Source organism: Burkholderia sp. 4M9327F10 (assembly GCF_005503145.1).
Classification (GTDB): domain Bacteria; phylum Pseudomonadota; class Gammaproteobacteria; order Burkholderiales; family Burkholderiaceae; genus Paraburkholderia.
In genome coordinates, this window is sequence record NZ_SCNV01000056.1 from 1 (window position 1) to 55,078 (window position 55,078).

The window sequence follows — 55,078 nt, forward strand, 5'->3', positions numbered from 1 at the left end:
GCCTTTCTCCAGATAGACGTAGGCGCCGCCCATCACCCGAATGAACACTTCCCAGCCCCGCCCCTTGTCCAGCACGTACAGCATCGGATCGAAGCGGGACAGCATGCCTGTCACCGCTACGACGACCGTAGATTTCCCGCTGCCCGTCGTGCCTTTCCCTTCAAAATGCCCGGCCACCTTCTCCGAGACATTGATATCGCCCAGCCGGCTCGCGTGCGAACTGTAGTTGTACACACCCGAGTCCGAGCGAAACGGGATGACGGCCGACCCGTCACCGATCGGGTTGCCCTCCGCCTTGCCTGACGAGTAGTCATGGCAGGTGTACATCGCCGCAAAATTGCGCGAGGACTGCACTTTCGGTCGCGGTTTGACTCGCGCGCCCGGGACCTGCGAGAAGTACGTGAACGGAGCCGACCCCGTCGCGGGCGACCATTCGACGCCGCACTCGTTGCGCGAACGGGACGCGAACCTGTCGGCGTTCTCCAACGCCTCTTTCGCTGTTTCGCCGTAGATAACCGCCGCGCCGTGATACTCGCCGAACGACAGTTCACCCGTGTTCACGTAACCCTGTGCGTCGCGCAATTCCTTGACCTGATGCTTCGCCTTGTCACCGGCCGACTCCAGCTTGTTGATTGCCGAATCGATGGTCCGGTTTGACTCGAAGCCCGTCATGCAGTTGAACGTATGCGTAATCGTGAATTCCATGTTCAACGTGATCAACGGGTCGAGCTGGCCCCAGCCCGGCTTCTCCGGGCAACTGCGAAGGTCGAGGCAGGTTGCAACGCGCCGGTACGCCGGCACGTCGCTCGCCCCGATCTCGAGCGTGTTGTACCCAAAGTGCAGATGGCTCGACGGGATGACATCGGTGCCCGGCTCCGCCGCGACCGGCAGATCGCCGGTCTTCCCGTTGATGAGATAGCTGACGAGCCCATACAAGGGCGAGAACAGCATCTTCGTGCCGTTCATGTGCTTGCGCTCGTACACTTCAAACAACTCGGCTTCATACTCGGCGAACTGCAGCAGTGCCTGTTGCGCAAGGGAGCCGATTTCCTTGAGCCCGTCATCAAAGTCCTCGTATTTCAGGATCAGCGACATGTAATAGCGGTTCTCGAAGAACTTTTCGGCTCCGAAACGTCGCCCGATGTACTCGCGTACGAACCACTGCATGAAGCGCTGTTTGAACCGGTACACGCGATCAAAACTCACGCGCTGCCGCACGAACGTTGCGTGATAGCCAAGGCGGCCACCCAGGTCGCGACCCAGCTTGCTGTACGCTTCCGTATCGCGATCGAACATGCGCTCCATCGCGACGTTCTCGTGCACCTCGAACGGCACGCCGCGCATGGCCAGCGTCACCATGAACCGGTTGCCCTCCAGGTGCTGTACGTGTTTTGTGACCGGATGCCCGTACTTCGGAATCCAGTCTTCCACGGCGCCGATCGCGCCGAGGATGTCGCTGGTGACGGCGGGTCTGCTCTGCATCAGGCCTCCGGATCGAGCTCACGCAGTCGGCGCTCACCCCTGGACAACGGTTTGAAAAAATCGCGGTAGACGCGGCGTTGCCGTCCGTATCTCAGCGGCGCGAGCGTAGCGGTGTTGCCAAAGCGCGGGGCGGCTCGCCCGGCATTTAGCCGCGCGCGGACCCGCAGCTGCCAGAAGTAGAAGCGGCAACGCAATTCCAGCCACATGATCCGCAGGCCCTGGTCGTCGGTTTCGCAGATGTGCTTGAAATACAGCAGCACCGGAAAGCCCAGGAAGACAAACAGCAGACCGCCTGGTCCGACGAAGAAGGAAACCAGCACGCCGACAAACATCGACGCGACGACGACAACCAGCATCGCCATATAGGGAACGCCCCAGATGGCCGCCGTGCGGCCAAGGCCGTTGAAACCGGGGTAGCGGGTTTTTTCGTCCGACATGGCGTGCTCAGCTGAACATGTTCCACAGATACGGTGCGAGCACACCGACCACCGAGCCCACCGCCGCTACCTTGCCGCACATCGTCACAAACTCGCTCCAGTGCGCGCGATCGGCCCAGCACTCCGCCCCTTTCCACATCAGCACGCAGGCCGCGACGACGCCGAGGAACGAATAAAGCCAGATCTTGAAGGTGGTCGCGCCCTGCGTCGCCGAATCGAGTCCACCACCCGCGAATGCAAGTTCCGGACCGATTGCGATGCCGAGGGCCATCGTCTGGCGCATATGGGTTGCGATTCGCCGCATCAATATGCGATATGAATAAATTTTCAGTGGTACTGATTTCATGGTCGCGAGCTTCGTATTGCGATACATGTCTTCTCCTTTCACGTGGTTGAGATCAGGCCGCGTCGTCGCGGCTCAGGTCAGTTGCAATCGTTGTAGCAAGCGGAATCGCCGAATGCGTCCCATGACGGATGCGGTGCGTCCGGCCGTTGTTTTGGGCCGCTGCGGTGCCCGGAAAAGGTTTTGGCATCGCGCGCCGCAGCGTGTGCTGGTCTGTCGGACTGACTGTCCATCACAACGGGAATCGCAGGAACGACACTGGTTGAACCTTCCGCCGTCTGGGCGTTGGCAACAACGCGCTGTACGTAACTGGTACCGTTGGCGTCGGCGGTCTCGCCGCGCGTGAAATTGCCGCTGTAATAGCAGCTGATCGCCGCACGCAGCGCCGGTGTGCTCTGCCCCATTGCCGCAGTCGCCCGCTCATAACAGTCGTGCAGTATCGCGCTGCCCGCGCGCAGGTTCGCACACGGATCGAAGGCCGTTTCGTAGGTCAATCCGTAGCGGGCAAGATTGGCCTTATTGACCTGTCCAAGCCCCATGCTGAAATTGATGCCTTGTGCATTGAGCGCCTTTGCCGTCGCCACCGCTTCAGCGCGATCGCGCGGCTGGCGTGCAAGGTGGCCACCAACGACGCCGATCGCGTAGGGATTGAAGTCGGATTCAGTCCTCACGACCGCCTGAAGCGTCGTGGGGTGGACGTTCGGCGCGCATTGCTGGGCTAACGAGATGAAATCAAGCATGACTTCCCCTCTCGCCCACGTCATGTCGCCGGCTGTGCCCGAACGATATAATGGCTTTAGCCATTGTCGACCTCTCAGGTTCCAACACTGGTCAGGTCGGCGCCGATGCTCGCTACATCGACGCTGACCGCTCCTACTCCCTCACCTACCCTTCCCTGGCTGGCAGTACCTCGCAAAGATCTGGCTCGTGCTCCTCCTCACGATTTACAACGCCGTCTTTCAGTCCCAGCAAGACCGCCGCGTTGTGCGCGTGACCCCGCTTGCCCTTCAGTCTTCCCTGCAACACGCCGTTCACGATGTTGCGAGGGATTCCGTGTCTTACGGCCCAGCTCGAAACGGAGACACCGCACCGGTCGAACTCTGCGCGTACCTCTTCCAATGTTTTCAGTGCCATGCGGCGGCCCGTATACTGATCAAGTTGAGCAATTAACTATCAGCATTGGTCATTTTCGACCCCATGTCAATAAATAAAGCAATTTTCAGCCAATGAAAGCCGTTTTCTACCCTTGTTTTTTGGAGTGCCTATGACCGGCACTGTGGGCGATCGGATCGTCGCCGAACGAGACCGCCTCGGCATTCAGCAAGGAGATATCTGTGCGTGGACGGGTGTCAGTCGCAGAACACAGTTCGCATACGAACAAGGCGAACGATTTCCCGACGCAAGCTATCTCATCACGTTGATCGAACATGGCTTTGACGTGCCATACATCCTCACTGGGAAGCGTCCTCCTCGATATGGAGCAATCGACGAGGATCTATTACGCTCTGTGTTCAGTGCCGTTGAGGCTGCACTTTCCGACGCTGGCCAAACCATCGATACAGGAAAGAAAGCCAAGCTTGTAGCCCTTGTCTATCAAACCTCCGCTGAAAACGGTCAGGTCGATCCCTTGGTCGTGCAGAAGGCGGTCGGCCTTATCGGCAATTAACAAACGGCAGACGCGACCGCAACATCGGTTTCGGCCAGCGCCGCGCGGATCATCCGTGCAAACTCAACTGCGTGCGCTCCGTCGCCGTGCAGGCACAACGTTTGAGGTTTCACCTCAATCCAGTTGCCATCGCACGCACGGACGCGGCCGTCACACGCCATGTTGATCGCCTGCCGACAGGCCTCGTCGTCGCTATCGAGCACCGCGTTCGGTTCGGATCGAGGCACCAGCTTGCCCACCGGCGTATAGGCACGGTCAGCGAAACCTTCGTCGATCGCAACCAGCCCTTCTTCCCGTGCAATCCGGACCAGCTGGCCGCCTGCAAGGCCGAATACCGCAAGCCCGGGATCGAGGTCGCGGATCGCATGAACAATGGCGCGGGCGAGGTCGGAATCCTCCTCGGCCTGGTTGTAAAGCGCGCCATGAGGCTTGACGTGAGTTACCCGGCCGCTCAGTCCCGCGACGACCGCCGCATGGGCGCCCACCTGGTATTGCACGCCGGCATACACTTCTTCCGGCGGCAGGATCATTGCAGTCCGACCAAAATTCTCCCGGTCCGGGAAGCTCGGATGGGCGCCGATCGCCACACCCCGACGTATTGCCTCCGACGTGACGCGGCGCATGGTCAGAGGATCGCCCGCGTGCCATCCGCATGCGACGTTGACCGACGTGGCGTACGCGAGCAGCTCGGCATCGTGAGGAAAGCCCTCACCGAGATCGACGTTCAGATCAATTCTTTTCGCGGTCATCCTTTGCCCTCTCCTCTTCGGGTACACAATGGCTGGCTGTACGAACAGCGCCGTCGCCAATAAATACGTTTTCGAAACGGCATGCACGCCCGTCCATTTGCACATGCAACATGGCAATCGGTTCTTCGATCGCCTTCCACGGCGTCAGGATCTCTGCACGCTCGCTTGCAGACATATGCGACGTGCTCGCGAGCACTAGAAAAACGTAGGTGCTGATCACGCCGGCGGCCACCATCGCGCTACGCATCGCGACTATCCGCGAGCGCCCTGTTGAGCTTCCAACAAGCTGATTGGACATGTGCTCTGCGCCGACGGCGCCTCCTCCAGAAACGCTTTGACAGCTGTGCTGTATTCAGCCGGCACGCGTGCAAGCCATTCCTTCATGCGGGCATCACCCGCCTCGCGAAGATGCGTTCGAAAGCCGTCATCGATAGAGGTGTTTACATTGACGCCAGCCAGCCGCATGGCTGCATAGTTCTCACGGATGCGCGCCGGCAACGTTGCCCACTGACGGCGCTGTACGTCTTTGGCCGCCTTATCGAGCTGGGCTCGCAACTCGTCCGGTAACGCCTCATAACGTGTCTGGCTCATCACGACAAATGACACCGGGAAGGCGTAGTGGATTGCGGTGAAGTTTGGCAACTGTCCGTGGAAAGACCTTCCAACCGCCCCGTCGCCTGATGAAAGGACACCGTCCAGCGCGCCAATCCGCAGCAGCGGGCGTACGTCCTGAACGGATAGCGCGGTTGCGCGCATGCCCAGGCCAGTAAGAACCTGGGCAGAGCTGTCGTCGTAGGTTCGTACCCGCATGCCGGTCATGTCGGCCGGATCTGCCACCGGCACGCGCGACCAGAGCCCGGTCGGAGGCCATGGTGAAATAAACAGCATGTGAAGCCCGGCACGCAACAATGCACGGCGGTACAGCGGCTCAACCACACACGTAAGGCGCTGGGAGTCGCCAAGTGAATGCACCTGGAATGGCAGCGTAGGTAACTCGAATATCGGATCCAACTGTGCGAGCGATCCACCAAACACGTCCGCGACCTGCAGCCGTCCGTCCTGAACCGCCGATACAAGATCCGTCGCGCCAGCTTTCGCCTTGAACTCCGGTTTGCCTAAAACCTTGCCACCTGTCTGGTCGGTCAACGCGCTGGCGAAAAACGCGACGCCCCGCCCTGCGACCGTGTCGGCCGGATACGCGGTCGCAATCGACCAGGTTTGCTGTGCGCGGGCAGGTTGAAGCCCTACGCAGCAGACCAGTGTGCTGGCGACAGCCAGCCGTGTAAATAGTTGTCCTAATCTGTTCATTTTTGTTTCAAGGCGGACTGCCAGTGACGAGGGGAGGCCGCCAGTCTCCGTGCGCGAGGCACATCGACGGCTTGTTGGACAAGACTCTAGCCGGAAAAGCGAGGGAAATTCCGTTTCCGAATTACCATTCCCAAACGCCAACGCTTTTGATATGATGAAAAGTTAGCGTGCGTTTTTATGCGCCTATTTGATCAGTCCGCAGCTGACGGCCATTGCAGCCGCCTTGTTAATGTTCGGCTTGTCCATCTTGTTGTTGATTCTCGGATACACAACGCCGTAGACAGTCTTCACGGACACCTGAAGTGCTTCCGCAACGTTGGACGCCGTTCCTCCGGCGTGCACCAGTCGCAGGACGTTCAGTTCCTCCCCGCTCAGGCCAAACTGGCTGGTTGCCTGCTGTTGCAGGCCTGCCAGACGCCAGTCAAGCAGCTCGCACGCGAGCGCCCGCAGGTGGCGCCGGTTGCGCCACAGGATTCCCTCTCCGGCCGCCGTGCGGTCTGCGTTGCTGGCCTGAAGCATGACAACGACTGAATTGGTACCTGCATGCACAGGGCAGACCAGGTTGTTGCGAAAGCCGTGTGTCGCCGCCTCGCTGAGCCAGTGAACATCGTTGTATAAATCCAGCCGGGACGAGAGCACAGGTGTCGCGTTGCGTTTTGCATATTCGAGCAACGGATCATTCATGTACCAGACGTGGTCGATGTACTTGTTCAGCCACGCAGGATCGCAGCCGACAAGATATCGATGCTCAATGACATCACCGGACTTTGCGTCCATTACAAGCCAGCTGAAGATGTATTGTTCAGCACCGAGCGCCCGCGTCACGGTCTGCGCAATCGGCAGCAACTCAGCTTCGTGGCGACAATGCTCGATTTCGCCAATCTGGTCGAAGAAATCGCCGGGCAGGACAGGGCGTTGTACGATCGCCCCCCTCGGCTCTGACAGGTAGCGCTGCTTCAAAGCCAGATAAGAGCTTTGCAGGCTGTCGCCATATGGGTCCGCCGACGCGAAATCATGAAGTTCGGCCTCAGCGCCGACGGGAAATACCTGCGTCAACGTAACGCCGCCAGCGCGAACGAGCTGACGCTCGAGCGTGAAGAGATCGCCACCTCCCCGGCGCAAGCGCAACGTGACTTCATCGCGGCCGAGCCGATTCACGCCTTCATATACGGCCTCTCCCCGTCCGTCCGCAGCTCTATCTGTAGCCAGCGTAACCATGCGACTAGGCCGCCCTGGCGATCGGAAGCGCCGTCGCCAGCACCGGTTTGGAAAAATAGAAACCCTGGACTGTCACGTCACCAAAACGCGAGAGCCAAGCAACCTGCTGCTGCGTCTCGACTCCTTCAATCACCAATGACAGCCCAAGGTCGCGCGTCAGGCCGATCAGGTGCGTCAGCATCGCCGCCGAATCCTTCTTGGCGGGCACCCCGCGCGTGAAATGCCGGTCGATTTTCACGCCGTCGATCGACAGGTTGACGAGGTTTGACAGTGACGAATAGCCGGTACCGAAATCATCGAGAAGGATCTTCACCCCTGCCCTGCGCAACGCTTCGAGCCGGGTCCTGACCAAAGCCGACTCATCAAGAACGACCGTTTCTGTTACCTCCAGCTGCAACCGGTCAGGCTCAATCATGTAGTCATTCAGGCATCGCGTAACAGCGCGAACCACATTGCCCGTGGTGAGCTGCACAGGCGATACATTGATTGACAGGGTCAGTGGTCGCGGATCCGTGTCCTGCCATTCCCGAAAGTCCAGGCACGCCTGCTCAAGCACGAATTCACCGATCTGCACAATGAACCCGCTCGACTCGGCAAACTGGATGAATTCGGCTGGCTGTAACACGCCCTTTGTAGGATGTCGCCAGCGCACCAGGGCTTCGACGCCGCGCAGTTCGCCATCGAGGCTAACGATCGGTTGATATTCGAGGAAAAACTCACGATTGATGATGGCGTACTGCAACTCCTGATGCCGTTCAATATCATGCAGGGCGCGCTCGGATAGTGCTGGCGTGTAGGTGCAATGCTGGCTGACATTGGCAGGCTTGCCCGTCTCCTTGGCCGCATACATCGCGAGATCCGCCTGCGTGAGCAAACCAAACTCGTTATCAACCGCATTCCTGTGGACCGCGATGCCGATGCTCACACAGATCAGATAGCTGTTGCCGCGCATGACGAACGGGCGCTCGAACGCCTTGATCACAACATCGGCCAGATCTCCGGCTTTCCTTGCTGCGTCGTCATCCTCTACCAGAATGACAAACTCGTCTCCGCCGATACGTGCAAGCGGTCGCTCTTTTCCAACCACATCGGCAAGTCGATGCGCAACCTTGAGCAGGAGTTCGTCACCTGTCTTGTGGCCCAGCGTGTCGTTAATCTTCTTGAAATTGTCGAGGTCGATATACAGTATCGCGAGCCGCGCCGATGCACCCAAAGCATCCATTCGCCGGCGAAGCGTTTGCGTAAGCAGGTGACGATTCGGCAAGCCTGTCAGCGAATCGGTTTCAGCCAGACCCTGTAACTTGCCCATCATCACGGTGATAAAGCCTGCCGCCGTGAGCAACAAAACACTGATGACGGCTGCCATCACAAGGTACAGCACTTTCGCGTGCTGGTAGCCAGCCAGCTCGTCGTGCTCTGACAGGCCGACGAGAACAGCAACAGGATATTGGGAGATGTGTCGATACGTCACAAACCGGCGAACGTGATCGACGGGATCACTGAACACACGGCCTTTCGCTCCCACCATTTCGCGATACGCCGCTACGGGCGGCCCCACGGGCGACGCCCTGCCCTGCCCCGTCCGCCGGGACAGCAGATACCCATTATCCGATATGACGGCAAGCATGCCCCGAGGCCCGAGGGTATCGAGATTGTAAAAGCCGTCGGTCAGGAAATCGGGATTCTCCGAAACCACGACCACGCCCGCGAACGAGCCGTCAGGGTTGTTCAAACGACGTGTGAACTGCAACGTCCATTGGTTCGATACGCGACCGAGCACGGGCTGACTGATATACAAGCCGGCCTCGGGGTTTGCCTGATGGATCAGAAAGTGAGGCCGGTCACTGAGATTCACCTGTTTCCCGCCAGGCGTTGTTGTCTGCAACACATCTCCGTTCGGCCCTATGATCGTCACCTGCAGGGCAGTGTCGGCTGAGATCATTCCTCGCTGGTCATAGGCAGCCAGGTCGAACGTGGCCGGCGAACGCTCATACTCGAACTTCACCCACCGAACGACAATGTCGGCATCATGCACCGTCTTGGCAATGTGCGCCGAAAATGACGACGCCAGTTCGACAGTCGAGGCTGCGGCCGTGTCCCGCGCCTCCCTGCCCTCCGTCTGGATACGGACGATTGCAGCAATCCAAATCGCGATGACAAGTGCGACGGCCCCCACCGGGATCCAGACCACAGACCGCGATGGTCGTATCTGCATCCAATCCTTGAGTCCCCTTCTGATCTGCCCGCTTTTTGCATCCGCCATAGCGGCGCCTCCTCGTTGCTGGACCAAGTCACCACCATTGCGATCCATAAGACGAATGCAGGCATGGTACGAAGCCCTTAGCACGATGGCAAGCGCTTCCGTCCGCGCCCGTCTGTCACCGCGGGGTTCCCTCCCTGGTCGCGAAAGATGGTCTTGCGCCCCTAGGAAGGGCTCGCCGGCAACCCATCGCGGCGGGAGTAGTGTCCGAGCCGGTTGACTTCTGCCGCGATAACAGGCGCCGTCATCGCCTCACCGGCGATCGAGAGTACTTCGACTATCGCCTCATGCAAAGTCAACTCAGACCCTCCACTTCCGCTACCGTCCAGCGAAGTAAATCTGGTGCGTTTTGCGAAGTAAAAGTGGGACTTGAGCGAATTTCGACGTATTTGATGTAATGCGCGTGTCTAATTTTCTTTATAAAACAATAGGTTGAGGTGGGGCGCGAAGGAAAGTTAAGACAATCCGCGAGGTGTCTGGCGTCACAGGAAGCAGGCCGAATCGTGCGAAAGCCTTGCTGGCCGCGGCTCCCACGGATGTCTGGTCCAGAATTAGCACACGACATTGTGTTGCCGGGGCAGGGCGCAGTAAAACGTTCTGGATGCCAAGAAAAGCTGATTCATTTTGGATAGCGAAGCTTTTACCAGGGCGAGGTGGCATCATTCCAGATGACAGGTGATCTTGCATACACTCCCGAGAGTGCGGTGGAAAGAGCGTTGAAAAAAAGACCGCGCTATCAATATCATGCTGACGTCTCGAGGAAAATTCGATGGAAGTCGAGATTCGATCGAGGAGCGGAAACGTGGATCTGGTGTCGACACGAGATGATATTGACTTTGGAGAGACGAGAAAGAGAGAAGTGATGCGGCCCGGCATGACCAAACTTGCGTGACTGGCGCGCGCTGACCTGCCATCCGCACGTTTTTTGTAAAGTCACATATTTGCTTCGCTTCATCCACAAGATCTAAATTTAGTTCCCATCGACGGAAAGTAAAGTATGGTGCACTTGTTCGCCCTTGCGCTAAAATGTGGGTTTCTCCGCCAACCGGGACTGTCTCAGAATTACTTCGTTTGACGACGAGGGAACGGAGCTGCCAGGCGGTTCCGGCCGGGCCGGCAACATCTGCATCCGCAACCCCTGGCCAGGGTCCTTCCAGACCATCTGGAAGGACCCTGATCGCTACGTCAGCCAGTACTACTCGCGCTATTGTCATGATCCCGCGAGCAAGGACTGGCGCGACTGGCCTTATATGGCTGGTGATGGCGCGGTGCAGGCTGCGGACGGTTATTATCGGATCCTCGGCCGCATTGATGACGTGATCAACGTCGCCGGCCATCGACTCGGCACCAAGGAAATCGAGTCGGCCGCCCTCCTCGTGCCGGATGTCGCCGAGGCGGCAGTGGTACCGGTCGCCGACCCGATCAAGGGCAAGGTGCCTGACCTCTATGTTTCATTGAAGCCGGGACTCGTGCCCTCCGTGAAGCTTGCGAATAAAGTCACGGCATCGGTGGTTTCCCAGATCGGCGCAATCGCGCGGCCGCGTCGTGTCGTGATCGTGCCCGATATGCCCAAGACGCGCTCGGGAAAAATCATGCGCCGTGCGCTCGCGGCGATTTCCAATCATCAGGATCCTGGCGACGTGTCCACCCTCGCCAATCCGGAGATTGTTGAACAGATCAAGGAACTCGCCCGGTAGCGCAAAGGCGCGCATCGAACGATTACCCCAATATATCAATCTGTCGTCGGCGGTCCTGGCAAGGCGCCATTAATTCCGGCCCGAAGGTGCCGCCAGCGGGCCAGCTCTTCTAACACATCGGCACGCGATCGCCCAGGTGTCACCTCCAGCCCGACCGGTCGCAATTCTCGCGCAGTGTCCCAGAATTGTTCTGCGCAATGAGTCTCAACGATTGGAGTGAGAGGCACCCGGTAGGTATTGTGCAAAAGCACAAGGAACGCAAGACCATAACCTTTTCGTCGGACAGGCTCTGATACCTCAAGCCGATAGATGTACAGATGATCTCGGAGTGGCGACAGACCGAAAGTCGCTTCCCCCACCTTTTTACCTGCGACGTCGCAGATCATGGTTTCCCAAACCGGATTGGGCAACGTTGGTGATCCGGGGTCGTTCGTCGTGGTCTTGAAACCGATCGTGGGCAGACCGTGAATTTTTCGTCGCAAGGACAAAATGCGCAGCAAGTCGATTATTTTCACGTGATGTCTGCAGCACACCGAGGGTAACGATTCGCGTTGCGGAATTCCAGCCGAACACGATTGATTCAAGGCCGTCGAGCCACAGGACCAGTATCGCAGGCCACATGGCAGAGATTTTTTGGTTGGCGATCGCGGCTATCGGGGTCGCCTTTGGTGAACATCGCGATCTGCACCAATCCACCCATCAAGTTTCAAACAACCTGCCGCTGGACCGGTTCGTTGCCGGAGCCTTGGGCGAACTAGAGAAGCTTGAATACAGGAGAAGATCGCTGCGCCGCTGTCACGCATGCCCGTTTTTTAACTGCGGGCCTCCACACCCGGCCTAAATATTTATGTTGAGCGCCGGCGAATGGTCTCCTTGGCTATTAAGGAGCTGGAGGTGATACTGAACATAACAACTTACTGTCGGTAATAGGCGGCGGTGGGCTGCACCGACGCGTGGCCCAGCAGCGCCTGCGCGGCCGGCAACGGCACCGCGTGATCGACGAGCGCCCGGGCATAGCCGTGTCGCAGCCAGTGCGGCGAGGCCTGCCGCAGGCGCGCGGCGCCCGCAGTGTCCGTTTTCCCGAGCCGCCCGGCCGCCGCGACGAAGATCGCCTGAGCGACACCGCGGCTCTGTTGCTCGTCATGGGTGATCCGCATCGCATTCCGACGCAAACGTCAGGGAGACACCACAACTGAGATTGCAGCGTAGCCCGACTATATTCTCAAACGAAAGTCTACTCCGTCCTACGAAAACCCGGTCAGCGCGACGATCGCGCACGGCAGTTACTCGGATCCGCACGACTCACCATCTATGTCCCACGAAAAGCGATACAACTCAGACCAGTTCCGAGCGTGGATTCAGAATCTAGCGATGCGAACAGAACAACGTCACAAGAATCAGAGATCAATTAAGTATCGTCACATATGTGCTTCGCGGAAACGATTTCTTCGCCCAAAGATGCGAAATATGCTCGCCAAAATTGTACTGCTTCTTCCGCAGACGCCTGATCTGGAAGACACTCGATCTCAAAAACGTCGGAATCTGAAAGGTGTCCAAACACGCACCATCCCTTCAACGCCGCGTCTGTTCCGTGCAATATGAGACTTATGATGTTCGCGCGACGTTGCTGTATGCTCCCGGCGACATAATCGATAAACAGACTAGACTCCGATGGTCGAGAGACGCCAAAAACTTGGTACCGAATCGCATAAGGTAAGCTTTCCATCGTCCTCTTCTCCAGTCTCTATTGGCCGCTAAACGTTGGTGGTGCAACGAATAAAATTGCTTTTTGCGTGCAGCAAGCCCGTCGGAAGACATACGCTCGATTGCCGCAAGGACTTTTGTGCCGGAAGTAATCGCTCCATCGAGCATGCGTTCGAGCCCACAGCGTATAAGAAAAGGACAGGCAACTATGTACGCTGCCGCTTATGGAAATCACAAAAATCGCAGCTTGAACGCGTCAAGGCGAAAAACGCACACGGCGAACACAAACCGTTTGTCCTGCGAGTTTGTCCACTAGCCTTGCAGCGAGATACTTCAGGCGAGAACGCTAGTCGATGCCAAGAGCAGCGTCGCTTTCAAGGCTGTTCGGGATGCAGGCGCGCCACCACTTCCTTGCGATAATGGTTCAATTCCTGAATGGTTTTGAACGAGCGCTCGAACAGGATCGACAGGTTGTGCAGAATGCGCTCGACTTCCTTCTTCTCCCAGCCGTTGTCGAAACGGATCTGTTCGTCGAGCCTGCGCTCAAGCCATTCCGGGTCCGGCAAGCGCGACTGAACGGTGTCGCGCGGGAACAGCGCCAGGTTCACGTGCAGATTGGTCGGGTACAGCGGTTTTTCGGTGCGGCGCGCCGAGGCCATCAGCACGCCGATCTTCGCGAACGCCGCACGCGCGCCGTCGCCGAAATTGGCCAGCGCCTTCTTCCTGTAGCGCAGATACGCGCCGCCGTGACGCGCCTCGTCGCGCGAGATGGTTTCGTAGATCGCCTTGATGACGGGCTCGGTATGCCATTCAGCCGCGCGGCGATACCAGTAGCTCAGCTGCATTTCGCCGCAGAAATGCAGCATCAGCCTTTCCAGCGGCGGCGCTGGATCGAACTCGAAGCGCACCGCGTGCAGTTCTTTTTCCGTCGGCACGAGTTCCGGCTTGAAGCGAGGACGACAGCGTGTAGGAGATTTCCCACGGGTGAGCTATTCGGAACGCGCTCCCACTGCCGATCGGGATGTGCCAGGTCACGATGGATCCTGCTCGTGCGCTTCCGGGTCCGTTGCGTTATTTGTTATCTGGATGCGCCAGCGTCGGCCAGCACCTTACTGGCCGTCCCCATCCGTATGCCGGACCGTGCAAATCAGACCGGCCTCCGCCGCGACCACGCCATCCACTTCGGCGCGTGCCTTGAACTTCCAGATACCGCGCATGTGCCGCTCGAACGTCGCGTTCAGGATCAGCTGGTCGCCGGGTTCCACCACGCGCCTGAATCGCGCGTTGTCGATGCCGACGAACAGGTACAGCGTACTGGCCGGATCATGCGGCTCTTCCGAGAAGGTCAGCAGCGCAGCCGTCTGCGCGAGCGCTTCCAGAATCAGCACACCGGGCATCACCGGACGACTCGGGAAGTGGCCCATGAAGTACGGTTCATTGATTGACACGTTCTTCAGCGCCTTGATGCGCTTGTGCGGCTCGAGTTCGAGCACCCGATCGACCAGCAGGATCGGATAGCGATGCGGCAGCAGCGTGAGAATCCTGTGGATGTCGAGATTGATTTTTTCAGTGCTCATGGTATTTCTGTTCACGCATTGACCGCGCGATGATCACTCCGGATGCTGGTGCAGGTGGATAGGTAACGCATGCTGCCGCCGTTTCCGTGACCCGGCGGCAGCAGCCACCCGGTCACAGCAACCGACCCTTCTGGCCTGATACCCGCTCGAACCTTGCCCGGTGCTCACGCCTTGTCGCCCGAGGCATTGGCAGCCGCCGCGTCGAATGCCCTGATACGGTCGCGCAGTCTGTCGAGATTGCACATCACCGCGGCGCTTCGTTTCTCATCCGGTGTACACGGCCCCGTAGGGCCGTGTATCGCCTCTGGTTTCTACTCCTCGCCCAGGAACGACTTCAATCGCCCGGACCGGGCCGGGTGCCGCAGCTTGCGCAGTGCCTTGGCTTCAATCTGACGGATCCGTTCGCGCGTCACCTCAAACTGTTGTCCGAGTTCCTCCAGTGTGTGATCCCGGCCGCTCTCGATACCGAAACGCAGGCGCAGAATCTTCGCTTCGCGCGGCGTCAACGTCGTGAGCGCCTCGCTGACGGCATCCCTCATGCTGGCGTGCAGCGCTGCATCGTCGGGTAAAATCGCCGCGGGGTCCTCGATCAGGTCGCCTACGGACGTGTCGTCATTTTCCCCGACGGACGCATCCAGGGAAACCGGCTCCCTGACGATCCGCAGCATTGCCCGAACCTTGTTTTCCTGCATCTCCATCCGCTCCGCCAGCACGGCGGCATCGGGTTCCCGGCCGGTCTCCTGCAGGATCTGGCGCGAGATCCGTTTCAGTTTGTTGATCGACTCGATCATGTGAACCGGGACCCGGATGGTGCGAGCCTGATCCGCGACCGACCGGCTGATGCCCTGCCGGATCCACCAGGTCGCATAGGTGGAGAACTTGTAGCCGCGACGGTATTCAAACTTGTCAACGGCACGCATCAGGCCGATATTGCCTTCCTGTATCAGATCGAGAAACAGCAGGCCACGGTTCACGTACCGCTTCGCGATCGAAATCACCAGTCGAAGGTTCGCTTCGATCATTTCGCCTTTCGCGCGCAGCGTTTTCGCTTCACTTGCAGTCATCGCGCGGCAGACCTCCCTGAAGTCATCGAGCGGCAGCACGACCCGCTTTTGCAAAGCAAGCAGCTTTTCCTGTTCCAGCTGGATCGCAGGGAGGTTTCGCTCCAGCGCGCCACTGAACGGGTGCCCTGCCGTGATGAGTTGCTGCTGCCACGCCGGGTTGGTCTCGTTGCCCCGGAAATGCGCGACGAACATGTCGCGAGGCACACCACACCGGTCAACCGCGATCCGCGCGATTTCTCGCTCGATGGTCCGGACTTCGTCGGCGGATCCCCGCAAGGCGCCCGTCAAACGCTCAACCGTGCGCGCCGTGAAGCGAATCGTCATCAGTTCGGTCCCGATCGCTGCCTGTGCGGCGCGATAACGCCCCGATCCGTAACCCTCCGTTTCGTATGCGTCCCGCAATTGCTCGAACCAGTCTGCTACCGTCCCCAGCTTCGCCAGCGCGTCACGCTTCAGGGTTTCGCTCTGCAGACTGGCCAACGCGGCTTCAGCACCGTCATCATCTTCGTCTCCCTGATCCTCGTCGAGGACCGGATCGCCGTCGACGCTTTCCTCCGCGACGGCAACAATGTCATCCGTTTCCACTGCTGCGGGGTCGATCATCCCATCGACGAACTCTTCGATGGGGGTTGCGCCGCTTGCAACAGCGTCAGCGATCGCCAGTATCTCCGCAATCGTAGTCGGGCATGAAGAGATGGCCCGGATCATGTCGTTGCGGCCCTCTTCGATGCGTCGCGCAAGCGCAATTTCCCCTTGGCGGGTAAGGAGTTCAGTGGTACCCATCTCGCGCATGTACATGCGCACGGGATCGGTGGTGCGGCCGAACTCGGCGTCCACGCTCGAGATGGCCGCCACGGCCTCTTCCTCGACCTGCTCATCGGACGAATCCGCGACCGCATGATCGTGCATCACCATGGACTCTGCGTCCGGTGCCTGCTCAAATACGGCGATGCCCATGTCGCTGAAGGCTCTGATCACGTTTTCGATCGCATCAGGTTGCGCCAGGCGCTCAGGCAGGCAATCGCTAATTTCCCCACGAATGACGAAACCGCGCTCATTTCCGAGCTTGATCAGCGCGCGCAGGCCCGAGCGGCCGTCGTCGTTTTCTCCAGCGGACTCATCCGGTAGCGCGGCACCGGTGTCGTACACAAGTGCGTTTGCTTTCATCCGGCGTGAACCGGTCCGCAGTGGAACGGTTCCGGCCGCATCGGCCATGCTTGGGCGACCCGTGGCTGCAATACTGGCAGGTCCATTATTCACGTTGATATTGACCGGCACCACGTCCAGTGTCTGCTTCTTCACTGCATTCTTCGTCACGCGGCCGCTCCTTTGAATATGACGTCCGGGTTAGCGCGCAGCACGTGCGGCAGCCTTCGCGAGGTCATGAGCCATCTCAGAGGCGCGCACCATGCGCCCGGATCAGTTGAACAAGTTCAGACACCGAAATCTCATGCCTAACCTCGTGTTCGGGACCCGTCGCATGATGATCGCTGTACCGCTCCTCGATCTCGACGAGCACGGCGGTTCTGCCATCGGGTGATGCCTGCAGCATGACGTCGCGATGCGCCTGATGACCGTCAGGACTGACCGGATCGTGACGCAGACGCACACGCCCAAGGCCGTAGTTGCGTGGAGCTGAATTCATCGGAGCTTTCCCTTTATCCATTTCTGTCGGTGGTTCTGTCTTGCCGGCCCGCGACGGGCTCGCGCGTGGTGCCGTCTGATCTGGCGTAACAGCTCCTCCGCGTCATACAGTTGACGTGATAATATCATTATCATTGTCTGCAAATGTTGTTAACCAGGAGACATCATGCCTACCCCAACCCAGGGCAAACTCCGCGAAGCCGCTCTCGATTATCACGAGTTCCCGACCCCTGGGAAGATCGCGATCGCCCCGACCAAGCAGATGATTAACCAGCGCGACCTCGCGCTGGCGTACTCGCCGGGCGTCGCGTTCGCGTGTGAGGAAATCGTCGAAAACCCGCTGAACGCCGCCCGTTTCACGGCGCGCAGCAACCTGGTCGGCGTCGTCACGAACGGCACCGCGGTGCTGGGTCTCGGCAACATCGGGCCGCTCGCCTCGAAGCCGGTCATGGAAGGCAAGGCCGTGCTGTTCAAGAAGTTCGCCGGCATCGACGTGTTCGATATCGAGCTGAACGAGTCCGATCCGCACAAGCTGGTCGAAGTGATCGCGGCGTTGGAGCCGACCTTCGGCGGTATCAACCTTGAAGACATCAAGGCGCCGGACTGCTTCATCGTCGAACGCGAATGCCGCAAGCGCATGAAGATTCCGGTCTTCCACGATGACCAGCACGGTACGGCCATCGTCGTCGCGGCGGCCATCACCAACGGCTTGAAGGTGGTTGGCAAGGACATCAAGAAGGTCAAACTGGTGGCGTCCGGCGCGGGCGCGGCGGCACTGGCCTGTCTGGATCTGCTGGTCGACATCGGCCTGCCGCTCGAAAACATCACTGTTACCGACCTGGCCGGCGTGGTCTACAAGGGCCGCGTCGAACTGATGGACCCGGACAAGGAACGCTTTGCACGCGAAACCGACGCTCGCACGCTCGCTGAGGCGATCGGCGGCGCGGATATTTTCCTCGGTCTCTCGGCCGGCGGCGTGCTGAAGCAGGACATGGTCAAGCAGATGGCCGACAAGCCGCTGATTCTGGCGCTGGCCAACCCGACCCCGGAAATCCTGCCGGAACTGGCGCTCGAAGTGCGTCCGGACGCGGTGCTCTGCACCGGCCGCACGGACTACCCGAACCAGGTGAACAACGTGCTGGTGTTCCCGTTCCTGTTCCGCGGCGCACTGGATGCGGGCGCCACGACGGTGACGCGTGAAATGGAGATCGCCGCGGTCAATGCGATCGCCGAACTGGCTCGCCAGGAGCAGAGCGATATCGTCGCGACGGCGTACGGCATCCAGGATCTTTCGTTTGGTCCGGAATACCTGATTCCGAAGCCGTTCGACCCGCGCCTGATCGTCAAGGTCGCGCCGGCGGTGGCGAAGGCCGCGATGGATTCGGGCGTCGCCGAGCGTCCGATCGAAGACATGGACGCGTACGAACAGCATCTGCAGCAGTTCGTGTATCACAGCGGCACGACCATGAAGCCGATTTTCCAGCTGGCGCGTGGCGTCGAGCCGGAGAAGAAGCGCATCGTGTTCGCGGAAGGCGAAGAAGAGCGCGTGCTGCGTGCGATGCAGATCATCGTCGACGAAAAGCTCGCGAAGCCGATCCTGATCGGCCGTCCGGCGGTGATCGAACAGCGCATCGCGCGCTACGGTCTGCGTATCACACCGGGTGTCGATTGCATCATCGTCGATACGGATCACGACACGCGCTACCGCGACTTCTGGCAGGAATATCACAAGCTGATGGCGAGAAAAGGCATCAGCGAGCAGATGGCCAGACTCGAAATGCGCCGGCGCACCACACTGATCGGCTCGATGCTGGTGAACAAGGGTGACGCCGACGGCATGATTTGCGGCACCATCAGCACGACGCATCGTCACCTGCACTTCATCGATCAGGTGATCGGTAAGCGCGAAGGTTGCAGCGTCTATGCGGCGATGAACGCGCTGGTGCTGCCGGGCCGGCAGATTTTCCTGGTCGACACGCACGTGAATGTCGACCCAACGCCCGAACAGCTCGCCGAGATCACGATCATGGCCGCCGAAGAAGTGCGCCGCTTCGGCATCGAGCCGAAGATCGCGCTGCTGTCGCACTCGAACTTCGGTACCAGCAACGCGCCGTCCGCGCAAAAGATGCGCGACGTGCTCGAGATTCTCAGGGAGCGCGCGCCAGACCTTCAGGTGGACGGAGAAATGCACGGCGACGTCGCACTCGACCACAACCTGCGCCGCGAAGTGCTGCCCGACTCGACGCTCGAAGGTGACGCGAACCTGCTGGTGCTGCCGAACATCGACGCGGCGAACATCGCGTATAGCCTGCTCAAGACGGCCGCAGGCAACAACGTCACGATCGGTCCAATGCTGCTGGGTGCGGCCAGGCCGGTGCATGTGCTGACTCCGTCCGCCACGGTGCGCGCCATCGTCAACATGACTGCACTGGTCGTCGCCGATGCGGGTGCCGCATTCCCTTCGTCCCGGACCACATGACGTCTCAACTGTCACAGGTAAGCATCTCGCCGGAAGGATCCCGGATGCAGACTAATAAACTCACGCGCGCCGTGCCAAACGGCGCAGCACCGCGTGAGGCACCTCACTATTACCGCCACACTGTGATTTCTCCAGGTTCGCTGTGCAAGAATCTTGAACCACTCCCATCGGACAGGAAGGTATTAGCCATGGATCAGCCCGGTACGAACCTCACTGCACCAATTCTTTCTTCCGACTCGGCCGTCTGGTTCTCGGCGTACCGCTTCGGCTGGGGATACTGCGCCTTTACGCTTCCATCTGAAGTGGTTTGCGAAAAACTCGGCGCTGGGAACGGGACCGCGAAACAGTTGCTGCTCGCTTTCGAGCTTGGCAAGCGCAAACTGCTGCAGGCAGTAGTGCAGAAGGCGCTTCCGGGCACTGGCGAACGGATAAGGCTCTCGGCTGATGATCTCTAACGCAGAACTGAAGCGTCGCTGTGTCGCCTGGTGCCTGTGACGACCGGCAGCACACGCTGAGCGTTGCAAGCTGCCTGCCGTCGTCTACCTTTCCGCTTCGTCGTAATCAGGAGCGCCGCGGACACGGGGTGCGGCGCCCTACTCTCATAGCGCAGAACGCTTATGGAAATCTGCCTCCCTATGAATTTCGCCTAAGCCTGCATTGCCAAAGCACCCCATGTCACGCCAGCACCCACTGCGTGCATTAACACCTTGTCAGCGCGACAGATCCGGCCGTCCCGATAGGCCTGATCCAGAGCGAGGGGGATGGAAGCAGCGGACGTGTTGCCATGCTCGTGGACAGTGGCGACCAGACGATCGACCGGAATGCCCAGTTTTCGTGACGTGGCTTCCATGATGCGGATGTTTGCCTGATGAGGCACGACCCACGTAAAATCTGAAATCGCCAGCCCACACTGCGCCGCGACTTCCTCGCTTACCGCCTGGAGCGCACCGACCGCCAGCTTGAACACTGCGGGCCCATCCATGCGCAAAAACGGATCCCCCAACACAGCGCCACCGGCAATGCTGCCCGACACTTTGAGGATGTCCGAGTGGTGCCCGTCGGCATGCAAGGCCGCGCCGAGTATCCCCGGCTCCTCAGAAGACCTCAGGATCACGGCGCCCGCCCCATCGCCAAACAGCACACAGGTACTGCGGTCCTCAAAATCAAGGAGCCTCGAAAATGTCTCGGCTCCGATGACGAGTGCCGTCCTGACTGACGTGGCCCGTATCAGCGCATCTGCAACAGTGAGTGCATAGATGAACCCACCGCACGCCGCCTGAATGTCGAAGGCCGCACAGCCGCTTCGTATTCCGAGTTTCCGCTGGACAAGACAGGCTGTGCTCGGAAAGATTGCATCGGGTGTGGTGGTGGCGACTACGATCAGATCGACGGCATCCGCTTCGATTGCCGCCGCGGACAGGGCCCGAGACGCGGCCGCTACGGCAAGATCGCTCGTTTGCGCTTGATGGTCAGCAAACCGTCGGGACTGGATGCCGCTGCGTGAATAGATCCAGTCGTCGCTCGTTTCGATGCCCTTGCCGGCAAGCTGCGACACCAGGTCCGCGTTTGAAATGATGTTCGAAGGCAGGAAACTACCGGTTCCGACAATACGCGCGAATGACATGACTAACACCGGTCAGAATGTGGAAGGAAGCTCACCGCCGTCAGGAAGGACATCCCGATGTGAGCGAGTCTGATATTGGCCCTATCACCGGTGATGAACAGCAACTCCAGCCGCTATATGCGCCGCCGGCATATCGCAAATGCCATTCCGTAGACTGCAACACGATCGGTCTCAGGCTTCTGGATTCGTTCCCGTACATACCCAGGCATCATCTTCCCGCATACCCCTGCCCAGCTGCTAACGAGCCAGTCAACGGCATGCAGACATTGATGAGGATGTGTTTCAACGGGTTGCGCTGTTCGCTGGATCGATCATCACCGTGACTCGGTTGCGCCTGGATGTCAGACAAACGAGGAGCGTATGCCATGATAATATCATTATCATTGTCAACCGCCTGCCCGTGGAACACGTTTGTGCCCCAGGGAGCCAGCCGTCCCGTCGCAGGTTAATGGTCCCGGCGACAGGACGGCTGACTGACTGGTCTGGTACCGGACGGCAAATGTGGGCCGCCAGTCAGTCCGAAGACGCTACGCTCATCGCATGCGGTGAGCGGACCGAAACCGAACAGGAACGTTATTCAGACCGCAGCATGGATCACTCTCACGTGTCATTCGACGCCTATATGAATTTTCTTGCCCGGCCATCCGCGGACGGTGCGCCCGTGGTGCTGGAAACCGAGCACGCGCTTTCGCTGCACTTCGATCTGCTGGCCACGCAGAGTTTCATGTCCCGGGGTGACCCTGACAGGCTGGCGCTCGGCTACACCCGGACCATGATGGGATTCCTGCTGCTGCAGCCAGCGCCCACCAGAATTTCCATGATCGGTTTAGGCGGGGGATCGCTGGCCAAATACTGCTACCGGCATCTTCCGGAGACAAGGATAGTGGCCATCGAAATCGATCCCGGGGTGATCGCGTTGCGCAACACGTTTCATATTCCGCCCGACGACGAGCGACTTGAAGTGATCTGCGCGGACGGGGCGGAATACGTCAAGAGCAACGATGCGTGCCCGGACGTGATTCTGGTGGATGGTTTTCTGGCACACGGCATGCCCGCACAGCTGGGCAACGCCGCCTTTTACTCGGCTTGCCATGCGCGGCTCACGGGTGATGGGGTGCTGGTCGCAAACTTCGTTGACGACGATCCCCATATTCCATACTACCTGGACGAGGCGCGTTCAGTGTTCGGTGAGTCGCTGTCCATTTTCCTGGCCGAGGACAGTGGCAACTACACGCTATTTGCCTGGAAGGGTGCGCCGGGACTTCCCTCCCGGGATACGCTGCTCGCGCTTGCACGCGGCCTGGCCACGACACATCCCCTGAACCTGCGCGGGACTGCGCGCCGTTTGAAGCAAGGCGTGGGGCTCGCTTCGGACTGGACAATCGGCGAGGAGCTGATCGGCTAACGAAACTGCTGACGGACGCGCGATCTGCGCGGCCAGAGCCGAAGCGCCGCGTGACGCGCTCGCCAACATGCAAACACGCACGAAGGCGATACAGGCATCATGCAAGGGCATGACATTCAAGGTGCCGCGAACAGGGATGGGCAAGGCAGCACCGACGGTGCGTTGATGCCTGGGCTATGCCGCACCGCCGCTAATGTCCCCGCTCAGCGTGGCCACGCATCGGGCATAGATCACAATCACCCACGGAGATGCGAGGTTGATCTTCGTGTCACGGGTGACGAACCAGGATGCGTCCGGTTGGTTGCGCACAATGTCGCCGGCCTTCACAAGTTGCTGCGCGAGATCCGTGGCCATTCGACTCAATTCAATCCGCAGGCGCCAGTCGGCATGGTGATTGTGACAGCGCAGCCAGATCCTCGTGCTCTCAACGAGATGGTCGACCCGCAGCCATGCTCCCCTGGTACGAAAGGAAAATATCTCGGATAGCGTGAGAAAGCACAGCAGTTCGGCCTTCGTTTCAAGTCGGTGCATCCTGCGACCTATCATGTCGTTGCGTTCGCGACGGACGGACAACACCACGTATGCGCATCGTGCTACCTTGCCGAGGCGCGCTGGAGCAGGCCGTCAGGAGGCCTACAGTGCCGTGGAACCAGGAGCCAGCGCGATGCCTGCGCGGGATCACACCGCTGACCTGGCGCAGGTGTACGTCAGGCAGTTTTTCGGCGCGGACGCGCGCCAATTGCGCTTTTGGTCCGGTAGCTGACGCCATGCTGATCGAGGTAGTCACGGATCAGTTGCCGCACCACCTGTGAGGGTGTCAGGTCCTGCGCCGCGCAAAGTTTTTCGAACGCTTCCTTCTTCACAGGATCGATCAGAATCGTGAGTCGTGCGCTTTTCGTTTCCATGACGTGGGCCAAGTCCAAATATGTTAATTAAATTATAATGCATCGTGGGGCCCGAGTCATCTTTGTAGCGCCAGAATCACACGGCGGCCGGCGATTCCCCCTTGTATCGCCGATGCCCAGCCATTCAGCGACCGAGAAGCAAACGACGTGCAACGCGCGGAGACGGTGTGCTAAATCTCCGCCCTGGCACGCAGAAAATCCTGTCCAGCCCGGGTAATCGACACACCGCCTCGCCCATTCGCGGGGACGGATACCAACCCGGCCTTACGCAGTTCCTGCGCGACCGACCAGTTTAACGTGGGCGCATCGCGGCCGTATCGCTGCTGGGCCAGACGCTCAAGCGCCCAGATGGCTGCATGGGTCAAGGTGTTGCTGTCGTTGTGGCTTCCCACCGTCATCTTCTATCGTCGAGATTGCGCCTGCTCAAACAGGTCGCGAACATGCAGGGGTTGCCATCCATCAGCGACAGACGCATCCGCTCAGCACGATTGCTCATATCGATGCCAGTTAAATTTCTTGCCGTACTCGATGCGCGTGGCCGTCGCATGAAGATTCACTGCGTGTCCGGGCGCGAGCACGCGCGCCCGGTCGAGCATCGCTGCGAAGGACGGAAGCTCATCCGCGCCTTTCCACGCAAAAACAGTGACGTTGTGTTCACTGCCTTCGGACGGCGCCAGCGTCACCGCGTTCGCGAAGACTTCTCTGAGCGAGCGCAGGTATCGATGGAAATCCGGTTCGTCGGTCACCAGATTGGCCACCAGGACGCCGTCATCGCTCAACCTGCAGCGACAGGCTTCATAGAACGCCCTGCTGCCCAGTTCTGCGGGCAGACCATCGGCATTGAAACCATCGACCAGCAGCACGTCGGGCCGATGATCCGGAACCGTGACGTACTGCGCCCCGTCGGCGCAAACCACCCTGAAGCGCTCACTGTCACGCGGCACATGGAACCGGTCGCGCAGCGCGATCACCTGCGGGTCGATTTCGACGACGGCAATCACGGTGTCAGGCAAGTGGCGATAGCAGTATTTCGCCAGCGAGCCGCCACCCAGACCGATCATCGAGATGCGGCGCGGGAATGGCTGGAACAGCAGGAAGCCCATCATGGTGCGCGTATAGCCCAGCGCAAGGGCGTACGGATCGCGTCGCAACATGGTGCTCTGCACCCCGCGCGCATCAAAGTACAGCGAAACGACCTGGTCATTCTCTATGACCACCGGCTTGCTCGCCTTCCTCTTTCTTTTCATGTGCGTGATCGAAAAATTCCAGTGCAGGGGCAATCGGCGGGCATGGGCCACGCCCCTTGCAGCGGTCAGTCAAGAGGATTCCTGCGTACGCAGCATGGCCGAGAGCGCCTCAAGCGCTGCGGTCTCGTCAGGACCGGTTGCCAGGATGTGCAACTGCGTGCCCGGCTTTGCCCGCAGGGACATCACCGACATGACATCCTTGGCATTGACGGACCGGCCGTTCGCCATGCAGATGATGTCGCTCGCGAACCGGGATGCGTGAACGGCAAGCCTCGCCGATCCGTGTCCGTTCAAACCCCACGGGTCGCCCACCTGAACCAATGCTTCGACCAACCCCGCTCCCCTATGCATAAACGGTAACCCGGACCCGAACCCGCCGGGCGCGCTCAGTGCATCGTACCTGCGATGACCTGGGCAAAGAACGCCCGCAGCAGCGGGTCCCACTTTTCACTCCCCAAGGCGATTTCGGCCGTGTCGAGCCGCTTCATTTCCCGATCGAGGTAAACGGCGCGAAGCGACCTTGGGTGCGGCGGCCCGGCAAAGAACTGGCCATCGTCGTCCAGAAGCAAAAATGGCTTCTGCCTGTAACGGGCCCCGAGCAGGGAGGTCGCATCCAGGACATGGCGGGCCGATTCCTTCTGATAGACAAAAATGACGTTGACCCCGCATTCTTCCAGGCGGTCGCAGATATCCGAAAAACGGTAAAGCATCTGGAATCCGCGTTCGCCCGCCTTGCCCACGCCGATGACGATCAATCCGCGACGGCCCATCACGTCCCGCAGATACAGGTGCGTGTAGTCGTGGGAAAGCAGCGGAACACTTGCATCAATCACGTCGACCTCCCTGCCGCACGCGGGCATACACCTCGTTTCGCGCAAGCCCGGCCTGCAACATGACCAACAAGATTCCTGCCCAAGCCTGCTATCTTATTAGCATTTCAGGATAAGTCAATGATAATTGTATTATCATGATTTAGCGTTGCCCATTACGAATGGACGGCCAGTCTGTTCGTAGCTTCTTCCATGCACACACGCGTACGCCCGGAAAGCGTTCCTGCATCGAGGATCGATCCGGCTCCTGAACGGGCGGCTGCGCCGCGCACTGTTGAGATCAGTCGACGGCGCCTAACGGTCGAGTCGATAGACCTGCGCGCGCAGGTCGTCAACCAGTGGCACGATAGCCAGCACAATCAGCACGCCCGCAAGCGGTACCGTCGACGCGTAGCCGATGTGCTTGAATCCCATCGCACCGGTAAAACCACCGACGACGAACATGGCCAGCATCGTTCCGTGCACTTTCAGCCTCGCCCGATTCGCCAGTACGAAGGGTGCGCCAGGGTCGGTCCTCGCGGAATTCCAGTAAAAGAGCTTGCCCAGTTCGATGCCGATGTCCGTCACGATTCCGGTCATGTGGGTGGTACGGATTTCGGCACCGGACAGTTTGGTGATCATGGCGTTCTGCAGACCCATGATGAAGCACAGGAGCACAACGGTCGCTGGTACGAACAGCGTATCCCACAGCGCCAGATGACTGCCGAGCAGCCCGAAACACAGCAACAGGACGGCCTCGACCAGCAGCGGCGACGCGTACTGGCTGTGTAGCCGCCGGCGCCGCCCCCAGTTCACGAGCACGGCGGAACAGGCGGCACCCAGCAGGAACGAGATCAGCGATGCGGCGCCGGCCAGAACCAATGTGAGATCGCCCAGCGCCGCCTGGTCGGCAATCGAGGACACCACGCCGCTCATATGGGACGTGTACTGCTTCACCGCCAGAAAGCCACCGGCGTTAGTAGCGCCCGCCACGAACGTGAGCGAAAAACCAAGTTGCCTGTCTGCCCCGGTGCTCCGGTTCTTCCCGGTCAGGCTCCGGAAATACTGTGCTGGCATCGGCTAATGGCTCCTGGTTCGCGTGGTCAGACCATGCGCCGACGAAACAAACGCACGGGCACAGCAGATGGCCTTTCAGATCCGGCATCGGTTGATAGACATGTCCCCGGCGCCCCGAACAAAGCCGGCAAGTTCGTTGTGCGTCTCGCTGGATCATCCCCTGTGGAATCGGATCAATAAAGCTGCTAGGATGATAACGCAATTATCATCGACTGCTAACTTGATGCCCCTGGCCAACGTGCACTCCGAGAGGCGGGTGATGCCAGGAGATGTTGCGGATGGGTCCCCAGCGGCAACGATGCAGACTCAGCACGCGGTTGATTGCAAGACGACGAAAACAGGCGGCCGACAGGCTACCTGGGTCCGCGCGTGACGTATTGGGAGAAGTGCCATGCTGTTTGACGATACGCTTGAAGAACACCGGATGGCGGGCGTCTCGTTGCGGTGCGGGATGCACCAGCGCGTGCAGCTCATTACATGCGCTTTCGCCAATGAGCGCAGCTGCGCACTCGGTCGCTGGCTTCATGAAGAGGGCACGCGCTGCGATGAGTTTCCGGAGCTCCAGCAGTTAAGGATGGCGCATGCAAGTTTTCATACGATCACCCTGGTCATCGCGATTTCCATCACGCAGGGGCGTCTCGCCGAAGCGGCCGTCATGCTCGAGCCTGATGCCCTGTTCGAAAGCGCGACACGCATGCTCATACACGCGGTGTCGCGTTTCGAAAAACGCTCGGGTGTGGGTGCGGCACCCGCATCCAAACCCGCACCGTTCGGGCTGATACATTAAGGTCGCCGTGACGATCCGGTCGTTGCATGACGCAGGTTCGCGGCACCTGATCTGCGCAGTTTCAGGAGAACAATGAATTGTCGGCCGATCACAATCAGTTCAGACGTGCCCTGGCGGAGCGATGGGGCAAGACTTTCGGGGACCCCGTGATACACGAGGGCCTGCGCACGCGGTCGCTGTGTTTCGACGCTCTCGGCATACAAAGCTCGATGCGCAAGAGTGCTCCGCTCGAGCTCGACCTGCCGTACACGCGGGCCATGATGTCGTTCCAGCTCTTTCGCCCCGATCCCAAAGACATTTTGATCGTGGGTCTGGGCGGAGGATCACTGTCCAAATACTGCTTTCACAAGTTTCCGTCGGCACGGGTGACCACAGTCGAAATCGACGTGAGGGTCATCGCGCTACGCGAATGGTTTGTCATCCCGCCCGATTCGGAACGGTTCCAGATCGTGCACGCCGACGCGGCCGAATATCTCGCGGACAGGGCTGGTGTCGCGGATGTGATCCTGCTCGACGGCTTCGATGCGTTCGGGTTGCCTGCCAGCCTGTCGAGCCAGTCCTTCTACGACGCCTGCCATGCCGCGCTGCGTGACGAAGGTGTGCTGGTGGCCAACCTGCTGAACAGCGACCCGCGACTCGCCACCCACCTCGACCGGATACGCCGCGCGTGCGATGGAAAACTGTTCCACACCATGGCACGACGTGAAGGCAACACCATTGCCATCGGGGTCAAACAGGGCACCGTCCCTGGATGGCTTGACCTCTATGCCCGCGCTGAAGCCATCACGAAATCGATGGGGCTCGACCTGTACCGGTATGTCAAAAAAATGGAACGTCATCACCGGGCAGAGCCCGTTCCAGGATACCCTTCGTCCAACACACTGACCGTCGAACAGGGCGTCTGACGGCACCGGAGACAACGCCGATGGAACACCTGCTGGTCATCCATTATGTGCTGCTTGTGATTGCGGGCTGGCTGGTTGTTGGGGTGCTGGGACTCGCCAACCTGCGCCGCACACGGGGGGTAGCACATGGACTGTTTCCGGTCGGTGCGGTATTCGGCCTGCTTCTGTGCGGACTCGGCCTGGCGGGTGTTTTCTCAAGTCCCCAGGAAGCAGTCCTGCCACTCGGGTTGCCGGACCTGCCGTTTCATCTACGGCTCGACGGCCTGTCGGCGTATTTTCTCACGGTACTCGGCGTCGTGAGCACAGGCGTGAGCGCGTTCTCCGCCGGCTATTTCCGCAAGGGCGAAGGCACGCCACCCGGATTGCTGTGCTTCGAATATCACGTGTGCCTTGCGAGCATGGCCGTCCTTTTGCTGGCAGACGATGCGTACTGCTTCATGGTTGCGTGGGAGACGATGACGGTTTCAGCCACCTTCCTCGTGATGACCAATCACCGTTTCGCCGAGATCCGTCGCGCTGCCTGGCTCTACTTCCTGATCTCCCACGTCGGCGCGCTGGCGCTCCTGCTGTGCTTCGGCCTGTTGCAGGCCAACACCGGCGACTATACGTTCGCCAACATGCGCCAGCAGCATCTGGACGTGTTCTGGGCGTCCATCGCGTTTCTGCTGGCACTGTTCGGTTTCGGCACAAAAGCAGGCATTTTCCCGCTGCATGTCTGGCTGCCGGAGGCTCATCCGGCGGCGCCGTCGCCGGTATCGGCCCTCATGAGCGGGTTCGTCCTGAAGGCCGGACTCTATGGCGTGCTGCGTACGGTGTTCGACCTGCTGCACGTGCAGATCGCGTGGTGGGGCGTGCTCATGCTGATGCTCGGACTCTTCACCGCCCTGTTCGGCGTCGTGTTCAGCGCCATCCAGACGGACATGAAGCGGCTGCTTGCGTACTCGTCGATCGACAACATCGGCCTGATGTTCGTGAGCATGGGGCTGGGGGTCCTGTTTCGCGCCTACGGGATGAACGCGCTGGCCGCCTTGTCGTTGACTGCCCTGCTCTACCAGATCGCCAGCCACGCAACGTTCAAGAGCCTTTTGTTTCTCGGCACAGGTACGGTGCTCCATGCGACAGGAGAGCGCAATCTTGGGCGCCTGGGCGGCCTGATCCGTTTCATGCCTTGGACCGCCTGGGCCGTTCTGATAGGTGCACTTGCCAGCGCAGGCCTGCCGCCATTGAGCGGCTTCGTCTCCGAATGGCTGTTGCTGCAGAGCTTTCTGTTCACGCCGGGCCTGCCTGACCCGTTCCTGAACATGGTGGTCCCGCTCGTTGCCGCGCTGATCGCCTTGGTGGCAGCGCTCGCGGGCTACACGATGGTCAAGTTCTTCGGCATCATCTTTATCGGTCAACCTCGCGAGGCGAAACTGACCGAAGCGCACGACGCAAGCCCTTGGGAACGCGTCGGGTTTACATGGCTGGTTGCGATATGTGTGCTGCTCGGGTTGTTGCCGGTACAGTTCGTGACAGTTCTGGATCGCGTCACGCAGGTGCTGGCTGGCGCGGGCATCGGACCCACCGTCGCGCGCAACGGCTGGCTGCTGCTCGCCCCTACCAGTGTGGATCGTGCCAGCTACATGCCAGTGGTTTTCCTGCTGTTTTTCTTCGCGTGCTGCGGGCTCGCGTGGGTGCTGGTACGCCGTCTTTATCATGGACGGCTGCGACGTGCTGCCCCCTGGGGCTGTGGCCATCCATTCGTGAATGCTCGCATGCAGGACACGGCAGAAGGGTTCGGGCAGCCAATCCGTGAAATCTTCACGCCGCTGTTCAGGATCGAACGTCGGCTACCTTCACCGTTCGACGAACACCCCGTGTACAGCGTCACCGTGACAGATCGGGCGTGGTCCCTGATTTATGAGCCGATCGAGCGGCTGGTCAGGCGCGTCGCGGCACTGGCCGGCCTGCTCCAGACAGGCCGCATCGCGGTCTATCTGATGCACAGCTTTCTCGTGCTGATCGTGCTGCTGATGCTGGTGAGGCGATGATCACGCTCTCCGGATTACTGTCCCAGGGTCTGGAGATCCTGCTCGCACTGGCGGCGGCTCCCCTGCTGACCGGGTGGGTCAACATGTGCCGCGCACGGTTGCAAAACCGCCGGGCGCCAAGCATCTGGCAGCCCTACCGGATGCTTCACAAGCTGTTCAACAAGGAGTCGGTCGTCGCCGACCACGCCAGCCCCATATTTCGCGGCGCGCCGTATATTGTCTGGGCCTGTATGACGCTCGCCTGCGCGATCGTGCCCACCCTTTCAACCGACCTGCCCCTGTCGCCCGCCGCTGACGCAATCGCACTGGTGGGTCTCTTCGCGCTGGCCCGCGTCATGATCTCACTGGCCGCGATGGACATCGGCACCGCGTTCGGCACGCTCGGCGCGCGGCGCGAGATGCTGGTGGGCTTCCTCGCGGAGCCTGCCTTGCTGATGGTACTGTTTTCGGCGTCGCTGATTACGCGGTCCACCCTGCTGATCAGTATCGTCGCCACGCTCAGCCATCGCGAGCTGGCGATCTATCCGAGCCTCGCGTTCGCAGGGATCGCATTCACGATGGTGTCGCTCGCCGAGAATGCGCGCCTGCCGGTGGACAACCCGACCACGCACCTCGAACTGACGATGATCCACGAGGCGCTGATCCTCGAATATTCAGGCCGGCACCTCGCCCTGCTGGAGTGGGCCGCGAGCCTCAAACTGTTCGCGTACTCCTGCATCGGTCTCGCATTGTTCATTCCGTGGGGCATCGCCGAGGCCGGCAATCCGATGGCGCTGCTGCTCGCCATACCGCTGCTCTTCGTCAAGTTGCTGGTGGGTGGCGCCGCACTGGCGGTAGTTGAAACGACCAACGCGAAGATGCGCATTTTCCGCGTACCTGAGTTTCTCGCGACAGCCTTCCTGCTGGCCGTCATCGGGATGCTCGTTCACTTTCTGCTGGGGGCCTGAATGCACGGGTTCGCCACGCAGATCATCAACTTCCTGGCCGCCATCCTGCTGCTGCTGTCGTTTGCGATGCTCAGCCAGCGCAGGATCCTGTCGTTGATTCACCTCTATACGCTGCAGGGCCTGACGCTCGTGTCAGCCAATGTCATCCTGGGATACGTCACCGCCGACGTACACCTCTACATCTCAGCCGCATTGACGCTGGTGCTCAAGGTCGGCCTGATTCCCTGGATTCTTTACAGACTGGTCCGACGGCTCAACGTCAAAGCAGATGTGGAGTCGCTCCTCAATATTCCCGCCACCCTGCTGATCGGCATCGTACTCGTGATCGTCGCGTTCAATGTCGCGTCGCCGATCAGTCAGCTCTCCTCGTCGGTCGCGCGCGGCACGCTCGGCATCGCACTTGCCTGCGTACTGCTGTCATTCATGATGATGATTACGCGCGCAAAGGCGATATCGCAGGTGATCGGCTTCCTGTCGATGGAAAACGGCCTGTTTTTTGCCGCCGCCGCGGCAACGAACGGCATGCCGATGATCGTCGAACTCGGCATTGGACTCGATGTGCTGGTGGGCATCCTGATCCTCGGCGTGTTCATGTTCCAGATCCGCGAGCAGTTCGACAGTCTGGATATTCATCACCTGGAAAAACTCAAGGATGACTGAAGCCTGGGTACTGCTGCTGGTTTTCGGGATCCCGCTTTTCGCGGGCGCATGTCTCGCGCTCGTGGGACAGCACCATGTCGCCGCCGAGCTTAATGTCGGGTTCAGTTTCCTCACATTCGCGGCCGCCGCGCTGCTTGCCGTGCAAACCGAGGCGCACGGGCCTGCGTTCGCGCTGGGTAAGCTGTTCTTCGTCGATCCGCTCAATGTGTTCCTCGTCGCGCTGACGGCCTTCGTCGGCTGGACCACGTCGATCTTTTCGAGGCCGTACATGCGCATCGAGCGTGACCGCGGCAAGATGACCGGCCCTCGCATGCGCCTTTATCACAGCATGTACCAGCTGTTCATCTTTGCGATGCTGCTCGCGCTGCTGACCAACAACATGGGCATCCTCTGGGTCGCCATGGAAGCGGCCACGCTCGCGACGGTGCTGCTCGTCAGCGTCTATCGCACCGCAGCCAGCCTCGAAGCCGCATGGAAGTATTTCATCCTGTGCGGCGTCGGCATCGCGCAGGCGCTGTTCGGCACGATCCTGCTCTATCTCGCCGCGAGCCGGCAGCTTGGCGGCGGCGATGCGCTGCTCTGGACCAGTCTGAACGCAGTCAAGGGCAGTCTCGACCCGACGATCATTTCGCTCGCGTTCGTGTTCCTGCTGATCGGCTACGGCACTAAGGTCGGCCTCGTGCCCATGCACAACTGGCTGCCTGACGCGCATGCCGAAGGCCCCACGCCGATTTCCGCCGTGCTGTCCGGCCTGCTGCTCAACGTCGCGCTCTATGCGGTGCTGCGCTGCAAGGTGCTGGCCGATGGTGCACTCCACAGCGGCCTGCCGGGACACCTGCTGGTCGGGTTCGGACTGGTCTCGGTGCTGGTCGCGACCTTTTCGCTGTTCCGGCAGAAAGACGTCAAGCGGCTCTTTTCGTATTCGTCGATCGAGCACATGGGCCTGATGACGTTCGCCTTCGGCCTTGGCGGCCCCATCGCGACCTTCGCGGGCCTGCTGCACATGACGGTGCATTCGCTCGTCAAGTCGGCCATCTTCTTTACCGTCGGGCATGCGGCCCAGAAGGCCGGCACCCAGGCGATCGACGACATCCGCGGGTTGTTACGCGTGAGCCCAACCGTCGGGTGGGGCATGATGCTCGGCGCGCTCGCGATCCTGGGCATGCCGCCATTCGGCGTCTTCGCGAGCGAGTTCCTGATCCTGACCACCGCGATGAGCAAACTGCCGTGGGCCACGCCGTTCCTGTTGCTCGCGCTTGCAGTCGCGTTCGCGGCCATCTTCGTGCGCGTGCAGGGCATGGTGTTCGGCGACACGACGGCCAAAGTTCTCGAACACCCGCCAGCGTTGCTGCCCGTGTTCGTCCATCTCGGCATCGGTTTGATGCTCGGGCTCTACATTCCGCCCTATCTTGCGACGTGGTATCGGCAGGCGGCGGCCATGATCGCGGGGTGACACATGCGCATCGAGGCATTCGGGTTTCCCAACCTGGTTCGCCTGTCCGTGTTCGCGGGCAGGTCTTCGGCTTTTCTCGCACGGGTCGATCATGACACGTGGACCCGCACCGCCGGCACCGTGCGCGAGACGGGTGGCCGTCTGATCTCCCTGTGGGGTGCCGAAGAAGCGCCAGGCACATTCGCGATCTCCGCAGCTTACGCGCTGGAAGACGGAATCCTGTGGCTTCAGTTGCCGGTAGGCGACGGGCATGGGGACAGCGACGGATACCCGGCTATATCGGCAATCTTTCCGTGCGCGACACGCATGCAACGGGCTGTCTACGATCTGGTCGGGCTGCGTGCGATCGGCGCCGAAGATACACGGCCATGGCTGAATCATGGCAACTGGCCTGTCGATTACTTTCCATTGCAGAAATTGTCCTCCGGGACCGAGCGGTTTCAATCCCAGGAAGCCGACTATCCGTTTGTCCACGTCGAGGGTGACGGTGTCCACGAGATTGCCGTCGGTCCGATCCACGCAGGCGTGATCGAGCCCGGACACTTCCGCTTCTCGGTCGTCGGCGAAAAGGTGTTGCGCCTCGAGGAGCGGCTGGGCTATGCGCACCGGGGAATCGAGCGGCTGTTCGAGCACGTGCCAGCGCTCGACGGACACCGGCTCGCAGGACGTATCGCCGGAGACACAACGGTCGCCTTTACCTGGGCCTATTGCATGGCGGTCGAACGGGCACTCGATGTCCAGATTCCGCCACGCGCGCAGTGGCTGCGCGCGCTGCTGCTCGAGCGCGAGCGCATTGCCAACCATCTGGGCGATCTGGGTGCGCTGGGTAACGATGCCGGGTTCGCATACGGTCTCGCACGGTTTTCCCGCCTGAAGGAAGACTGGCTGCGCCTGAACGATCGGGTTTTTGGACACCGCTATCTGATGGACCGGATCGTGCCAGGGGGCGTGGCGACGGACATCGATCCGCGTACCATCACCGCGATGCTGACGCAGTGCGACCAGATCGACGCGCAGGTTCGTGTGATGCAACGCATTTACGACGATCAATCGGGGCTGCAGGATCGTTTTGCAGGCGCGGGCATACTTTCCGCCAAGGTGGCGGAGCACTTCGGCGTGTGCGGGCTGGTCGGACGGGCAAGCGGCCGGAAAACCGATGTGCGTGTCGATCACCCTTACGCGCCCTACCATGAGATTCAGGCGCAGATGGTCAGCGATGACCGGGGCGATGTGGCAGCCCGGGTCGCGGTTCGCTTCGGCGAAATCTACGAATCCATCCGGTTGATTCGCACCCTCCTGGCCGATCTGCCGGGTGGGGAGATCGTCTCCCGGATTGAACACGTCGGCTCTCCATCCTGCGGGGTCGGCTGGATCGAAGGCTGGCGCGGCGATGTCTTCGTCGCACTCGAGACCGGAGCTAGCGGGACCATTTCGCGTTGCCACTGCCACGACCCGTCGTGGCAGAACTGGCCAGCCCTGGAACACGCGATCATCGGCAATATCGTTCCGGATTTCCCGCTGATCAACAAGTCGTTCAATCTGAACTACGCGGGACACGACCTGTAATGTGGCAACTTCTCAAACAGATCGCGACAACTGGCACGCCGACTCTGCGCGTGCCCGAGGGCGATGACGCATGGCGGGCCGAAGGCCACCGGATCCAGCAGGAAATACTCGATGTGCTCGGCCGGGCGCTGTGCATTCGCGAGGTCGATGCAGGCTCCTGCAACGGCTGCGAACTGGAAATCCATGCGCTCAACAACCCGTACTACAACGTCGAAGGTCTGGGTATCAGGTTCGTCGCCAGTCCCCGCCATGCCGACATGCTGCTGGTCACCGGCCCTCTGACATTGAACATGAAGGAAGCGGTGCGGCGGGCCTACGAGGCAACGCCCCACCCAAAGCTCGTCGTCGCGGTCGGCGAGTGCGCCTGCACAGGCGGCATGTTCAGGGAAAGCTACGCCGTGTGTGGGCCACTGTCTAACTTCTTGCCTGTCGACGTCACGATACCGGGTTGTCCGCCGCCTCCCATCGATATTCTGAGGGGCATTCTCACCGCGCTTCGTACGAAACACGCAACCTCCCCGCCATGATCACGGTCCGGGACACTCGCCAATCATGGTGTTCATGGGTAAGGGTTCCGCACGGAGCCCACGTGTGATGACCGCCCCAGTGTGCCACGCTGATATTTTTAGGGACGACGCGCGATGAGTGAGCAATTGAACCGGCTGAAAGCAATCGGCAGAGCGTGGCCACAGGTGCTGACGATCATCGTCTTCATGGTGGCAATCAGCCTGCGCTTTCCACTATGGTTTGTGATGCTCTCGGCCATCGTCAACGGCACCGCCCTGACATACCTTACGCGGCACTTCGCTTCCCGGCGGTCCCGCACGGGTGGTGACCCGTTCCTCGGCGTCATCGTGATCGGCAGCGGACTGGCGTCGATTGCCCTGACTCTGAAGTGGTGGGCCGTGGAACGGCAGTTAAAGCTCGCGCCCGGTGTGCTCCTGCATATGGCCGGCCATACAGAGGCAACTTCAGATCCAGCGTTGGCGTGGTCTAGCGTCCTGACCCAGTGGAGCTCCTGCTCGATCTTTCTGGTGATTGTCGCGGTGTGGGTGCTGGGCAGCGGACGTGCCGAATGAATACCGAACCGGCTCAGTACGTCGCCGACGTTTTCCGTGCACGCGCGAAAGCCTGAAGTCAACGGTCACCGTTGCCAGCCTCGTGGTGGTGCCGGTGATGGAGACGATGGGGGCTAGATGCGCACCCGGGATGGCCGCGAGCGAAGTGCGGGCGACAATGTACGTCTGGGGCGGAGACGGCTTTGATTCAGTCGATGGCGTGCTGGATTCCACAACACAACCCGCACCGGTCTATGTCGGCTCCCGGACGACGAGAACCGGGATCTGGCAGTGCGTCAGCACCTTCTGGGTCTCACTGCCAAGCAACACGGCGCGCATGCCGCCTCGGCCGTGGGACGCCATGACGATGAGATCACAGTTTCGTTGCGCCGCCACGCTGATAATCGCCTCGTACGGGTGAGCGCGGTTCCTGGTGAACGTATCGCACTCGACCCCGGCCTGGGTGGCCGCTTTTGTGACGACCATGAGGTAGTCATCCGCATGCTGTCGGGCAGCCTGAATGAACTGGTCCTCGGTGTCCGCGATCACTTCGGCGCCGTACGCCAGGACATGGAATTCCGGGATGACATGAAGCCCCGTAACCTTGGCGCCACTTTCCCTCGCGAGCGTCACCGCCATCTGGATCGCGGCTTCGGAGAGGGCCGACCCGTCAGTCGGCACCAGCAGATGCTTGAACATGCGTTTCTCCCTGCGGCCAGGCCTGTTCGTCCTGACGTCCTGCCCGGAGCCCGCCGCTTAAGCCAGGCACTCCTGAATCAAGTCTATTTCTTTCAGTATAGTTAGATTTACGATGCGTGGAAGCGTGGAAGGTTGATTATTTCCGTGACAAAGTGCCGCGCGCCGACCTCACCTCTCTAACCGTTGCCCTCCGCTGCGGCAATGGCAGCGCCGTGCGCGATCAGGCGGCTTAGACGCTCGTTCGCCCGAAGAATTGCCTGAAGACGGGTTTCCCTGAGTTGCCTGTCATACTCGTTGATGACCGTAGAAATCAGCCCAATCACTTTGTCCGGGTAACTCCAGTCGCCCTGCGTTTCTCCACGATCAAAGATCGCGGCCACTTCCTGCTCCGCCTCACACACGCTGGCGAGAGCGAGTAGTCCGTGTCCGTCCTCCGTGAGATAACGGGTCATCACGATAACCATATAAAGCCGCCGCGTAATGGACGCGTCGCCGTGTCTGCCGCGCGCAGCCTCGAGTGCCATCCGGTGCTGAAGCATGAGTGCATCTACGTCGGCCCGTGGCATGGGCAGAAAGAGTGCTTTGCCTCGAGTGGCCAGAGCATTCCCGAAAGTCTTGCGTGCCATCAAAATTCTGCCTGTTTGTGCGTAGCTATTCGGAGCCGTAGCGGGCGTTGTCGGCAATCAGGACCACACGCCCTTGCATCGGCAATGTGAGCCACGACCCTTTCGCCCGCCCGTTTATTGAATGAAAGTGATTCCGGTGACGAGACCTTTGCCTCTCCTCCGAAAGAAGTCCATCGCGCCAGCCCGCAGCCTCTCTCAGGTTCGTCCGCCCCTCGAAATCCGCAAACCGCTTTACCGGCGAGTTCACTGGCCTTTATTCAGAAACCTGTCCCTTTCGCAAGATTCCTCGACAACGATCTAAAGCCCACTAGACTTACCGGGTCATTAGCCCCTGGCGGCCGCTTACGTCCTTGCTGTTGCAATTGCGTCTTGTGTCAACCGCAAAGGTGAGGCACGGTTTTTCATGAACGCCCTGCCTGCGAGGGTAATCGACAAGCTGGTTCCGATGTGCGACTGGTCCAACCGGGCCCGCGCAGATCCGCGGAGACGGCACGCCCGCATATCGGGCCCCGCTGGGAAAGCTCTTTCAAGGCGGCCACTGTGAATCTGACTTCGCACTGCGGTGACATTCAATCTGTATTGCTGGATACCCGTCGGATTCCAGGGTGCTGGACAGAAATGTCTGCAGCAAATCGGCCCATGCGTTGTCCTGCAGATCGATGTTCGCTGCGACGATCAGTCGCAGGCCGCGATCCATGTGCGCAAAGCTCAATGAGCCCGCCTGCTGCGGCCGTCGGAAGAAATGTCCATCCCCGTCGAGCAGCAAAACGGGGCTGCCCTGGAAGCGGCTACTTGCGACGGACAGTGGGTCCAGCACGTGTCGTGAGGATGCCTTCGGGTAGATCAGGACAAGATTGACACCTGCCCTCACCAATTGTTTTCCAATGCAGTTGAACCGATAGGCCATCTGGAAGCCACGCTCCCCGCCTTTGCCCACGCCAACGACGACAATTCCGCGGCTACCCACCTGCTCCCCCAGCGACGTGGGTCGACGGTCAGGAGATAGCAATACTCCGTCCAGATCAAACATGGCGATGTCCTCGTCGGGCCGGTTCCGGTTGTGTTCAGCAACGCCAGGTCAGGACGTAACCGACGTTTGCCCTGGAAAGGGTAATTATAGTCGAGTTCTATTATAATAGAATGTGTGTATCGAAACGTCACTCCAGGTGGCCGGGCGAGACGATGCGAGCGGCTCACGCATTGGTTTCTTGCACGCTTCGAATAACCTGAAGGGAGAATGTATGTCGGATGTACCGCCGTGTCCCAACTGTGCCCAGGAGAACACCTACCCTGACGGCGCGCTAAATGTTTGTGCTGATTGTGGTCACGAATGGTCGCCCCATTCGATGCCTGCGTCGGACGACCTGCCGGAGATGAACGTCATCAGGGACGCAAATGGGAATGCCCTGTCAGACGGAGATTCGGTGGTTCTGGTAAAGGATCTGCGTGTCAAAGGTTCCTCAATCACACTGAAGGTGGGTACCCGCGTTAAGAGCATTCGTCTGGTGGAAGGTGATCACGAAGTGGACTGCAGGATGGATGCGGGCAGTTTCATGCTTAAGGCGTGCTATCTGAGGAAGGTCTGATCAGGTGCGTGTGACAGGCATCACGACAGTCGCGCGAGCAAGTTAGGCTGGATATCCGATCGTTTCACCTGCCAGGATGAATGCTTGAGATGAGTGATGATTGGGCATCTTATGATGCGTTTGTTGAGTTTTTATCGACACCGCTGGACGACGGACGGCCGTTCGTGCTGGAAACGAGGCGTGGGGTATCGTTGCATTTTGATCATTTCGCGATACAGAACTCGATGTCGCGCAGGTCGCCAGACGAACTCGTTCTTGGCTACACGCGCACGATGATGGGGTTTCTACTCCTCCAACCCCAACCCCAGCCCCAACACATATGCATGATCGGCCTGGGTGGCGGATCGCAGGCGAAATACTGCTATCGCCGCCTGCCTGAATCCACTATTACCGCAATCGAAATCAGCGCTGAGGTGATCGCCCTGCGCGACGTTTTCCGGATACCGGCGGATGATGGTCGGTTCAAGGTGATGTGCGCTGACGGAGCGGAGTACATGCGAGACGCCGCCGTAGCGACGGACGTGATCCTGGCCGACGCATTCGGCGCGCGCGGGATCTGACCAGTGCGCGAACTTCGAGTTCTTTACCACGTGCCGCGAGAGATTGACGGATTCTGGCGTACTCGTTGTCAATTTCACTGGCGACGATCCAGGATTGCCGCTTCACGTGCAAAAACTTGAAGCGGTGTTTGGCATCTCGTATGCGCTTGTGTCCTGCAATGGGGGGCGAACTTTGTCGGCTTCGCCTGGAAGGATGCGCGTCAATTACCGTCAAGGCAAGCGTTGCTGACACATGCGCGGTCCATGAGTTGGGTAAGCGATCTCCGTTTATCCGCAACGGCCAGACGCCTGAAAGACGGCGAGTGTCTAGACTGGAGGCGTCTGGTTCAGCCTTCACATGGAGACGTGTGCTGGAGAATCGGCGCCTGAAATTTGGGTAAGTCCTCCCGTCTAATTGGCTACACCTCGGCAACGATGTGGATACGATTAAAAGTGGAAAGCGCTTCCTGCGTAGAGGGAATCCATGAGACTCGGGACTTGAATGCATGGAACCGCGAGTCCCTATCACCCAGCATCAGTTAGTCATCTCGAATAGTGAGATTTCATGAGTCCAGCCAAGTTCGTACTTCGTTATACCGCAGTGCCACTGATTGCGATTGTTGGCGTGGTCATCTGGACTTCCATACCTTCGTCAAAGGAAATCGATGCGCGACAATACGCGGCACTCTCGGACGCGTATACAGATTTTCCGCCACAGTTTCGGCGTGAGATTGCCAGTGCAATGAAGCATGACCAGATTGATGATTGGGACTATCAGGCACTTGCACGCCAATCGCTGAAGGATGGTATCGCGTTGGACTGGCCGGCGACCGGCGCAAGTGATGTGGTAGCGGAGCGCCACAAGCTGGCTGCCCTGGTTCATTCAGATCCTTACCAGTCAGCAGGAAATCAGAAATGAAGGACGTTCTCGTAGCAATCGCATTCGCGCTGATCATCGGTAGCCTGATTTCTGCGCTGTATTTCATGAACCACGACCGTGGACGCACCGGAAGGATGGCTTGGTCGCTTGCAGTGAGGGTGGGGCTGTCCATCACCCTGTTTCTCAGTTTATGGGTCGCACATTGGCTGGGTTACATCGACCCGACCGGAATTCCGATTGGTCGGTGAGCCGACGGAAATGTATGCCATTGAGACAAAATAGGCGTCTCGATGGCGTCACTACATATCCCATTTATAAGGTACAGCGACGTTGCTGACCGCTGCGCATGACCGGCGCCAGGCGCTGGCGAACGCGCTTGCCCTCGGGGCTCCGGTCAGATTGCGCTCACAGCCGTCCCATTTGAGCCCGGCTTGAGACGGATGTCAGTCGAGTCCCGCGCGGAGTTTCCGTCCCGGCATGGTCTGGAGAAAGCAGTCGCCGGCAGGCGGTAGGCGGTAGGCGGTAGGCGGTTCCGCGCAGCCTGTATACGGCGAGCATCGACAGGACGGCGGAACAGTTCCGTACAGGGACAATGCCCCCAGGCAAACACATTTACAGAATATACTAATGTTATTAACATTGTAAGCATCTGATTTGCACCGTCTCGCGAAGTTGCCGTGGTTTGTCCAGGATGGTGTCCACCAAATCATGGTGGGAGCTAAAGTGAACAAATCTGACAGTGATATGTCGCCTGTGTTGAGGCGTCCTTTCTATCGGTCCTGCGCAGGCTGAGTCTATTTCCTCTGTAAATCCGAGATGATTTCGTAGAACGGTCGACCGTACGACTAGTTTGGGCGGCTCCGACCGGTGATAGCAGCGCCGGGAGCGAAAGCAACTCTGGAAGGTTCTCTGCCGCAAGTGTCCGGGACAGGATCTTCTGACTTTAAACGAGGCCGGACCTTGTCGCCTGCAGGTTCGATGCCGCTAACCACTAGAATGCCTCGATCACCCGGTGGCGAAAGCGAACAACCTGCCGAAACCGACGATTTTCGCAGTGAGCCATTGTCCGGAAATGTGGATCGAATTTAATTTTTCTATAGCAAGAGGTCGCATTGGTGTGGCCCTGTCCGGATAGCAGCGAACTTGAAGTCGCCGCGGTCTTGACAGGTATCAACGGCCGGCTTGACTCGCGCGATTCTCTCCTTCCGTTGTTCGCGTCTGCTGTAAATCAGTGGCGCAGCTTCGGACCAGTATCACCGGGCACGTCGCCATGCGCAGGAACTGCTCAGCGACGCTGCCAAGCACCGCCCTGCCGACGCCGTGCCTGCCGTGCGTACCCATCACGACAAGATCGGCGTCATGGCGTTGTACAAACCGATGGAGGCAACTCGGGATATCGTCCTCCGGGCTCTTCGTTTCCTCGATTTCGGTATCGCCCGCCACCCCACGTTCGGCCATCACCTTGCGAGCAGCTTCCAGTGTGATCTGGCCGTCCTCACGGAGCACTTTGCGGAGCGCCTCCGGGTCGTAATAACCGGAGTACGGTGAAACGCGCCATGGGTTGACGATGTATACGGCATGAAGCCGCCCTTGAGCGAGCGCCGCGATGTCGAGTGCTTCGTCCAACGCGCGATTCGATGCGTCACTTCCGTCGACGGCCAATACGATCTTGTGATACATGATCTTATGCCCCGAGAATCGCGCGCCTCTATCACAATACTTCCGAATCGAGGCGCTTCGCGCTTGACCATTTATATGCCGGGCATCACCGGGTAAGGTTCGGTATGGTCCTCCACCCGTTTCACCCCGGGAATCCCTTCTGCCGCAACGCGAACTGCCTCTACTGCTTCCGCCGAGTGAAAGATGCCCCACAAATGCACGACACCATCGTTCACGACAATGTTGCGTCCAGCGAAGGCCCACTTATGCCCAGCCAGTTCACCCATTAGCGTCGCACGGATATCCGCGTCCGAGAGGGCCGCGTCCTCCGCTGGCTCTTCGGGCATGCTGGCCAATGCCTGAACAAGATTGGCGCGGCTCACGATACCGACAAGCTGACCCGCTTTTGTCACGGGAACCCGCTTGATACGCCGTGTTTCCAGAATGCTGGCTACTTCGCTCAGGGGCGCGTCTTCGCTTACAGACACGACTTCGACAGTCATAACGTCTCGAACTTTCGGCGCATGAGTCTTGATGTAGTCCCTGGCGTCATCTGTCGAGGAAAAAAATTCGAGCCACGACGAACGCTGGCGCGCGTCGGTGCCGATCTCTACCCGGCGCAGCAGATCGCCTTCGCTGATCATGCCTGCGACATGCCCTTCCGTATCTATAACGGGTGCGCCGCTAATTCCTTTATCGACAAAAATCCTGGCAACGTCGCGCACGGTCATGTCTGGCGTGACGGATATCACGTTGCTGGTCATTACTTCGGATGCACGCATGGCAAGTCTCCTGAACTGTCTCATTCCCGGTTTCCCTACGAGGCCAGATCATCGGTATACAGCGCCGCCTGGCAGTGCCGTCGCCTGCCAGAGTCCACAACGCATCGACAGCATGCACACCGCGCGCTCATAGGCGCCAGGTGCAAGCGACGAGACGATCGACAAGCGATTTGGCTTCGCGTGTACTCAGGTTATGCGCAGAAGGGGGGCTGACATTTGACATGGATCATTCATGCGACTGGTGCGCGGACCTTGCGCTATGAGCGTGATTTCCAGGGCCACGCAGGATAGATCGGCACAGTTCCTTCAACGCTTTCCCGTCCAGCATCAGATTGACCGCCGTTGCGTTCGACATCGGCCGTCCACCCGGGCTCGTCTGCCTGGGCGCTGCAGAGATCGTTAGCCGTCGCATCGGCTAACGCTTCGCCCTTCACGCGATCCGAGTATGCGCACTTTCCAAACCATGGTACTTCAGTCTGCATGGCGGCGACATAGGCTAGCCATCCGTCCAGATTGCCAGCAAAAAGATTCCGTTGAACCGAAGTGGCGAGGCGCTCCCCATCGAGATCGGCATCAAGCAACGCCTGCGGCCATATGGAGAATGCACGGGCAACCTGCGCGACAAACTCGCGCAAGGTCGTTTGTGGCGATAAGTGCGTCAGTAGCGGGTGGCCTCCCAAGGACTCGCTTGCCGCCGCCAGTTCGCGTACGGTCATACGATCCTTGCCGCACCTCTGCAGAGTGTTCATTGCTTCGAGCACGTCTCCGAGGTGAATCAACAGCGCTCGTCGGTCGAATGCATCATTCATATGTCGTGTCCTGCCAAACCTGGCCATCCAATGCCTGTTCTTTACCGTAGGCATTCAAACGTATGGTGGGACTATACCCGGATGCGTCAGACGCGAGCGTGAGATGCGCAGCCTTGCAAGGCTCGTTGGGGTGGAGGGTCTCTTCCTCCTACCCGTATTCTGACTGTGCAACGCAAACTTGCCGCGCGCTATTCACCGGCCTAAACCGACAGCGTCTTCGACATCTTGAGGTGCACCCAGACCATCCCTTCGCGCAAGCCGTCGAGCATTGCTTCACGCTCAGTCGGGAAAATGCGGCTGTGCGTGAACTCGTGTTTGAAGACGCCCTCAGGCGTATTGTGACTAAACTGGATCGTGCAGGCGAAGCCGCCAGTCGTCTGATGCGTCACCGCCGAAACCGACCAATCGCTGTCGCAGACGTTACCCGAAAGCGCCATGAGTCACTCCTGATCTTTCGGGCGCGCGAAGCCCAAGCTGCGCCAAAGAGGCGCGTCCGGCCCCTCGCGCCAAGTTATCCAACCGTCAGGTTGTCGACGACCGCATGCACGCCCGGCGCCGACCATGCCGCCCCGCGCGCGGCCGACCGCTCGGCAAAGGAGTCGACCTTACCCGTCAGCGTAACCGTGCCTTCATGTACCTTGATCGCGATGTGTTTCGCTTCTCGGTCGGCATGGCGCTGCAGTGCCTCGCTAATCTGATTGCCGATATCCTGCGCGGCGACGGCACCGCCTATACGCATCATGTTCGACACGCCCGTCACACCGCGCATGTGCGAAACGGTGCGCGTAGCGACATGGCTGTGATAAGCACAATCCACCTCGCCGCTCAAAGTCACCCAGCCCTTCTCGACCTGAACCTTGACAGCGTCTTCATACAGGCCGACGGTCCAGCGCAAGATGGTGCGAACGGCGTTGGCGATGTCCTCATCGGTCCGTACGTCCGTATGCTGCAAGCGGATGTCCATCTCCACCACGACCGCCTTCACGCCAGCCACCCGTTGCGCAGCCTTTTCCGCCGCGAGTTTCTCGGCGTAGCTGGTTGGGTGCCCGGACAGCGTCACCACACGGTCGCGCACTTCAACGCCGATATCCGTGATGTCAACTGCCGGATCCCACGCCAGCTCGTCCTCGACCTGCCGTTGCAATTCCGTGTCCGACTTCATTGCGTGCTCCTTGATGACCTGCAAAAAACGCAGCTGCGCCTGGACGTGCAGCCGCCGGCGCGGCGCGGTGCTGATCAGCTGATCGGCAGACGCTTGCGCTCGGAAGCCGCCTTCTTGGGCAGCGTCAACGAGAGGACGCCGTCCTTATACTGCGCCGTCGCGCCGGCTTCGTCGATCTCGCTCGCGAGCGAAAACGACCGGCTGACCGACCCCGAATATCGTTCGCGCCGAACTACGCGCTCGCCCTCTTTCAGTTCCTGATTGCGTTCGATCCTGGCGCTGATCGATAGCAGGTTGCCGTCGATTTTCACGTCGATATCGTTCTTTTCGACGCCCGGCAATTCTGCCTTCACCGTGTACGCGGTATCGCTTTCCGTCACATCTACCTTGATGTCGGCCAGAGGTGCATCGCCGCCCGCAGCACGTAGCGGACGGAACAATCCCTGAAAGAGTTCCGACATGGGTTCAAGCTGAAACGGGTCAAAACGAGTCAAGTTGCTCATCGTATAACTCCTTGATTCATCCATGAACGTCATGGAATTTGGACTGCGTTGAGTGGCTCGACCGCACTGCGCGCCGGGCCTCGGCATTCCCCTGGACAGGTTGCGCGCATCTGCCCGCGCAAGCAACGCTGCCTAGGAGACCTCGATGATTACCTTCAGTGCGTGCGTCTCGGCCGCGCGGCCGAACGTGTCGTAAGCGCTGGCAACATCCTCGAGCTGGAAGCGGTGTGTAATGAGTTTCGCCGGATCGATGCGACCAGCACGAACGGTCTTGAGCAGCATCGGCGTACTGACGGTATCGACGAGGCGCGTGGTAATCGCGATGTTGCGATCCCAAAGCGTTTCGAGGTGCAGATCGGCCTTTACGCCGTGCACGCCGACATTCGCGATCACGCCACCGGGCGCGACTATCGCTTCGCACAACTCGAACGTTGCGGGTATGCCGACCGCCTCGATCGTACAATCGACACCGGTCTGCCCGGTCAGCTTCATCACTTCGGCGACCGGGTCGGCGTGGCCGATGTCGATACATGCAGTCGCGCCGAAGCGGCTCGCGACTTCGAGACGGTTCGTATCGCGATCGATCATCAAAATCTGTGCCGGCGAGTAAAACTGGGCGGTCAGCAGCGCTGCAAGGCCGATCGGACCGGCCCCGACGATCGCCACCGTGCTGCCGGGCTGCACCTTGCCGTTCAGAACACCACATTCGAAGCCTGTCGGCAGGACGTCCGACAGCATCACAAGCGCCTCTTCGTCGGCACCAGCGGCAATCGGGTACAGGCTGGTCTCGGCGTGTGGAATGCGCACATATTCGGCCTGGGTGCCATCGATCTTGTTGCCGAGAATCCAGCCGCCGGTGGTGCAGTGTGAATACATGCCGCGCCGGCAATAATCGCATTTGCCGCACGACGAAATGCACGAGATCAACACCCGGTCGCCGGGCTTGAACGACGACACCGCCGAGCCGATCTGCTCTACGACTCCAACCCCCTCATGGCCGAGGATACGCCCCGGCTCGCAGGTCGGCACATCGCCTTTCAGAATGTGCAGATCGGTGCCGCAGATCGTCGTGCGTGTCATCTTGACGATCGCATCGGTAGGCGCGACGAGCTGCGGAATGGGCCGTTCGTCGAGTGATTTCTTGCCGGGACCGTGATACACCAATGCTTTCATGGACTGCCTCCGCTGCCAGAAACGAACATGCTGTATGACAGACTTTAGGACGGCGAACGCCGCAGCAATTGACATGCATCAAGCGATACGCATCGTCCCAAGCACGGGCGAAAAGTATGATCTCGGTCAATTCCGGCGCATGACGCAGGTCTATGTTGGACAGGCCCTCTTTGCTTACCGGAGCCGACCATGCCCAACCATTTCATCTTTCCCCCGCCCCGGCCACTGCATGTACGGCAACGCGAACACCTTGCGCAGCGCGATTGGCGCGCCATCGATTAAGCGTTGCGGCGTCCCTGTTCGTATCGCCATCCAGCAGGTCGCATGCATCGTATCGAAACTCATATTTCGGTGATCTATCTGGTCGGTCACTATGCGTACAAGCTCAAGAAACCGGTCAGCCTGGACTTTATCGATTTCACGCGCCCAGCAGCACGGCAGCGTGCATGCCGAGACGAAGTCCGGTTGAACCGTCGCCTCGCGGGTGAACTTTATTGCGGTGTCGAGACGATCGTCCGCACGGGACGGGTCTGCAAGATCGGCAAGCGCGGGCGTGCAGTCGAACACGCGATCAGAATGCGACGCTTTAACGAACGCGATGTGTTTTCAGCAATGCTCGCGCGCGGCGAACTCGGCCTTGCGGAGATAGACGCGGTCGCAGATCGCCTCGCCGCGTTTCATCGCCACGCAGCGCGCACTCCACCGAACCACCGCTACGGCTCGGTATCTGCGGTGCGTGTGCAGATGCAGACCGTGCTGGATTCGTTCGAGCGGGAAACCAGGACGCTCGTGCCCGTCCCATTGCCTGCCTGGTGCGAGAGCGAGGGCAAGCGCTCGCGTCCGTTTGCACCGGTTGCCACCCGGCATTTGGCTCCTTCCGCATACTCAGCCCATTCGATCGACCACCACTACAACGTGCTACTGACGCTCACGCGGCAGGTATTGGAGGCTGGCTATCCAGCGCTGGTAGACGCTACTTTCCTCAAGCACGAACACCCGTCACGTTTTGCGGCCTTGGGCAATATGCTGTCAATCCCTGTCATCGTGCTGGATTTCCATGCACGCACGTGTCGGCTTTGGGAGCGTGTACGCACCCGTGCGTTGGAACAACCCACTGCATCCGACGCGGGGCCGGTCGTTCTGGTCAAACAATTGGCAAACGAGGAGCCGCTTACCTCTGAGGAAATGGCGGATACGGTGTATCTCGACACAGAAGTGCCGCTTGATGCCTTCGCTCATATCGAGTACTGGGAAGCGCTGCGGCGAAGGCTGGAGCAGCATGCAGCGGCTTTGCCGGAAGCTCTTCACGCATGAGAACGGTTCAACCCGACCCCAAGCGTCAACCCGCGCCGTGCGCCTTCGGCGTAGGTCCACGGTTTACGACCTCGCCCTAAAAAAATCTGTCAATTACGCCCAGCGGCACTCATGGCAGATTTCCGGCTGTCACTGCATATGCATACCGCCGTTGATCGCGAAGTCTGCGCCCGTGACGAAACCCGCGTCGTCCGAACAGAGAAACGCCACGAGCGCCGCGATCTCATCGGGCTGACCGAGACGTCCAACTGGAATTTGGGGCAGAATTTTTGCATCCATGACGTCCTTGGGAATCGCGGCGGTCATCGCAGTCGCCAGATAGCCGGGCGACACCGTGTTGACCGTTACGCCACGTTTCGCGACCTCCAGCGCAAGTGACATCGTGAAGCCGTGAATGCCGGCCTTGGCTGCCGCATAATTGGTCTGACCGAATGCGCCGCGAGCGCCGTTCACCGAGCCGACGTTGACGATACGTCCGAACTTTTGCTCGACCATCCCGTTTAGTAACGGCTTGGTCATATTGAACAGTGAATCGAGATCGGTGCGCAGCACCGCATCCCAATCGCCTTTGTTCATCTTGGCGAATGTCGAATCGCGCGTGATGCCAGCATTGTTGACGAGCACGTCGACAGAGCCAAACTCCTTGAGCACGCGTTCTGCGCAATGTGCGCACGAGTCGAAGCTGGTCACGTCGGCCTCGTACGCGTGAAAACGGCGGCCTGCATCACGTTCGTGCGTGAGCCAGGTGGCGACGTGATCGTTGCGCTCGGAGTGCGACATGGCGACGACCATACCGGCATCGTGCAGACGCCGGCTAATGGCGGCGCCGAGCCCGCCCATACCGCCTGTGATGAAAGCAACTCGCTTAGCCGACATGTTGTTCTCCTTGAGCTGAACCGTTGAGTTTCGCAAACGGCGGCACCGCGAACGGCGCACGCCCTTCCAGCGTTCTCTTGAGCGCCACATCGAGCGATGTGGTGGCTTCAGTAGTCATGGCTCCGTCCAGTCTTATCCAGATGAATCGCATACGCTCCGCACGGCTATCTCGCAGTCGTATTCGCGGCAGCGGTGCGTCCAATGTAGGCGACTCCGTCGGAGGCCGATTGATGTGTATCAAGCGTGCGGCGCACCGCCGCAAAATCTGGTCGGCGGCGCCGTTGAAGAACACTCACGCATCGGCTGAGGCTTCCCTGATCAGCAACACGGGGCATGTCGCGTGCCGCACGAAACGCTCTGCGACGCTGCCAATCACCATGCGTCGCATGCCGCGCCGCCCATGCGTGCCCATCACGACAAGCTCCGCGCCGCGCCGCTCGGCGCAGCGAGCGAGACAACTGGCAATGTCCTCGGCGATGCCTTGCGTTTCGACGATCTCCGAATCACCCGCCACACCGAGAGCCTGCATCTTCGCGCAAGCCTCGTCGAGGAAGCTGCGCCCTACCTGGCGTGCCGTGTCGGTCAGCAGATGCGGATCGCAGGCCCCCGCATATGTGAATGCCCCGGACTGGTCCAGCACATAGACCGCCGTCAGCTTGCCCCCCGACAGTTTGGCCATCCGGATGCCCTCGTCTACCGCAAGCTTCGACGCTTCACTGCCATCCACCGCCACCAGAATATTGGCGTACATGACTCCCTCCTCATGGAGTGTTGGAAAAAAGAGGCACCTCGCCGCAATAGACGCAAGCTTGCCTGGCACCACGTTTAGACCGGGCGTCGGTCGAGTTTCCGCTCAGCGACATCGAATGCGGCCCGTACCGCCACGTTCGGATCGGCGTTCAGGCAATGCTCGATCGGCACGAGCTCTCCGTTACGCATGATCAGGTCGAGCCGCGCGTCGAAAACCGGACGGCGAATATCGGCGGCGGGCGCGCTGGCTCCGGCACCTTCCGGCCGTTCACGAATAGCCTCGATCGCCAGGTGACAACCAGCGATAGACCTGCTGAACCGTTCGAGGCGCACCAGCTGCGTAGCCGCCTCGCCCTCGATCTGCGATGTCCCGGCAAAGCCGAGATAGACGATTTGCATGCCGACACCCATCGCTGTTCTCCCAGACGTGCCGCGATTTCTCTGGTGAGGCCGGCTTCTTTCGCGACTTTAGGAAGATCGGCGGTACAACGTTGCCAGCAGTGCTCAACGACGCTGCCAATTTCACCGCTCTATGCGGAACTTCAGATTCATTCGCCGGGTGTGCGTGGCCGGTCGAGCGCGCATCTCGTCGCAATCAGGTCGCCGCGGTAGCGACATACGACTGGCGGCATGATTGAATCATCGGCGCGAACGGCATGGAGCAATTGACTTGTATCAACGCTTTGGCGAGCTGGAACAGCGGTGCCCGGAGAATCAAGGGATATTCCGCGGACGAAATCCTTGGGCAGCATTTTTCGATTTTCTATACGCCAGAAGACGTCGCCACGGACAAGCCGGGCCATGAACTGGCCCTTGCTGCGGCGCGCGGCAGGGCGGAAGACCAGGGCTGGCGCCTACACCGGGACGGATCGCGTTTCTGGGCGGGCGTCACGATTACCGCGGTGCATGATCCGTCCGGCGCATTGCTCGGCTTGGCCAAGGTCACGCGCGATATGGCCGAACGCGTGCGGCTTGCCGAACTCGAACATGCCATTGAGCTATCCGCGTAGATTCAGCGCACACGCGAAGAAGAGCAAAAGCGCATCGTCCGCGAATTGCACGATGATCTGGGCCAGCAACTCAAGGCGCCAAAAATGGGCATTGCGGCGTTGGAGGGTCAGCTGGCCGCCGGCAACGAGAGCCTGCCGCGCTCGCCGCAACGGACAACCTGCAACGGCAGATTGACACCATGATGGCATCGCTGCGACGGATCCCTGCCAACCTGCGCCCGCCGATGCTTGACGACCTCGGACTGGCCGCTGCGCTCGAGTGGCTTGCTGACGATTTCACGCATCACTATGCCCTGCCCGCGTGATCCGCACGCTGGCTGATACATCAGGATCAATCGTGTGCACCGGGAGGTGAATCTCGCTCCGCGGGACTGGCACCGAAATGCGCCATGGCGCCCAAGTTGCATACTTCTCTTCGCAGTGAGGCGATTTCCGCTTGCAACGTCTTGATATCGCGATGCATTTCACGGCGCAGCAGACGCTCTTCCTGTTCGACGAAGATGGCGGCAATGCTGGCGAACACCAGCGATAGCAGACCGTAGCCGAGCAACACGACGAAGGCGGCAAAGACGCGCGATGCTGGGGTAGTCGGGGCCATGTCTCCGTACCCGACTGTTGCGCTGCTTTCGAATGCGAGCCAGACGCCCTCGGCGTAGGTGTGCACGCCTGGTTCGAGCCAGTAAAACCCGGCTCCCGCAGAGGCAAGCAGGGCCGCTGCCGTTATGAGCAACAGGAGTAATCGGTTGGGCGAGAAAAATCCACGCAGCGACACCACTATTCGCGCCGCCACCAGTCCCATAAACAGAATGCGCAGAACCCACTCGAGTGACGACCAGGGGGCGACACCCCATGCGACGCTGACCCCGGCTCCAACGGCGATCAGAACGTCGTAGCGGTTTCGCATGAGAAACCGCATGGGTTTGCGGCTCAGACGCACCGTCCAGGCCAGCGAAGCGGCGAAACCGGCCACCATGCACACGTATAGCACTCGGCCCATCTGATGAAGCATGGGCGAGTCAACGGCCAGTTCGAGATAAAACGCGGGAATAGCCAGCAGGCTGGAGCCAAGCAGGACCCACTGCAACCAACGCCATGTGCGCACCGCCCGCACGTTGTCATGCGGATCGACACCGGCCAGGCCGGCTACGCGAAAACGATCGTTCATTTCGCCACCGCATCCGAGGTTACGACGCTGATTGACAACGCTGATTCATGACGTCGCCGCTTCGGCAATCGGGATAACGCCACGTGGTGCTCAATCGTATGAGCGCGGCCTCGGCAGGCTTTGATACGGATCATAAGGTTGCAAGATGTGCCGAAACAACGTTTGCAATCGTCTGCGGCACATGAACCGGATTGCGCGATGTGTGGGCCATCGGGCGCGCTCTGATGACCACTGCTTGATCCAACTCAATCGAAACGCCGGTGCGGCGGGTATGTTGGATCGACATCTGCGGCGCACCTGCGGGCGGCACCGTTGCATCCGGATGGCGACGAACACTAATAGGAATATCGACGTGCAAAACTCTGACAAGACTCCCGAACGCGGCCTTAACGCTAAAGTTGACAGTTACCATCCAGAGGACGCCAGGTTCTACCTCGTCGGCGGCGGCATTGCTTCGTTAGCGGCCGCGGCTTTCCTGATCCGGGACGGACACGTGCGCGGTTGCGACATTACCATTCTGGAAGCGCTCGGCAAACCTGGCGGCAGCCTCGACGGCTCGGGTTCGGCGGAAAGCGGCTACGTCGTGCGCGGCGGCCGCATGCTCGAAAGCAAGTATCTGTGCACCTACGAGCTGTTCTCGTCAATACCGACTCTAGACGGCAGCAAAAGCGTGACGCAGGAGATCTTCGACTGGAACGAAACAATCAGAACCTCGTCCAGGTCGCGGCTGGTCAGGAACGGCAAACGCGAGGATTCTCCCGCTTACGGACTGGACGAACAGCACCTGCTGACGCTGGGCCGGCTATCGATCGAACCCGAAATCATGCTCGGCAACAGCCGGATTTCCGATCACTTCGATGCGTCTTTCTTCGAAACCAATTTCTGGTTGATGTGGTGCACGACATTCGCGTTCCAGCCGTGGCACAGCGTGGCCGAGTTCCGGCGCTATCTGCTGCGCTTCGCGCATATGACCTCCGGATTCAACCAGTTGCACGGGATCATGCGCACGGTCTATAACCAGTACGACTCGATGATCCGGCCGCTACGTCGCTGGCTGGACGACCACGGCGTTGTGTTCCAGCCGAACAACCGGGTCATCGATCTGTTGTTTGATGAAACTGGCCTCGCGAACCGGGTCAGAGGCATCGTCTGCGAATCCGCGCACCAGCGCCTCGAGATACCGGTCGGAGCCGCAGACAAGGTCATCGTCACGCTCGGATCGATGACCGCCAGTTCCAGCCTGGGTAGCATGGATCACCCGGTGCCTTTGAATACGGCCGACAGTACGGGCGCCTGGGCCCTGTGGAAGACGATCGCCGCGGGTCGGCCCGAGTTCGGTCACCCTTCCGTTTTCGCGGATCATGTCGAAGAGTCGAAGTGGTTGTCGTTTACGGTGACGTTGCGCGACCCGACGCTATTCCGGCTGATCCGCGACCTGACGGGAAATGTGCCGGGGGAAGGCGGCCTGATTACCTTTGCCGAGTCGAGTTGGCTCGCGTCCATCGTTTTGCCGCATCAGCCGCATTTCATCGATCAACCCGCAGATGTGCAGGTGCTATGGGGCTACGGCTTACGGGTCGGCCAGCCGGGCGATTTCGTCAGGAAGCCAATGTCGGCATGCACAGGCGGCGAAATCCTGACCGAGATCCTTGGCCATTTGCGGATCGAGGCAGAGGCATCCGGCATCCTCGAGCACGCCAACTGCATTCCCTGCCTGATGCCTTTCATCACGAGCCAGTTCCTGCCGCGCAGCAAGGGCGACCGGCCGGACGTGGTGCCCGACGGCTGGGAAAATCTGGCGTTCACGGGCCAGTTCTGCGAGCTGCCTGACGATGTCGTCTTCACCGTTGAATACTCGGTTCGCTCCGCCCAGAACGCGGTATACGCGCTACTCGGACTCGAGCTTGTGGCGCCGTCAGTATACAAAGGCCAGCATGACCCTAGGATCGTGTACAAGGCGTTTTCAACGTTACGTGACCGCTAGCCCGGTCACCGTGCCATGTGCGGCAAGGTACGCCGCTTTCGAAGCAAGCCATGCCAACGTCTATCAGCGAGGTGACGTAGTGGACATCGAAGGGCCGCCGCAGATCAAAGACTTTCGCACGCTTCTTGGACGTCTGAAGGAGCATCCGCTGGCACGCGTCGGCCCTGGCCTCATCACCGGTGTCGCCGACGACGATCCGAGCGGCATCGCCACCTATTCGCAGGCAGGCGCGCAGTTCGGTCTGAACATGCTTTGGACGATGCCGCTCGCCTTCCCGTTAATGGCAGCCGTCCAGGCCATGTGTGCAAACCTCGGCCGGGTGACCGGCAAGGGGCTCGCCGCCAACATCAAGAGCGCATTTCCACCGATCGTGCTTCAGGCCGTCGTGCTATTGCTGCTCGTCGCCAATGTCCTCAATATCGCTGCCGACGTCGCCGCCATGGGCGAGGTCGCGGAACTCGTGACCGGCGTCAACCGCCATCTGATGACCGCCTGCTTTGTGTTTGGAACACTGCTGTTGCAGGTGTTCGTCCCTTATCACCGGTACGTCTACTTTCTTAAGTGGCTGACCGTCTCACTGCTCGCCTACGCCGCCGTGCTATTTACGGTTCACGTACCGTGGAGCGAAGTCGCGCTGCGCACGCTGTGGCCGCATCTCACGCTGAACGCCAACGCGGCAGCGGTGGTCGTCGGCGTGTTCGGCACGACGATCAGCCCTTACCTCTTTTTCTGGCAGGCATCTGAAGAAGTCGAAGAGATGCAGGTGAACGGCGGTGGTGTTGCGCTAGTGCGTGACGCGAGCGCGGCGCCCACGGAGCTTCGACGCATTCGCTGGGACACCTGGACCGGCATGTTCTATTCGGACGTCACGGCTTTCTTCATCATTCTTGCGACCGCCGTCACGCTGCATGTGGCCGGTGTGACCGACATCACCACCGCAGCGCAAGCGGCGAGCGCGCTGCGGCCGCTTGCCGGCAATTTTGCCTACATCCTGTTTGCGCTGGGTATCCTCGGCGTCGGCCTGATCGGCGTGCCGGTGCTTGCCGGCTCCGGCGCCTATGCGCTCTCCGAGGCGATGGACTGGCGTGAGGGTCTGGAGCGTAAGGTGCGCGATGCGCGCGGTTTCTACGCCATCATCGCCGTCAGCGTGCTGGCGGCGCTTGTCATTCAGTATTCGCCGATCAGTCCGATGAAGGCGCTGTTCTGGAGCGCCGTCATTAACGGCGTGGTAGCCGTGCCGCTGATGGCCGTGATTCTGATCCTCGTGTCCAGAAAGTCAGTCATGGGCGCATTCACCGCGAGCCGGCCGCTGATGGTTCTCGGCTCGATCGCTACGCTGGTGATGGGCGCGGCCACCGTACTAATGCTGCTGCCGTCGTAGACGTAGGCGACTCGATCGCGGTTGCGTCCGAACCGGATCAAACACTTGCTCCGGCTCCCGCCGCGAGTTCGACAATATC

62 protein-coding genes and 3 pseudogenes (1 of these 65 cut by a window edge) are annotated in these 55,078 nt (G+C 60.0%); 25 read left to right on the forward strand and 40 right to left on the reverse strand.

The window, feature by feature from the left end:
- The 5 genes and pseudogenes from FFS45_RS32935 to FFS45_RS32955 form a co-directional block, all read right to left on the reverse strand.
- Positions 1-1,482, reverse strand: a pseudogene (locus tag FFS45_RS32935) (transporter); the annotation flags it as partial.
- Entirely contained in the window at positions 1,482-1,919 is a 438-nt protein-coding gene (locus FFS45_RS32940; protein ID WP_137958828.1) for a VirB3 family type IV secretion system protein, read from the reverse strand. The gene FFS45_RS32940 and the pseudogene FFS45_RS32935, both read right to left, overlap by 1 nt.
- Positions 1,920-1,926: 7 nt before the next feature.
- Positions 1,927-2,202, reverse strand: a complete 276-nt coding sequence (locus FFS45_RS32945) for a hypothetical protein (RefSeq protein WP_236078802.1) — start codon at positions 2,200-2,202, stop codon at positions 1,927-1,929.
- 140 nt (positions 2,203-2,342) lie between these two features.
- Positions 2,343-3,002 carry a lytic transglycosylase domain-containing protein gene (locus FFS45_RS32950; RefSeq protein ID WP_137958830.1) on the reverse strand — a complete coding sequence of 220 codons (660 nt, stop codon included), beginning with the start codon at positions 3,000-3,002 and terminating at the stop codon, positions 2,343-2,345.
- 145 nt (positions 3,003-3,147) lie between these two features.
- Positions 3,148-3,396: a DNA-binding protein gene (locus tag FFS45_RS32955; protein ID WP_137958831.1), complete on the reverse strand. Its 249-nt coding sequence runs from the start codon at positions 3,394-3,396 to the stop codon at positions 3,148-3,150.
- A gap of 130 nt (positions 3,397-3,526) precedes the next feature.
- Here FFS45_RS32955 and FFS45_RS32960 point away from each other — a divergent pair, with 130 nt between their 5' ends.
- Positions 3,527-3,928, forward strand: coding sequence for a helix-turn-helix domain-containing protein (locus tag FFS45_RS32960; protein WP_137958832.1), 402 nt, complete (start codon positions 3,527-3,529; stop codon positions 3,926-3,928).
- On the opposite strand, the gene pxpA is transcribed toward FFS45_RS32960, so the two are convergent.
- The 4 genes from pxpA to FFS45_RS32985 all read right to left on the reverse strand — a co-directional run bounded on the left by pxpA (position 3,925) and on the right by FFS45_RS32985 (position 9,466).
- The gene (gene pxpA / locus FFS45_RS32965; protein ID WP_137958833.1) at positions 3,925-4,677 is read right to left on the reverse strand and encodes a 5-oxoprolinase subunit PxpA; all 753 of its coding nucleotides are present in this window, start codon (positions 4,675-4,677) and stop codon (positions 3,925-3,927) included. The genes FFS45_RS32960 and pxpA overlap by 4 nt on opposite strands.
- 252 nt (positions 4,678-4,929) lie before the next feature.
- Complete coding sequence (dctP, locus tag FFS45_RS32975; protein WP_137958835.1) at positions 4,930-5,985, reverse strand: TRAP transporter substrate-binding protein DctP; 1,056 nt, start codon at positions 5,983-5,985, stop codon at positions 4,930-4,932.
- A 183-nt stretch (positions 5,986-6,168) separates the two neighbouring features.
- Positions 6,169-7,203 (reverse strand): autoinducer binding domain-containing protein, encoded by a 1,035-nt coding sequence (locus FFS45_RS32980; RefSeq protein ID WP_137958836.1) that lies wholly within the window; start codon positions 7,201-7,203, stop codon positions 6,169-6,171.
- Positions 7,204-7,207: 4 nt separating this feature from the next.
- The gene (locus FFS45_RS32985) at positions 7,208-9,466 is read right to left on the reverse strand and encodes an EAL domain-containing protein (protein WP_137958837.1); all 2,259 of its coding nucleotides are present in this window, start codon (positions 9,464-9,466) and stop codon (positions 7,208-7,210) included.
- Between the two features lie 1,025 nt (positions 9,467-10,491).
- Here FFS45_RS32985 and FFS45_RS32990 point away from each other — a divergent pair.
- A complete protein-coding gene (locus tag FFS45_RS32990; protein WP_249363026.1) occupies positions 10,492-11,160 on the forward strand; it encodes an AMP-binding protein in 669 nt (222 codons plus the stop codon).
- Positions 11,161-11,195: 35 nt separating this feature from the next.
- On the opposite strand, the gene FFS45_RS32995 is transcribed toward FFS45_RS32990, so the two are convergent.
- Positions 11,196-11,675 (reverse strand): hypothetical protein, encoded by a 480-nt coding sequence (locus FFS45_RS32995; protein ID WP_137958838.1) that lies wholly within the window; start codon positions 11,673-11,675, stop codon positions 11,196-11,198.
- Positions 11,676-11,779: 104 nt separating this feature from the next.
- Between FFS45_RS32995 and FFS45_RS33000 the strand changes: the two genes are divergently transcribed.
- A complete protein-coding gene (locus tag FFS45_RS33000) occupies positions 11,780-12,001 on the forward strand; it encodes a hypothetical protein (protein WP_137958839.1) in 222 nt (73 codons plus the stop codon).
- A gap of 73 nt (positions 12,002-12,074) precedes the next feature.
- On the opposite strand, the gene FFS45_RS33005 is transcribed toward FFS45_RS33000, so the two are convergent.
- The 5 genes and pseudogenes from FFS45_RS33005 to FFS45_RS33030 all read right to left on the reverse strand — a co-directional run bounded on the left by FFS45_RS33005 (position 12,075) and on the right by FFS45_RS33030 (position 17,150).
- The gene (locus tag FFS45_RS33005) at positions 12,075-12,332 is read right to left on the reverse strand and encodes a tyrosine-type recombinase/integrase (RefSeq protein ID WP_283204780.1); all 258 of its coding nucleotides are present in this window, start codon (positions 12,330-12,332) and stop codon (positions 12,075-12,077) included.
- Between the two features lie 906 nt (positions 12,333-13,238).
- Positions 13,239-13,817 (reverse strand): annotated as a pseudogene (locus FFS45_RS33015) (ferritin-like domain-containing protein); the annotation flags it as partial.
- Positions 13,818-13,973: 156 nt separating this feature from the next.
- Positions 13,974-14,441, reverse strand: coding sequence for a 3-hydroxyacyl-ACP dehydratase FabZ (gene fabZ / locus FFS45_RS33020; RefSeq protein WP_137958841.1), 468 nt, complete (start codon positions 14,439-14,441; stop codon positions 13,974-13,976).
- A gap of 311 nt (positions 14,442-14,752) precedes the next feature.
- The gene (rpoD, locus tag FFS45_RS33025; protein WP_249363031.1) at positions 14,753-16,672 is read right to left on the reverse strand and encodes an RNA polymerase sigma factor RpoD; all 1,920 of its coding nucleotides are present in this window, start codon (positions 16,670-16,672) and stop codon (positions 14,753-14,755) included.
- A gap of 226 nt (positions 16,673-16,898) precedes the next feature.
- On the reverse strand, positions 16,899-17,150 hold the full coding sequence (locus FFS45_RS33030; protein ID WP_137958842.1) for a hypothetical protein: 252 nt from the start codon (positions 17,148-17,150) through the stop codon (positions 16,899-16,901).
- 165 nt (positions 17,151-17,315) lie between these two features.
- Here FFS45_RS33030 and FFS45_RS33035 point away from each other — a divergent pair, with 165 nt between their 5' ends.
- Both FFS45_RS33035 and FFS45_RS42555 read left to right on the forward strand, forming a co-directional pair.
- The gene (locus tag FFS45_RS33035) at positions 17,316-19,628 is read left to right on the forward strand and encodes an NADP-dependent malic enzyme (protein ID WP_137958843.1); all 2,313 of its coding nucleotides are present in this window, start codon (positions 17,316-17,318) and stop codon (positions 19,626-19,628) included.
- Positions 19,629-19,672: 44 nt separating this feature from the next.
- Positions 19,673-20,083, forward strand: coding sequence for a hypothetical protein (locus FFS45_RS42555; RefSeq protein WP_249363027.1), 411 nt, complete (start codon positions 19,673-19,675; stop codon positions 20,081-20,083).
- A gap of 191 nt (positions 20,084-20,274) precedes the next feature.
- Here FFS45_RS42555 and FFS45_RS33045 read toward each other — a convergent pair whose 3' ends face one another.
- Complete coding sequence (locus FFS45_RS33045; protein WP_137958844.1) at positions 20,275-21,252, reverse strand: beta-ketoacyl-ACP synthase III; 978 nt, start codon at positions 21,250-21,252, stop codon at positions 20,275-20,277.
- A 589-nt stretch (positions 21,253-21,841) separates the two neighbouring features.
- On the opposite strand from FFS45_RS33045, the gene FFS45_RS33050 reads away from it, so the two are divergent.
- Entirely contained in the window at positions 21,842-22,657 is an 816-nt protein-coding gene (locus FFS45_RS33050) for a fused MFS/spermidine synthase (protein ID WP_137958882.1), read from the forward strand.
- A 174-nt stretch (positions 22,658-22,831) separates the two neighbouring features.
- Here the strand turns inward: FFS45_RS33050 and FFS45_RS33055 are convergent, their stop codons facing one another.
- The 7 genes from FFS45_RS33055 to FFS45_RS33085 form a co-directional block, all read right to left on the reverse strand.
- The gene (locus tag FFS45_RS33055; protein WP_137958845.1) at positions 22,832-23,188 is read right to left on the reverse strand and encodes a hypothetical protein; all 357 of its coding nucleotides are present in this window, start codon (positions 23,186-23,188) and stop codon (positions 22,832-22,834) included.
- A gap of 176 nt (positions 23,189-23,364) precedes the next feature.
- Positions 23,365-23,562: a ribbon-helix-helix protein, CopG family gene (locus FFS45_RS33060; protein ID WP_011493367.1), complete on the reverse strand. Its 198-nt coding sequence runs from the start codon at positions 23,560-23,562 to the stop codon at positions 23,365-23,367.
- Positions 23,563-23,732: 170 nt separating this feature from the next.
- Positions 23,733-23,960, reverse strand: coding sequence for a hypothetical protein (locus FFS45_RS33065; RefSeq protein WP_137958846.1), 228 nt, complete (start codon positions 23,958-23,960; stop codon positions 23,733-23,735).
- A gap of 81 nt (positions 23,961-24,041) precedes the next feature.
- Entirely contained in the window at positions 24,042-24,809 is a 768-nt protein-coding gene (locus FFS45_RS33070; protein WP_137958883.1) for a fused MFS/spermidine synthase, read from the reverse strand.
- A gap of 69 nt (positions 24,810-24,878) precedes the next feature.
- Complete coding sequence (locus tag FFS45_RS33075; protein WP_236066758.1) at positions 24,879-25,142, reverse strand: HPr family phosphocarrier protein; 264 nt, start codon at positions 25,140-25,142, stop codon at positions 24,879-24,881.
- 53 nt (positions 25,143-25,195) lie between these two features.
- Positions 25,196-25,642, reverse strand: a complete 447-nt coding sequence (locus tag FFS45_RS33080) for a hypothetical protein (protein ID WP_171029817.1) — start codon at positions 25,640-25,642, stop codon at positions 25,196-25,198.
- Positions 25,643-25,933: 291 nt separating this feature from the next.
- Entirely contained in the window at positions 25,934-26,695 is a 762-nt protein-coding gene (locus tag FFS45_RS33085; protein WP_137958849.1) for a YoaK family protein, read from the reverse strand.
- A gap of 391 nt (positions 26,696-27,086) precedes the next feature.
- Between FFS45_RS33085 and FFS45_RS33090 the strand changes: the two genes are divergently transcribed.
- From FFS45_RS33090 to FFS45_RS33130, 9 genes are all read left to right on the forward strand, one after another.
- Positions 27,087-27,482 carry a CZB domain-containing protein gene (locus FFS45_RS33090; RefSeq protein WP_137958850.1) on the forward strand — a complete coding sequence of 132 codons (396 nt, stop codon included), beginning with the start codon at positions 27,087-27,089 and terminating at the stop codon, positions 27,480-27,482.
- A gap of 77 nt (positions 27,483-27,559) precedes the next feature.
- Positions 27,560-28,387: a fused MFS/spermidine synthase gene (locus tag FFS45_RS33095; RefSeq protein ID WP_137958851.1), complete on the forward strand. Its 828-nt coding sequence runs from the start codon at positions 27,560-27,562 to the stop codon at positions 28,385-28,387.
- Between the two features lie 20 nt (positions 28,388-28,407).
- Entirely contained in the window at positions 28,408-30,417 is a 2,010-nt protein-coding gene (gene hyfB, locus FFS45_RS33100; protein WP_137958852.1) for a hydrogenase 4 subunit B, read from the forward strand.
- Entirely contained in the window at positions 30,414-31,364 is a 951-nt protein-coding gene (locus tag FFS45_RS33105) for an NADH-quinone oxidoreductase subunit H (RefSeq protein WP_137958853.1), read from the forward strand. Before hyfB ends, FFS45_RS33105 begins: the two co-directional genes overlap by 4 nt.
- Positions 31,365-32,024 carry a formate hydrogenlyase gene (locus FFS45_RS33110; RefSeq protein WP_137958854.1) on the forward strand — a complete coding sequence of 220 codons (660 nt, stop codon included), beginning with the start codon at positions 31,365-31,367 and terminating at the stop codon, positions 32,022-32,024. It abuts the gene before it with no gap.
- Positions 32,017-33,477 carry a hydrogenase 4 subunit F gene (locus tag FFS45_RS33115; protein WP_137958855.1) on the forward strand — a complete coding sequence of 487 codons (1,461 nt, stop codon included), beginning with the start codon at positions 32,017-32,019 and terminating at the stop codon, positions 33,475-33,477. Before FFS45_RS33110 ends, FFS45_RS33115 begins: the two co-directional genes overlap by 8 nt.
- Before the next feature lie 3 nt (positions 33,478-33,480).
- Positions 33,481-35,043, forward strand: a complete 1,563-nt coding sequence (locus FFS45_RS33120; RefSeq protein WP_137958856.1) for an NADH-quinone oxidoreductase subunit C — start codon at positions 33,481-33,483, stop codon at positions 35,041-35,043.
- Entirely contained in the window at positions 35,043-35,570 is a 528-nt protein-coding gene (locus FFS45_RS33125; protein WP_137958857.1) for an NADH-quinone oxidoreductase subunit B family protein, read from the forward strand. The genes FFS45_RS33120 and FFS45_RS33125 overlap by 1 nt, the downstream gene beginning before the upstream one ends.
- Before the next feature lie 114 nt (positions 35,571-35,684).
- Entirely contained in the window at positions 35,685-36,122 is a 438-nt protein-coding gene (locus tag FFS45_RS33130; protein ID WP_137958858.1) for a hypothetical protein, read from the forward strand.
- 231 nt (positions 36,123-36,353) lie between these two features.
- On the opposite strand, the gene FFS45_RS33135 is transcribed toward FFS45_RS33130, so the two are convergent.
- From FFS45_RS33135 to FFS45_RS33145, 3 genes are all read right to left on the reverse strand, one after another.
- Positions 36,354-36,800 (reverse strand): universal stress protein, encoded by a 447-nt coding sequence (locus FFS45_RS33135; RefSeq protein ID WP_137958859.1) that lies wholly within the window; start codon positions 36,798-36,800, stop codon positions 36,354-36,356.
- 176 nt (positions 36,801-36,976) lie between these two features.
- Positions 36,977-37,426 carry a hypothetical protein gene (locus tag FFS45_RS33140; protein WP_137958860.1) on the reverse strand — a complete coding sequence of 150 codons (450 nt, stop codon included), beginning with the start codon at positions 37,424-37,426 and terminating at the stop codon, positions 36,977-36,979.
- Between the two features lie 526 nt (positions 37,427-37,952).
- Positions 37,953-38,456, reverse strand: a complete 504-nt coding sequence (locus tag FFS45_RS33145; RefSeq protein WP_137958861.1) for a hypothetical protein — start codon at positions 38,454-38,456, stop codon at positions 37,953-37,955.
- A 211-nt stretch (positions 38,457-38,667) separates the two neighbouring features.
- Between FFS45_RS33145 and FFS45_RS33150 the strand changes: the two genes are divergently transcribed.
- From FFS45_RS33150 to FFS45_RS33165, 4 genes and pseudogenes are all read left to right on the forward strand, one after another.
- Entirely contained in the window at positions 38,668-39,012 is a 345-nt protein-coding gene (locus tag FFS45_RS33150) for a zinc ribbon domain-containing protein YjdM (RefSeq protein WP_137958862.1), read from the forward strand.
- 89 nt (positions 39,013-39,101) lie between these two features.
- Positions 39,102-39,941: pseudogene (locus FFS45_RS33155) on the forward strand (spermidine synthase).
- A gap of 175 nt (positions 39,942-40,116) precedes the next feature.
- On the forward strand, positions 40,117-40,470 hold the full coding sequence (locus tag FFS45_RS33160) for a hypothetical protein (RefSeq protein WP_137958863.1): 354 nt from the start codon (positions 40,117-40,119) through the stop codon (positions 40,468-40,470).
- Entirely contained in the window at positions 40,467-40,679 is a 213-nt protein-coding gene (locus FFS45_RS33165; RefSeq protein WP_137958864.1) for a twin transmembrane helix small protein, read from the forward strand. Before FFS45_RS33160 ends, FFS45_RS33165 begins: the two co-directional genes overlap by 4 nt.
- Before the next feature lie 922 nt (positions 40,680-41,601).
- Here the strand turns inward: FFS45_RS33165 and FFS45_RS33170 are convergent.
- The 7 genes from FFS45_RS33170 to FFS45_RS33200 form a co-directional block, all read right to left on the reverse strand.
- Positions 41,602-42,111 (reverse strand): universal stress protein, encoded by a 510-nt coding sequence (locus tag FFS45_RS33170; protein ID WP_137958865.1) that lies wholly within the window; start codon positions 42,109-42,111, stop codon positions 41,602-41,604.
- Between the two features lie 71 nt (positions 42,112-42,182).
- A complete protein-coding gene (locus FFS45_RS33175) occupies positions 42,183-42,872 on the reverse strand; it encodes a CBS domain-containing protein (protein WP_137958866.1) in 690 nt (229 codons plus the stop codon).
- Positions 42,873-43,129: 257 nt separating this feature from the next.
- A complete protein-coding gene (locus FFS45_RS33180; protein ID WP_137958867.1) occupies positions 43,130-43,681 on the reverse strand; it encodes a hypothetical protein in 552 nt (183 codons plus the stop codon).
- A 200-nt stretch (positions 43,682-43,881) separates the two neighbouring features.
- Positions 43,882-44,118, reverse strand: coding sequence for a UDP-glucose 4-epimerase (locus FFS45_RS33185; protein ID WP_137958868.1), 237 nt, complete (start codon positions 44,116-44,118; stop codon positions 43,882-43,884).
- A gap of 74 nt (positions 44,119-44,192) precedes the next feature.
- On the reverse strand, positions 44,193-44,843 hold the full coding sequence (locus FFS45_RS33190) for a BON domain-containing protein (RefSeq protein WP_137958869.1): 651 nt from the start codon (positions 44,841-44,843) through the stop codon (positions 44,193-44,195).
- A gap of 74 nt (positions 44,844-44,917) precedes the next feature.
- Positions 44,918-45,346 (reverse strand): Hsp20/alpha crystallin family protein, encoded by a 429-nt coding sequence (locus FFS45_RS33195; RefSeq protein WP_137958870.1) that lies wholly within the window; start codon positions 45,344-45,346, stop codon positions 44,918-44,920.
- 132 nt (positions 45,347-45,478) lie between these two features.
- Positions 45,479-46,519, reverse strand: coding sequence for a zinc-dependent alcohol dehydrogenase family protein (locus tag FFS45_RS33200; protein WP_137958871.1), 1,041 nt, complete (start codon positions 46,517-46,519; stop codon positions 45,479-45,481).
- A 324-nt stretch (positions 46,520-46,843) separates the two neighbouring features.
- Between FFS45_RS33200 and FFS45_RS33205 the strand changes: the two genes are divergently transcribed.
- Positions 46,844-47,833 (forward strand): bifunctional aminoglycoside phosphotransferase/ATP-binding protein, encoded by a 990-nt coding sequence (locus tag FFS45_RS33205; protein ID WP_249363028.1) that lies wholly within the window; start codon positions 46,844-46,846, stop codon positions 47,831-47,833.
- Positions 47,834-47,962: 129 nt separating this feature from the next.
- On the opposite strand, the gene FFS45_RS33210 is transcribed toward FFS45_RS33205, so the two are convergent.
- From FFS45_RS33210 to FFS45_RS33220, 4 genes are all read right to left on the reverse strand, one after another.
- Positions 47,963-48,709 (reverse strand): beta-ketoacyl-ACP reductase, encoded by a 747-nt coding sequence (locus FFS45_RS33210; protein WP_137958872.1) that lies wholly within the window; start codon positions 48,707-48,709, stop codon positions 47,963-47,965.
- On the reverse strand, positions 48,699-48,827 hold the full coding sequence (locus FFS45_RS42810; RefSeq protein WP_283204781.1) for a hypothetical protein: 129 nt from the start codon (positions 48,825-48,827) through the stop codon (positions 48,699-48,701). The genes FFS45_RS33210 and FFS45_RS42810 overlap by 11 nt, the downstream gene beginning before the upstream one ends.
- Positions 48,828-49,001: 174 nt before the next feature.
- Complete coding sequence (locus tag FFS45_RS33215) at positions 49,002-49,460, reverse strand: universal stress protein (RefSeq protein WP_137958873.1); 459 nt, start codon at positions 49,458-49,460, stop codon at positions 49,002-49,004.
- Positions 49,461-49,534: 74 nt separating this feature from the next.
- Positions 49,535-49,858 carry a hypothetical protein gene (locus FFS45_RS33220; RefSeq protein ID WP_349292337.1) on the reverse strand — a complete coding sequence of 108 codons (324 nt, stop codon included), beginning with the start codon at positions 49,856-49,858 and terminating at the stop codon, positions 49,535-49,537.
- A gap of 257 nt (positions 49,859-50,115) precedes the next feature.
- Here FFS45_RS33220 and FFS45_RS42560 point away from each other — a divergent pair, with 257 nt between their 5' ends.
- From FFS45_RS42560 to FFS45_RS42815, 3 genes are read left to right on the forward strand one after another with little or no spacing between them, the layout of a single operon-like run.
- A complete protein-coding gene (locus tag FFS45_RS42560; protein ID WP_249363029.1) occupies positions 50,116-50,469 on the forward strand; it encodes a PAS domain S-box protein in 354 nt (117 codons plus the stop codon).
- Positions 50,470-50,514: 45 nt separating this feature from the next.
- A complete protein-coding gene (locus FFS45_RS42565; protein ID WP_249363030.1) occupies positions 50,515-50,652 on the forward strand; it encodes a hypothetical protein in 138 nt (45 codons plus the stop codon).
- Positions 50,649-50,774 carry a hypothetical protein gene (locus FFS45_RS42815; protein ID WP_283204782.1) on the forward strand — a complete coding sequence of 42 codons (126 nt, stop codon included), beginning with the start codon at positions 50,649-50,651 and terminating at the stop codon, positions 50,772-50,774. Before FFS45_RS42565 ends, FFS45_RS42815 begins: the two co-directional genes overlap by 4 nt.
- A 26-nt stretch (positions 50,775-50,800) precedes the next feature.
- Here the strand turns inward: FFS45_RS42815 and FFS45_RS33230 are convergent, their stop codons facing one another.
- Entirely contained in the window at positions 50,801-51,634 is an 834-nt protein-coding gene (locus tag FFS45_RS33230; protein WP_137958875.1) for a potassium channel family protein, read from the reverse strand.
- Positions 51,635-51,764: 130 nt separating this feature from the next.
- Complete coding sequence (locus tag FFS45_RS41935; protein ID WP_171029818.1) at positions 51,765-51,920, reverse strand: hypothetical protein; 156 nt, start codon at positions 51,918-51,920, stop codon at positions 51,765-51,767.
- On the opposite strand from FFS45_RS41935, the gene FFS45_RS33235 reads away from it, so the two are divergent.
- A complete protein-coding gene (locus FFS45_RS33235) occupies positions 51,906-53,618 on the forward strand; it encodes an oleate hydratase (protein ID WP_137958876.1) in 1,713 nt (570 codons plus the stop codon). The genes FFS45_RS41935 and FFS45_RS33235 overlap by 15 nt on opposite strands.
- Positions 53,619-53,697: 79 nt before the next feature.
- Positions 53,698-54,999: a divalent metal cation transporter gene (locus FFS45_RS33240; protein ID WP_137958877.1), complete on the forward strand. Its 1,302-nt coding sequence runs from the start codon at positions 53,698-53,700 to the stop codon at positions 54,997-54,999.
- A 37-nt stretch (positions 55,000-55,036) separates the two neighbouring features.
- Here FFS45_RS33240 and FFS45_RS33245 read toward each other — a convergent pair whose 3' ends face one another.
- Positions 55,037-55,078, reverse strand: partial view of a F0F1 ATP synthase subunit gamma gene (locus FFS45_RS33245; RefSeq protein ID WP_137958878.1) — the 3' portion only. Its footprint extends 804 nt past the window's final position; 42 of the gene's 846 nt are visible here — the last part of the coding sequence; its start codon lies beyond the right edge, outside the window; the stop codon is at positions 55,037-55,039.

Coding starts and splice junctions, on each gene's coding strand:
- FFS45_RS33150 (WP_137958862.1), top strand. CDS start 38,668: ATGTCGGATGTACCGCCGTGTCCCAACTGTGCCCAGGAGAACACCTAC.
- FFS45_RS41935 (WP_171029818.1), bottom strand. CDS start 51,920: ATGTCGATCCAACATACCCGCCGCACCGGCGTTTCGATTGAGTTGGAT.
- FFS45_RS42555 (WP_249363027.1), top strand. CDS start 19,673: ATGCAGACTAATAAACTCACGCGCGCCGTGCCAAACGGCGCAGCACCG.
- hyfB (WP_137958852.1), top strand. CDS start 28,408: ATGGAACACCTGCTGGTCATCCATTATGTGCTGCTTGTGATTGCGGGC.
- FFS45_RS33000 (WP_137958839.1), top strand. CDS start 11,780: ATGGCAGAGATTTTTTGGTTGGCGATCGCGGCTATCGGGGTCGCCTTT.
- FFS45_RS33125 (WP_137958857.1), top strand. CDS start 35,043: ATGTGGCAACTTCTCAAACAGATCGCGACAACTGGCACGCCGACTCTG.
- dctP (WP_137958835.1), bottom strand. CDS start 5,985: ATGAACAGATTAGGACAACTATTTACACGGCTGGCTGTCGCCAGCACA.
- FFS45_RS33045 (WP_137958844.1), bottom strand. CDS start 21,252: ATGTCATTCGCGCGTATTGTCGGAACCGGTAGTTTCCTGCCTTCGAAC.
- FFS45_RS33185 (WP_137958868.1), bottom strand. CDS start 44,118: ATGGCGCTTTCGGGTAACGTCTGCGACAGCGATTGGTCGGTTTCGGCG.
- FFS45_RS33180 (WP_137958867.1), bottom strand. CDS start 43,681: ATGAATGATGCATTCGACCGACGAGCGCTGTTGATTCACCTCGGAGAC.
- pxpA (WP_137958833.1), bottom strand. CDS start 4,677: ATGACCGCGAAAAGAATTGATCTGAACGTCGATCTCGGTGAGGGCTTT.
- FFS45_RS33235 (WP_137958876.1), top strand. CDS start 51,906: ATGTTGGATCGACATCTGCGGCGCACCTGCGGGCGGCACCGTTGCATC.
- FFS45_RS33175 (WP_137958866.1), bottom strand. CDS start 42,872: ATGCGTGCATCCGAAGTAATGACCAGCAACGTGATATCCGTCACGCCA.
- FFS45_RS33165 (WP_137958864.1), top strand. CDS start 40,467: ATGAAGGACGTTCTCGTAGCAATCGCATTCGCGCTGATCATCGGTAGC.
- FFS45_RS33210 (WP_137958872.1), bottom strand. CDS start 48,709: ATGTCGGCTAAGCGAGTTGCTTTCATCACAGGCGGTATGGGCGGGCTC.
- FFS45_RS33055 (WP_137958845.1), bottom strand. CDS start 23,188: ATGCACCGACTTGAAACGAAGGCCGAACTGCTGTGCTTTCTCACGCTA.
- FFS45_RS33200 (WP_137958871.1), bottom strand. CDS start 46,519: ATGAAAGCATTGGTGTATCACGGTCCCGGCAAGAAATCACTCGACGAA.
- FFS45_RS33110 (WP_137958854.1), top strand. CDS start 31,365: ATGCACGGGTTCGCCACGCAGATCATCAACTTCCTGGCCGCCATCCTG.
- FFS45_RS32945 (WP_236078802.1), bottom strand. CDS start 2,202: ATGCGCCAGACGATGGCCCTCGGCATCGCAATCGGTCCGGAACTTGCA.
- FFS45_RS32940 (WP_137958828.1), bottom strand. CDS start 1,919: ATGTCGGACGAAAAAACCCGCTACCCCGGTTTCAACGGCCTTGGCCGC.
- FFS45_RS33115 (WP_137958855.1), top strand. CDS start 32,017: ATGACTGAAGCCTGGGTACTGCTGCTGGTTTTCGGGATCCCGCTTTTC.
- FFS45_RS33220 (WP_349292337.1), bottom strand. CDS start 49,858: ATGCAAATCGTCTATCTCGGCTTTGCCGGGACATCGCAGATCGAGGGC.
- FFS45_RS33160 (WP_137958863.1), top strand. CDS start 40,117: ATGAGTCCAGCCAAGTTCGTACTTCGTTATACCGCAGTGCCACTGATT.
- FFS45_RS42560 (WP_249363029.1), top strand. CDS start 50,116: ATGGAGCAATTGACTTGTATCAACGCTTTGGCGAGCTGGAACAGCGGT.
- FFS45_RS33215 (WP_137958873.1), bottom strand. CDS start 49,460: ATGTACGCCAATATTCTGGTGGCGGTGGATGGCAGTGAAGCGTCGAAG.
- fabZ (WP_137958841.1), bottom strand. CDS start 14,441: ATGAGCACTGAAAAAATCAATCTCGACATCCACAGGATTCTCACGCTG.
- FFS45_RS33060 (WP_011493367.1), bottom strand. CDS start 23,562: ATGGAAACGAAAAGCGCACGACTCACGATTCTGATCGATCCTGTGAAG.
- FFS45_RS32950 (WP_137958830.1), bottom strand. CDS start 3,002: ATGCTTGATTTCATCTCGTTAGCCCAGCAATGCGCGCCGAACGTCCAC.
- FFS45_RS33070 (WP_137958883.1), bottom strand. CDS start 24,809: ATGAAAAGAAAGAGGAAGGCGAGCAAGCCGGTGGTCATAGAGAATGAC.
- FFS45_RS33195 (WP_137958870.1), bottom strand. CDS start 45,346: ATGAGCAACTTGACTCGTTTTGACCCGTTTCAGCTTGAACCCATGTCG.
- FFS45_RS32985 (WP_137958837.1), bottom strand. CDS start 9,466: ATGGCGGATGCAAAAAGCGGGCAGATCAGAAGGGGACTCAAGGATTGG.
- FFS45_RS33090 (WP_137958850.1), top strand. CDS start 27,087: ATGCTGTTTGACGATACGCTTGAAGAACACCGGATGGCGGGCGTCTCG.
- FFS45_RS33030 (WP_137958842.1), bottom strand. CDS start 17,150: ATGAATTCAGCTCCACGCAACTACGGCCTTGGGCGTGTGCGTCTGCGT.
- rpoD (WP_249363031.1), bottom strand. CDS start 16,672: ATGAAAGCAAACGCACTTGTGTACGACACCGGTGCCGCGCTACCGGAT.
- FFS45_RS42815 (WP_283204782.1), top strand. CDS start 50,649: ATGATGGCATCGCTGCGACGGATCCCTGCCAACCTGCGCCCGCCGATG.
- FFS45_RS32980 (WP_137958836.1), bottom strand. CDS start 7,203: ATGGTTACGCTGGCTACAGATAGAGCTGCGGACGGACGGGGAGAGGCC.
- FFS45_RS42810 (WP_283204781.1), bottom strand. CDS start 48,827: ATGACTACTGAAGCCACCACATCGCTCGATGTGGCGCTCAAGAGAACG.
- FFS45_RS33190 (WP_137958869.1), bottom strand. CDS start 44,843: ATGAAGTCGGACACGGAATTGCAACGGCAGGTCGAGGACGAGCTGGCG.
- FFS45_RS33120 (WP_137958856.1), top strand. CDS start 33,481: ATGCGCATCGAGGCATTCGGGTTTCCCAACCTGGTTCGCCTGTCCGTG.
- FFS45_RS33230 (WP_137958875.1), bottom strand. CDS start 51,634: ATGAACGATCGTTTTCGCGTAGCCGGCCTGGCCGGTGTCGATCCGCAT.
- FFS45_RS33035 (WP_137958843.1), top strand. CDS start 17,316: ATGCCTACCCCAACCCAGGGCAAACTCCGCGAAGCCGCTCTCGATTAT.
- FFS45_RS32955 (WP_137958831.1), bottom strand. CDS start 3,396: ATGGCACTGAAAACATTGGAAGAGGTACGCGCAGAGTTCGACCGGTGC.
- FFS45_RS33140 (WP_137958860.1), bottom strand. CDS start 37,426: ATGGCACGCAAGACTTTCGGGAATGCTCTGGCCACTCGAGGCAAAGCA.
- FFS45_RS33105 (WP_137958853.1), top strand. CDS start 30,414: ATGATCACGCTCTCCGGATTACTGTCCCAGGGTCTGGAGATCCTGCTC.
- FFS45_RS33135 (WP_137958859.1), bottom strand. CDS start 36,800: ATGTTCAAGCATCTGCTGGTGCCGACTGACGGGTCGGCCCTCTCCGAA.
- FFS45_RS33145 (WP_137958861.1), bottom strand. CDS start 38,456: ATGTTTGATCTGGACGGAGTATTGCTATCTCCTGACCGTCGACCCACG.
- FFS45_RS33130 (WP_137958858.1), top strand. CDS start 35,685: ATGAGTGAGCAATTGAACCGGCTGAAAGCAATCGGCAGAGCGTGGCCA.
- FFS45_RS33205 (WP_249363028.1), top strand. CDS start 46,844: ATGCATCGTATCGAAACTCATATTTCGGTGATCTATCTGGTCGGTCAC.
- FFS45_RS33065 (WP_137958846.1), bottom strand. CDS start 23,960: ATGACGGTGGGAAGCCACAACGACAGCAACACCTTGACCCATGCAGCC.
- FFS45_RS33050 (WP_137958882.1), top strand. CDS start 21,842: ATGGATCACTCTCACGTGTCATTCGACGCCTATATGAATTTTCTTGCC.
- FFS45_RS33085 (WP_137958849.1), bottom strand. CDS start 26,695: ATGCCAGCACAGTATTTCCGGAGCCTGACCGGGAAGAACCGGAGCACC.
- FFS45_RS33170 (WP_137958865.1), bottom strand. CDS start 42,111: ATGTATCACAAGATCGTATTGGCCGTCGACGGAAGTGACGCATCGAAT.
- FFS45_RS32960 (WP_137958832.1), top strand. CDS start 3,527: ATGACCGGCACTGTGGGCGATCGGATCGTCGCCGAACGAGACCGCCTC.